Below are 46709 nucleotides of genomic sequence, written 5' to 3'. Positions count from 1 at the left end.
CCTTTAGGAAGGGCCACCCGTTTTTTGGGAGGAGCAGGGGGGGGGGGGGGGGGGGGGGGGCCCTCTTTCGGGGTGGGGGGGGGCTGGGGGGGGGGCGCGGCCCCCCCCCCCAGGCCGGTCGTGAGGGGGAGTGCCGGTGTCAGCGCACCCGGAGCACGCTGCTGCCCGGATAGAGCGCCTGCGAGCCCAGCTCCTCCTCGATCCGGATGAGCTGGTTGTACTTGGAGGTGCGGTCGGAACGGGACAGCGAACCCGTCTTGATCTGGCCGCAGTTGGTGGCGACCGCGAGGTCGGCGATCGTGGTGTCCTCGGTCTCTCCGGACCGGTGCGACATCACCGCGGTGTACCCGGCCTTGTGCGCGGTCTCCACGGTGGTCAGGGTCTCGCTGAGCGAACCGATCTGGTTGACCTTGACCAGGATGGAGTTGGCGTAGCCGTCGCGGATGCCGTCCTTCAGCCGCTCGACGTTGGTGCAGAAGACGTCGTCGCCGGTGAGCTGGATCTTGTCGCCCAGCTCGCGGGTGACCTGCTTCCACCCCTCGATGTCGTCCTCGGCCATCGCGTCCTCGATGGAGGCGATCGGGTAGCGGGAGACGAGCGTGGTGAGGTAGGCGATGTGCTCCTCGACCGAGCGCTTGACGCCCTCGCCCGCGTAGTCGTACACCCCGTCGTGGAAGAACTCCGAGGTGGCCGGGTCGAGTACGAGGACGATGTCCTCGCCGGGGGCGTAGCCCGTCTGCTCGATCGCGCGGACCACGAAGCTCAGGGCCTCGTCGGCGGAGCGCAGGTTGGGGGCGAAGCCGCCCTCGTCGCCGACGTTGGTGTTGTGGCCGGCCTCCGCCAGGGCCTTGCGCAGGGTGTGGAACACCTCGGAACCCATCCGCACGGCCTCGGCGAAGTTCGCCGCGCCCACCGGCGCGATCATGAACTCCTGGAAGTCGATCGGGTTGTCGGCGTGGGCACCGCCGTTGATGATGTTCATCATCGGCACCGGCAGGGTGCGCGCGCCGACACCGCCGACATAGCGGTACAGCGGGAGCCGGTGGGCCGCGGCGGCGGCCTTCACCGTGGCGAGCGAGACACCGAGGATCGCGTTGGCGCCGAGGGCGCCCTTGTTGGGCGTGGCGTCGAGCCTGATCATCGTCTCGTCGACGAGGTACTGGTCCACGGCGTTCAGGCCGCGCAGCGCCTCCGCGATGGGCCCGTTGACCGCGTCGACGGCCTTGCGCACGCCCTTGCCGTGGAACCGGGCCCGGTCCCCGTCGCGCAGTTCGACGGCCTCGTTGGCACCGGTCGAGGCTCCGGACGGGACCGCGGCGCGGCCGAACGAGCCGTCCTCCAGGGTGACGTCGACCTCGACGGTGGGATTGCCACGGCTGTCGACGATTTCACGGGCTACGACTCGGGATACCGCGGTCATGTGACTCCTCGGACGCATTGATTAACTCGCCACCATCCTGCCAGAGTTGTGCGGGCCGTGCGACGGACGTCTCACTATTCGCAACCCAGGCCCCCCGATTGAGCTGGCCTATCCTCAATTGATCGATGCCACCGCGGGTTGGGCATGTTCCGCGCACCCGATGTTTCGCGACCGCACGAAGGAGTTCACCCAATGACGGTTGTCGGCATGCGTGACACTCAGCTCACCTGCTCGTTCTGCGAGAAGAGACAAGACGAAGTCTTGAAGATCGTGTCCGGGCCCGGCGTGCACATCTGCGACGGCTGTGTCGACCTGTGCGCCGAAGTGGTCGCGGAAACGAGAAACGGGGGGCAAAAGGCAGGTCTCGCCGGCGGCCTTCCGAAGCCACGTGAGATACGGGCATTCCTGGACACTTATGTGGTGGGCCAGGAGCGGGCCAAGAAGTCGCTTTCCGTCGCCGTGTACAACCACTACAAGCGGGTGCGCGGCGCGGCCGTGGACGACGACGACGTCGAACTGGCCAAGTCGAACATTCTGCTCCTCGGGCCCACCGGCTCCGGCAAGACCCTGCTCACCCAGACCCTGGCCCGGATCCTGGACGTCCCCTTCGCCATCGCCGACGCCACCGGCCTCACCGAGGCGGGCTACGTGGGCGAGGACGTGGACGCGATCCTGATGAAGCTCCTGCAGGCCGCCGACCACGACCCGCGCCGGGCGGAGACCGGCATCGTCTACATCGACGAGATCGACAAGATCGGCCGCCGGGGCGACGGTCCGGCTGTCTCGCGTGATGTCTCCGGCGAGGGCGTCCAGCAGGCCCTGCTGAAGGTGCTGGAGGGATCGGTGGTGACGGTCGCCCCGCCGGGACGGGGGACGGGCGCGGTCGCCGGCAGCCGCAGCCGCACCGCCCAGGAGGGCATCCAGATCGACACCTCGCACATCCTCTTCATCGTCGGCGGCGCCTTCGCCGGCCTGGAGAAGATCATCGAGGCGCGTATCGGGGCCCAGGGCATCGGCTTCGGCGGCAGCGTCCGGTCCCGGCGCCAGACCGCGGCGGACGACCTCTTCGCACAGGTGACGCCCGAGGACCTCGTGAAGTTCGGGATGATCCCGGAGCTGATCGGCCGGCTGCCGATGGTCACCTCGGTGGCCCAGCTGGACCGGGACGCGCTGCTGCGGATCCTCACCGAGCCGAAGAACGCCCTGGTGCGCCAGTACCGCAGGCTGTTCCAACTGGACGGCGTGGAACTGGCCTTCGAGCCCGCGGCGCTGGAGGCGGTGGCCGACCAGGCGCTCAGCCGGGGCACCGGGGCCCGTGGTCTGCGGGCCATCCTCGACGAGGCGCTGCTGCCGGTGATGTACGACGTGCCGTCGCTGGAGGACGTGGTGCGGGTGACGGTGACCGAGCGGACCGTGCTGAAGGGCGAGATGCCGCTGCTGGTGCGCGAGGACGACTCGGTGGTCGAGCAGGACGCGAACGGGTGACGGCGGCCCGCCGCGGCTGATGTGTGGCGGGCGGAGCCGGGGAGCGGGACACCCGGCACCGCCCGCCGGTCCGTGGGCGGGGCGGAGGCGGCCGGCGTCCGGACCGGCCGTCCTCAGTCGAGCAGGCCGTAGGCCGCCAGCGCGTCCTCGGCGGCGGCGCTCTCGAAGGCGCCGAGTTCCCGGAAATAGCGCCGGGTCTGCTGGGAGGTGGCACGGGCGTGACCGCTCAGCACCTCGGGCGTGTACACCTCGGCGAGGATCTGCTCGGCCTCGTCGCCCGTCAGCTCGTAAGCGGTGAGTTCCTCGCGCAGCGCGTCGAGATCGGGGCGCAGGAAGGCGTCCATCAGCGCCGGCACCAGCCGGCCGGCCGTTCTGCGCTCCGCCGGTTCGAGGTGCGCCCACAGGCGGTGCAGGAAGTGTGCGAAGTAGGCGTGGTGGCGCCCCTCGTCGAGGGCGTGGTCCCGGATTGTGCCGGTGACGGCGGGGGCCACCGCCTCGCGTTGCGGGATCTCGGCGAGACTCGCCGAGATCAGCGTCTCCGAGACGATCACGAACAGCAGCTCGGCCAGGGGGCGCTCACCGGCCGGCAGCTCGGCCAGCAGATCGCTCAGACGCCGCAGGAAGAAGGGTTCCTCGGGCAGTCGGGGGGCCGTGCCGGTCACCGCCTGCACCTGGGCCGCGAGATCCGCGGAGAACAGCGCGTGGTACGCCTCGTCGCAGTACATCTTGTAGGCGTCGAGGCGCATTTCCTCGGGCACCGGGACGCCCACCGTGCCGCGTGCGATGCCCAGCACGGTGCGGTTGACGACCAGGTACTCGAGTTTGGCGGTGAAGTCCAGGTAGCGGTACAGGTGCTGGACCAGCACCTCCTGGAACTGCGGCGCGGGCAGCTCGCGGACGAGCGGGTGCCGGGTGACCGGTACCAGGTCGGGCGGGAACAGCCACGGTGCCGGGCCGCCGTCGCGGGGATCGGCGTCGAGCACCCGCCGGGGCGAGCTGCGCACACTGGAGCGCTCGTACCAGCTGCGGAAGGGACTGCGGTAGGGCGCGGGCTCGCCGTCTGCGACGGCCGGATCGGCGCCGTCGGCCTCAGTGGAGGTCTCGTCGCCCTCCGGGGCCGTCCCCGGATCGGGCGACGGCGCGCGCAGCAGGCGCCGGGGACAGTACGACAGGGCCGAGCAGCCGACGAACATCCCTACCGTCCCGCACATGCCGGGCCCTTTCCGGGGGAGCTCCCGCGCGCGGTCGCGGTCACGCCACGACCTCCACGACTCCGTGCCCGAGCAGCTGGACGGCGAAGTCCACGGTGTCCTCGGTGGCCTCGTCGACCCCGACGCCGTACTCCTCCGCGAGTCCGGCAGCGACCTGCCGCAGCGTCGAAGTGCCGTCGATGCGGCGGAAGATGGCCTGGGCGACGTCGTCCAGTTCCAGGGCCTGGTCCTGCACGGCGATGTACAACTTGCCGCGGTACTTGCGGGTGCGGGCTTCCATCCGGCGGCGCACCACGCTGTCCGGCTGCAACTCCGGGTCACTCATCAGTGAATCTCCACATCGATCGACAGATCTCTGCATAGCTGCACGACTCGGGTCACCCAGCCTCCGGGCCGGTCGTGGGGGAGGTCGCGCATGGTCTCCACCGCCCAGTAGTCCTCGTACGACAGCTGCTGGGGCCGCACTTCGTGGAATCGCCGGGCCCGCCATTTGGGTGTACGGGAGCCGAACGCCCCGTGGCTCTCCAGGAGTGCGTCGACCACGTGGCCGAACGCCTTGCGGGCCGACAGCACGGCGCTGTCGGTGTCGTCCGCGGCCAGCTGGCCGAGCGCGTCCTCGATCGAGGCGTCCGCCTCGGCGAGCGAACGTGCCGTCACGAAGGCGCGGAAGGCGGTCGCCCCGAGTTCCAGCCGCCGGCCGCGCACCCACGAGGTGCCGCTGAGCGTGAGGCAGGTGACCAGCTGCTCCAGGAACCGCTCCTCCGTCCCGGTCAGCACGTCGGAGGCGACGGTGCGCTCCTCGAACCGCTCCCAGGAGACCTTCGCCAGCATCTGGTCCACCTGGGTGTCGAGCCAGTACGTGACTTCCCAGCGGCGTCCGTCGACGTCCGCCACCGCCACGGGCACCGAGGCCGGCCGCAGCGGCACCGGGATGGAGTACACGGCGGGCCCGTGCCAGGGTCCGGTGGCGATGACGTTGAAGTCGTAGTCGCTGCCCTCGTTGGCCCAGCCGCGGGCGACGGACCCCGCACACGTCACGGCGAGGTGGACGACGGGCAGCAGCCCGAGGTCCTCCAGTCCCTCCAGGCAGCCGAGCAGGGCCGACTTCGCCGCCAGCGCTTCCCAGGGGCCCTGCACCAGGGCGGTGTCGGGATTGCGCACCGGGCCACGCCTGGTCATTCCGCGCGGACCACCGAGGTCAGCAGTCCCAGCTCCAGGGCCTCGGCGGCCAGCGGGGTCACGGCGGCGGGATCGGCGCCGAGGGCGGCGACCAGCTCGCCGTAGGGCCGCTTGCCGTCCAGGGCGTGCAGGAACCGCAGCCAGTCGGGGTTCTCCACCTCGTCCAGCACGTACTCGATGCTGCCGTCGACCACGAGGTACCACACGGCGGGCTCGTCGGCGGAGTGCAGCAGCAGGACGTGCTCGGGCAGCTCCAGCACCTGCTCCTGCGTGACCTCCGTGCGGCGCACCACGCGGGCCTCGACGGCCTCCCGCTCGGCCGCCCAGTCGGTCACCGGAACGCTCTGCGGCACCGGCGCCTTGCGGGACTCGACGTGCGGGGTGGGCAGATCCCGGGTCATCCGCTCCAGCAGCCCGAGGTTGACCACGCGCAGCAGCAGCTCCACATGGCCGGCCGACGGGTCCTGCTCCAGCCTGCGCAACTGGGCGCGGACCTGGTCGGCGTCCAGGCGGTCGCGGGCGGCGTCGCTGGCGAGCGCCTCGTCGAGCAGCTGATCGCCGTTCTGGGCGAGCATCCGCAGGAACGTGCGGTAGGTGAGGTGTTCGCCGCTGCCGTAGAAGAAGGGGCCCTTGGGGCGGTTGACCATCTCGGGCGGCAGGATGCCCACCATGGCCCGGCGCAGGATCTGCTTGTCCCACACCAGGTTCGCCCGCAGCGGTTCGGGCACGGCCGCCACCAGCTCGATCAGCCGGTGGTCGAGGAAGGGCACCCGCGCCTCGATGCCGTTTCCGGCCGCGGTGCGGTCCTCGTGCCAGCAGTTGTAGAGCTGGACGTCGCGGTACTTCCAGCGGAACAGCTCCGCGTACGGGTCGCTCGCCGGGCGGCCCGCCACGTCGCGCAGATAGCGGGAGCTGACCATCGAGCGGCCCGCCCCGTCCCACCACGCGCCGACGTCCGGGCGCAGGGCGCGGTCACGGGCGGTGCCGAGGGCGTCGACGTTGCGCACGAAGTCGGGCCACTCGCCGCCGCCCGCCATGGTCTTCGAGTAGCCGCCGTTGAATTCGTCGGCGCCGCCACCCAGCAGCATGGCCTTGATCTCGGGGGCGTGCGCGCCGACGTAGCGGTACATCTCGTACTTGTAGAACGTCTCGGGGCCCGCGAGCGGCGTCTCCAGCAGCCACAGGTGCCGCTTCCACTCCTCCGCGGAGGGGGTGTGCGAGGAATCCAGCAGCACCTGGTGGTTGGCCAGGCCGAGGACGCCGGCGATGTGGTGCGCGGACTCGGCGTCGCCGTTGGCGAGGGTGCTGCCGTTGAGCGCGGTGAACGTGCGCGGCTTGAGGGAGGCGAGCGCCGCCACGGCCGCCGAGTCGATGCCGCCGCTGAGGAAGAGGCCGATCTCGACGTCGGCCATCTGGCAGTCGTCGATGCTCTCGGCCAGGATCCTGCCGTAGTCCGCGACGAGCTGGGACTCGGAGGCGGCCGCGTCGCCCTCGTAGGAGGGGAAGTCCCAGTAGCGGTGGGTGGAGCGGGAGCCGTCGCCGAGGTCGAGCGTCACGATCGACGCGGCGGGCACCAGCTCGATGTCCTTGAACCAGGAGTGGGCCGGGCTGTCGTCGGTCACCGGCGCCATGCTGAGCAGCTGGTCGCCCAGCGCCCGGTCCCAGTCGAGTTCGCGCGGGCAGTCGGGGTCCTCGAAGAGTGCCTTGATCTCGGACGCGAAGACGACCCGCTCGCGGTTGAGGTGGTAGAAAAGCGGCTTGATGCCGAACCGGTCGCGGGCGAACACCAGACGGCCGCGGTCGCGGTCCCACAGCACCAGCGAGAACATGCCGCGCACCTGGTCGAGGAAGCGCAGACCGTCGCGGCGGTAGAGATGGAGCAGCACCTCGCAGTCCGAGCGGGTGCGCAGCCGGGTGCCGGCGGGCAGACCGGCCGCCAGCTCGCGGTGGTTGTAGATCTCGCCATTGGCGATGAGCACCAGGCCGCCGTCGTCCGTGGCGAGCGGCTGCGCGCCGCCCTCCGGGTCGACCAGGGACAGCCGGACGAAGCCCAGGCCCAGCGGACCGGAGCGGAAGTAGGTCTCGTCGTCGGGGCCCCGGTGGGCCACCGCGTGTGCCATCCGGCGGAGCAGGGCGTCCGCTTCCTCACCAACGGGACGGCCGTCGACTCGGGCAATGCCGGACAGGCCACACATACTTCTACCTCGCTCGCTGCGGAGACTGGATTGACGCCGGATCCGGTGCCGGCGCGGCACCGGGCTTGCCGCGCCCGGCCGGGACCGGGCGCGGCAAGGAGTCGTCCGAGCACACTCAGACGACCATCTTCAGGACGGTGCCGGAGGTGACCTCCTTGGCAGCCGGCTTGGCGTACTTGCGCATATCATTCACCTCCCTGTGAAATCTCTGGAATGCCTCAGGCGGGAAAGTCGCCCTCGGCATTCCCGAATTCCGACAACGGAATGCAACAAGCCGCGCGGTGGGCCCGTCAAGGTCCACATGAGACAGTCAACAGTTCAACCACAGCAGGCGAGTTGGCGTTCCCGCAGGTGAACGGGGTTGCCGGCGAGGCGTTGCGGCTCTGTCGCCCGCTCGAAGAACGAGCACGACGTGAGACAAGTCCGCGATTGCCGAGCCGCCGTCGGCCTCTGTAAAGATGGGGGCGCCGGTATCCGAACCGATTTGCTCCGGAGTACCTTCCATGGGCTATTCACAGATTTCGGACGATTCTCTGGTCCGACGGCTCCTGCGCTCGGTGCCCACCGACGCCGTCATGGACCACGTCGAGCAGGTGAGCGCCCATGACCGCTACCAGGCTTCGCTCGGCCTGGAACGCGCCGCACAGCTGGTGGCCGAGTCCGCCACGGCGGCCGGGCTGGCCGACGTGGGCGTGCGGCGCTTCCCCGCCGACGGCGAGCCGCAGTGGTGGACCTTCCGCGCCCCGGTCTCCTGGACACCGCTCGACGCCCGCCTGACCGTGTTCGCCGGGTCGGACCCGGACACCCCCGTGGTGTTCCGGACGGACCACGCCGAGCAGCCCTTCACCGTGGCGACCTACTCCGCCGCCACCCCCGAGGGCGGGGCCGTCGCCCGGCTGGTCCCGGTCCGCGGGGACGATCCGGTCGGTGCCGCCGTGGCCGGGGCGATCGCGGTGGTGGACCGGGCGGCCTTCGTACGGGGCTCCCTGCTGGCCGAGCTGACCGCCGCGGGAGCGCTCGGGCTCCTCACCGACGCACCGTGGAAGGGCAGCGCGGCGGCACCGCACGTCGGCCGTATCGAACTCCCCCCGGACAGCGCCCTGTTCGGCTTCAGCCTCACCCCCGAGAGGTTCCGGCAGGCCAGTGCGGCCGCGGACCGGGGCGCGGTCGCCCACGCCGAGGTCACGGTGGACAGGACCGCCGCCATGCCCCTGGTGAGCGGCGTACTGCCGGGCGACGACGATGCGGGGGAGATCTGGCTCACCGCCCACCTGTGCCATCCGCGCCCCGGCTCCAACGACAACGCGTCCGGGGTGGCCGCGCTGCTCGGCATCGCCGCCACCCTGGCCCGGCTGCGGCGCGCGGACGCCCGGTACGGCGTCCGGCGCCCGATCAGGTTCTTCTGGGGCGCCGAGTTCCTCGGCAACGCGGCCGTCCTGCACGGGCGTTCACAGCCGGGCGGCGGCGCTCTGCCGGAGGCGCTGATCAACCTCGACATGGTCGGTGAGGACCAGGCGCTGTGCCGCTCGCCCTTCGTCGTCGAACGGCCGCCGGAGACCACGCCGACCCTGCTCGCGCCCCTTGCCGAGCACGTGGTGGAGCAGGTGTTCACGGCCACGGCCGACAGCCCCGGCACCTGGCAGCCGTCCCCGTTCCTCGGCTTCTCCGACCACGCGCTGTACGCCGACCCCTCGGTGGACCGGCCCGCCGTCCAGTTCTGCCACCCGGCCGACCGGTTCAACCACTCGGCCGGCGACTCCCCGGACAAGGTCTCCGCGATGGAGATGACGCGTTCCTGCGTGGCCGGCGCCGCGCTGGCCCACCTGCTCGCCTCGGACGGGCCCGACCCGGCGGCGCGGAGCGCGGTGGTGGAACGCTGGTGCCGGACCGAGCGGGAGGCGGTGGCCCGCCTGGTGCGGGACACCGGGGGCGCGGACGAGGACTGGTCCCGCGGTCTGGTGGACCATGTGACGCGCCGCGGCACGGCTCTGCGGGCGCTGGCCGCCGGAGCGCCGGTGGCCGAGGCGCGCCTGCTCGCCGGGCCGGGCCCCGCCGCGGCCGGCCCGCCGGTGCGCCGGAACTGGCCGGGGCCGCTCAATCTGCGGGCCATGCTGGGCGAACTCCCCGTCACCACACGGACGGTGCTCGGCGGGATGATCGCCGAGGACAAGCACCACCTGTCCGTACTCTTCAACCTCGCGATCCGGGCCGACGGCGCGCGCGACCGCCGGCGGATCGTCACCGAGACGTCGTACGGTCTGCGCCGCCCCCTGGACCCCGCCACCACGGACCGCCTCTTCGACGCGCTCCTGGAGTCGGGCTGGCTGACGGAGGGCTGACCTCCCGTCGCCGGCCGGGGCGCGGGCAGCCGCGGATCAGACCCCCGCTCCGTCCGCCGCCGCCCGTACGGTGAACCCGGCCGGCCGCTCGTCCGGGTGCCGGGTGATCTCCTCCACCGCCGAGCCCACCCGCAGCACCGTCACCTCGTCGAAGGGCCGGCCCGCGATCTGCATGCCCAGCGGCAGTCCGCTCGCGGAGCGGCCGGCGGGCAGGGCCAGGGCCGGGTGGCCGGTGACGTTGAAGGGGATGGTCTGCATGGCGGTCAGTTCCCGCGGCGGCGGCCAGTCGACCGGGAAGGCGTCCAGCCGGGGCGCCGGCGCGAGCCCGGTCGCGGTCACCCACACGTCGTACCGGTCGAAGACCGTGCGGCGCACGGCGTCGGCCAACTCCTGCCGGAGCCGGTGCGCCTGCACCAGGTCGGCCGCGCTCAGCCCCGCCGCCGGCGCGACCCGCTGGTAGGTGTACCGGCCGTAGGAGCCGGGCCGTTCCCGCAGATCGGCCTCGTGGATGGCGTACGCTTCGGCGGCCATGATGACCCGCCCGCACGCGTTGAACAGCCGGTACGGCGGAGGCTCCACCTCGTGGACGGTGGCCCCGCGCCGGGCCAGTTCCGCCAGCACCCGCTCGATGGCCGCCGTGACCTCCGGCGAGGTCGCCGGGTCGTCCCGGAACCAGCACGGCGAATAGGCGATGCGCAGCCCCCGCACCCCCTGCCCGAGACCCACCGTCAGGTCCGGCACCGGCCGCCGGACGCTGCCCGGATCACGCGGGTCGTACCCGGCGATGACCTGGGTGGCGAGCGCGGTGTCCTGCACGGTCCAGCCGAGCGGACCGATGTGGTCCAGCGCGTACGACAGCGGGAACGCGCCCCGCCGGGACACCAGGCCGTAGGTGGGTTTCAGGCCCACGGTGCCGCAGTGGCAGGCCGGGCCGCGCACCGATCCGCTGGTGTCGGAGCCGATGGCGATCCGCACCAGCCCCGCCGCCACGGCCGCACCGGCGCCCGAGGAGGACGCGCCGGTGAAGTGATCGGTGTGCCAGGGATTGCGCGCGGGCGGGAAGGGCAGTTCCGGGCTGGGGCCGCCGAGCGCGAACTCGTGCGTGGCCAGCTTGCCGACCAGGACCGCCCCGCCGGCCCGCAACCGCGCCTCGGCCTCGGCGTCCTCGTCCGGTATGTGCTCCGCCATGAGCCACGAGTGGCTGGTGGTACGGATTCCCCGTGTGTCGAAGATGTCCTTCAGGGCGTAGGGGATGCCGTGCAGCGGGCCCCGGTCGAGCCCGGCCGCCAGCTCGTGGTCGGCCCGGTCGGCGTCCTTGAGCGCCCGCTCCTCGGTCACGGTCACGAAGGCGTGCAGCACCGGGTTGGCCGCGGCGATCCGCGCCAGCGTGTGCCGGGTCAGTTCGGCCGAGGTCAGCCTGCCCGAACGCAGCCGCGCACCGGCCTCGGCGACGGAGAGTTCGTGCGGCTCGCGCGGTTCAGGCATCGTCGTCCTCCACGGTGAGGCGGTACACGGCCGACGGCTCGTGCCCGGCCGGACGACCGGGATCACGCAACAGGGCGGCGAACACCATGAGTTCCGCGTACGACGCGGCGGCCCCGGCCAGCCACTCGTCCGGCACCGCCAGCCCGGCCCGCTGTGCCACCTGGAGGAATTCCGCCACGCTCGCCCGGTCCTCGGGTCCTTTCACCGTCCCGGCCTCTGCAGTCCGAGGTGGTCGCGGAGCGTGGTGCCCTCGTACGCGCTGCGGAACAGCCCGCGCCGCCGCAACTCGGGCACCACCAGGTCGACGAAGTCGTCCAGTCCGTCGGGCAGGGACGGGGGCATCACGATGAAGCCGTCGACGGCACCGCTCTCGAACCAGTCCGCCAGGTCGTCCGCGATCGACTCGGCCGTGCCCACGACCTGCCGGTGGCCCCGCGAACCGGCCACCCGCTGGTACAGCTGCCGGATGCTCAGGCCCTCGTCGGCCGCCATCCGTACCAGCAGATCCCGCCTGCTCTGCCCGGAGTTGGAGGGCGGCAGCTGCGGCAGCGGACCGTCCAGGTCGCAGCCGGAGAGGTCCACGTGCCCCAGTTCGCTGGACAGCAGGTCGAGCCCCACCTCGGGCTGGATCAGCTGCCGCAGCCGCTCCGCCTTCGCCTCGGCCTCGGCCCGCGTACGGCCCACGAAGGGAAAGACTCCGGCCAGGACCTGCAGGGAGTCCGGGTCGCGGCCGTGCTTCTCGGCGCGTGCCCGGACGTCCTCGGTGAAGGCCTTCACGTCGTTCTTGTCGTGCTGCGCGGTGAACACCACGTCGGCGGTGGCGGCGGCCAGGTCACGGCCGGGCCCGGAGGAGCCCGCCTGGATCGTCACCGGGTGCCCCTGCGGAGTGCGCGGCATATTGAGCGGCCCGCGCACCGAGAAGTGCTCCCCGCGGTGTTCCAGGGGCCGGACGCCCTCCGGCTCGAAGAACAGGCCGGACTCCTTGTCACGGACCCAGGCGTCGTCGTCCCAGGTGTCCCACAGCCCCTTGACCACCTCGGCGAACTCCTGCGCCCGCCGGTAGCGGGCGTCGTGCTCGGGGTGCTGGGGCAGGCCGAAGTTGTGGGCCTCGAACGGGTTCTGGGACGTCACCAGGTTCCAGCCGGCCCGGCCCCCGCTGATGTGGTCCAAGGAGGCGATCATCCGGGCCGTGTGATACGGCTCGTTGTAGGTGGAGGAGACCGTGGCGGTCAGCCCGATCCGCTCGGTGACCGCGGCCAGGGCCCCCAGCAAGGTGAGCGGCTCGAACTGGGCGACGTACCGGATGGCGGTACGGCTCAGCTCCGACAGGTCCGCCCCGCGCATCGCGGAACTGTCCGGCAGGAAGAGGAAGTCCAGCGCACCGCGTTCCGCGGTCCGGGCGAGCTCGGCGTAGTGCGCGAAGTTCACACCCGCGTCGGCGGGCACCTCGGGGTGGCGCCAGGCCGCCACGTGATAGCCGGTCGGGTACAGGAAGGCGCCGAGCCTCATGTGGGAGTGCCGAGTCAACGCGTCAACCATCTCTCTGCATACGGGAACGGGGATCCTTCGGGCGGGGCATGCGCTGCGCCGCCTCCTCCGCCCAGTCCGCGGCCACCGAGAGGACCGAGCTGTTGGAATGGGGCCGGGCGGCGCTCTGCTGGAAGACCCGGAGCCCCTCGGCGGGCGCGCCGAGGAACGTGAGCCGGTCCTCGCCGGAACCGTCCGGGAGCACCGGGTGGAAGCGCTCGGTGAGGTCCAGCGCGCCCGGCACGAAGTCGTCGGCTTCGGACGGCCCCCGGTTGTGCCACAGCCGCACCAGACCGGCGTCCAGCAGGGACCGGTACAGCGGCAGCACGTCACGGCGGGGGTCGAACGGATGGACCCGGCCCTCGACCACGGTGTCCACCGTCCGCACGACCCCCGTCCGGCCGCCCGTCACGGTGAATCCGCCGGTGGCGCCGTCCCCGGCCGGGCGCACCGCCGGCTCCGGCCCCACGGACAGGTCGAGCAGTCCGGCGTCGAGGAGGGCCAGCACCTTGCGCATGGGCTCGAGACCCGCGCCGTTGGAGAGGCGGTTGTAGTGGCGCAGGTGGACGCGGACGAAGCGGCGGTGCGAATCGGGGGTCAGCCCGCCGAAGTCCACCGCCTCGCCGAAGACGGCCCGCAGGTCGCGCCAGACTCCGTCGCAGGCCGCCTTCGCGGCGTTGCGCAGATTCCCCTCCAGCGCGTCGAGGTGATCGCGGCGCAGGTGGTCGGCGCTGCGCCGGGCCCAGTCCGCACCGTCGTCGTCACGCCGGGCCGAGGACGCGGGCAGCGGGTCGAGCAGCGCCCGCCAGTCGAACCGGCCGGGCTCCGCCGCGCCGAGCGGGGCCTCCAGAGCCGCGATCAGCGCGTCCGCGCCCGCCTCACCCCACGGCCCCCGCCCGGCCAGGAAGTCCCGGTGCGCCGGCTCCACCGCCGCGCGCAGCCGCCGTACGGCCGTCTCGTCCCGCAGGGTGCGGTGGTGCACCCAGGCCATCTCCAGCGCGACGAGCGGGAACAGGTGCCGGTCGAAGTCGAGCTGCCGGCGCCCCTCGGGCACGGGTGTGCCGACCCGTGAGCGCAGGGTGCGCACCGCCTCGACGGTGAAGAACTCCCCGGTGTGCTCCAGCAGGGCCGGATCGGCCACCTTGCCGTTGAGCGGCCGGCCCGAGACGGGCACCCCGCTCGGGCTGACGGCGACGATCACCGACGGCTCACGGCCGGCCGGCAGGTACCGCAGGCCGTGCGGGGCCGCGTCCGCGTCGGCGACGAAGGTGCCGCCGCGGCCCTCGGTCAGCTGGAGGAAGACGTCGATGGCGGTGAGCCCGAGTCCGCGCACCGCCACGGGCCGGCCGGGCGGCACCGCGGACTCGGCCAGCCGCTCGGCCAGAGGGTAGGGGGTGGGCACATAGCCCCGGCGGGCGGCGAGCAGTTCCTCCTCGCTGCCCGGCGCCGGCGTGTTCCAGGAGTGCCCGGTGACGAACAGGATCTCGTCGGCGACGACGTCACCGCCGTCGGCGGCCCGGACCAGGAACCTCCCGGCACCGGCCCGTTCGCCGGCACCGGTGCGGCGGACGCCGGTCACCTCGGTCTCCCGCACGTCCACGGTGACACCGGCCACCTCGCGCAGCCGGTCCGCGTAGGACTGGAACATCTCGCGCAGGGCCAGCCCGTGGACGTACCGCTTGGGCACCTCGTGCGGGCGCAGGTCGAAGTCGGGGTGGCCGGTGGCGGCGTACCGTTCGGCGCACCACTCCTGGAAGGTGGGCCGCAGCGTGCCCGGCAGCAGCTTGCGCGGCGGGTTGCTCGACTCGTCCGGGGCGAAGGCGATCTGTCCGGCCACCCGGTTGAGGTAGCCGGTCGGGGGCTGTGCGTCGCTGTGGACCTCGCCCGCGCCCGGCCTGCCGCCCCGCTCGAAGACCACGATCCGCACCGGTTCGGCCGGCGGCGCGTCCGGCAGCACGGCCGCCAGATGCGCCATGGCGTACGTGCACATCGGGCCGCCGCCGACCACGACCACACAGTGCGCGGTCATGCCCACCTCCCCCGCCCGTCAGCCCGCGGTGGGCTGTGCGCCGCTGAGCATCTTCTGGAACCTGCGCAGCAGCGGGAAGGGCACCGTGCGCTCGACGTGGAAGCCGAGCTGCTCGTTGTAGGTGTACTCGACCGGGTCCTTCATGCTCAGCTGGGACAGACCGCGCGCCACCTGCTCCAGGTAGCCGGGGAACTGGGACTGCAGCGCGTAGACGACGCTGTAGTACAGGTTCCGGCCGAGGGAGAAGCAGGGGTAGCGGGCGTCGTAGTTCTCCAGCGAGAACTTCGGGAAGCAGCCGTCGATGATGCGCTTGGGGCACAGCCACAGCGGCAGCACGAGCGTCGTCTCGCCGATCTGCCGGGCCGGGAACGCGGCCGGCTTGAGACCGGTGGTGACCCGGTAGAGGTTCTCGCAGACGATGTCCTCGAGGTTCACGCCGGTGGCGATGTACGGGGTACCGATGTCGCGGGCGGCCTTGGAGAGCGCGAGCCGGATCAACAGCGTGCCGAGGAACTCGAAGTCGTCGCCCTGGAATTCGCGCTCGAACCGGTCGATCAGGTCGACGGAGTCCGCCGGAATACCCAGGAGCTGCTTGACCTCGTCCGCCTCGACGACGGTGAGTTCCAGGCCGTACTTCTCGCACAGGGCCTGCGCCCGCGGCACGCCCGCGTCCCAGTCCGGAATGCCCTTGAGGATGACCGGATGAACGGTGATGCCGTGGTCGGAGAGCTGGCTCAGGCCGTACAGCAGGGCGTTGCTGTCACCGCCGCCGCTGACGCCGACGACCAGGTCCGCGCCCTGCGGAAGGTGTTCGCGGATGGTGTCGCCGACCCGGTCGGCGATGATCTGCCGGCACTCCTCGGGGCTCAGCTTCTTCAGGAAGGATTCCGCCGTCCCGGACTCGTTGTCGAGCCGCTGGTAAACGTATTCGGTGGCCTCCGCTCCCGGATTGTCACTCTCGATGGTCTTGAAGTCCTCGATCGAGAAATTGAACGGATTGACGTTCCGGTTGAAGTACAGCAGAATTTCGGAGGCGTCCTCGAATTCGGCCAGGGTGCGGTCGAGCGAGGGCGAAAGGCGCGGGTCGCCGCCGGATTCCGGCAGCACATAGGCCGCGACCGCGGACCACGGGACCCGGTTCCGGTTGAGGATGTCGATGAGGCGCTCGTCGGCCGAGCCGTTCAGCTGCTGCCGACCATGCGAGGTCACAACGGAAACCGTGGGGAGTGCGCGGGACGAGGTGTCGGTCATGACCTTTTCCTCCGACGTCGAATGTGATGGTTGAAAGGAGGAGGGCGAGTGGCCCCGGAAAAACGCCGGGCGGGCGCCGACCGAAAGGACGGGCCCACCCGGCTGGGTGTTACTGGGCGCCGGTCTCGCAGCTCGCGCCGGTGATGACCTCGAGGCCGTGCTTCGAGGCGGGCACGAAGGAACCGGCGGCACGGAAGGCCTCCAGCTCACGGATGCCCAGGACGGCGCGCCCGGCGGCAACACCGGAAGGAATGAGCTCGACAACCTCATTCTTCAGGTTGAAGTTGCTGCTCTGCACAGCGGTGGAAACAGCTTCGCGCATGTCGACCACCCTCCTTTATCGGTTGAGTGCGGGAAGGGCTTCCCACAGCCCGGAGATTAGCCGGACGGTGACCGCGACCGTCAAGGACGACCAGGGTGACCCCTATTCGGATCACCCCCGGCCCTCCTTTACCGAACCACTCCGAGCATGTTCTAAACCTGTCCGTGTTGACCCGTAAACGCCCCTTCTGTCGGGGAGTGTGCGGCGCGTACCGGACGGTATTTGTCTCAGGTGGGCTGCCGGGCCGGGGGAATTAAAAAAGCACGTCTCATGTGATCCGGTCTCGGAATGCGGAGCTGCTAGCATCCCCCCGTACCAGCAAACGGAACCGTCACGGGGGAAGGCCTCATGGCAACGCTCGACTGGTCGGCGCTGACCCGCAGCCAGACGAAGAGGAATCTGTACGCCCGAGAGACGTACTTCCGCGAGGGGCTGAGCGACGCCGAGGAGGTCCTCGCCGAACGGCTGCCCGCCGCCCTGCGCGACGGCGCCCTGCTGATGCTCAAGCCGGACGGCCTGGCCGCGGGCCGGCTGATCTCCGTCCTCGACTACCTGGGCGAGCACGGATTCACCGTGACCGCCGCCCGCGAGTTCCACTTCCAGCCCTTCCACTGGCGGGAGTTGTGGCGCTACCAGCTCACGTCGGCCACGCTGGACCGGCTGGCCGTCAACGAGTTGCTCCTCGGTGCGGGCCCGGCCCTCCTCCTGCTGCTGCGCAGCGAGCCCGGACATCCGCTCCCCGGCACCGTGCGGCTGTCCACGCTCAAGGGCTCCGCCACCCTGGAGGCGCAGCGGCCGGGCACCCTGCGCGCGCTGCTCGGCCAGCCCAACCGCGTCCTCAGCTACGTCCACGTCGCCGACGAGCCCGCGGACCTCCTGCGTGAGCTCGGCCTGCTCGTCGACGCCGCCGGCCGCCGCGCACTACTGGACAGCCTGGCCGCCGGTGCCCCCACCGCACAGGACCAGGCCGTCCTGGACCGCGCGAGGGAGAACTACGCCGCCCCCAGCCGGTCCCTGGCGCTCGCCGACGTACTGGACCGGGTGACCCGTGCGGTGGAGGCCGCCGGCCCCGGCCCCGCGGCGGACGCCGCGCGGCACCGGCTGGCGCGCATGGCGCGGGGCGAGCGCGTCGAGTGGCGGCCCTTCCTCGCGGACCTCGCGGCGGCCGGCGCGCACCCCGACCGCTGGGACCTGGCCGCGCTGGGCACCTATGTCATCGAGTACGACGAGCCCGGTCACCCGAAGATGCTGACCAACCCTGATCCCCAGTCGTGGGTATCCGCCCCGCAGCCGCACGTGAGCGCCGGCGGCCAGAGCCGGCAGAGGGAGAACGTATGACCAGCGCACCCGTCGCCCGCGACAGCCGGATGCCGGACGCGGAGGTGTGGCGTTCACTGACCGTGTCGTCCACCAAGACCGAACTGTTCGCGGAGGACCTCTACTTCCGCGAGTGCTGGTCGGACGCCCTCGACGTCCTCGGTGCTCCGGCGGGTGCCACCGGCGCCGCCCCGGCGGTCGGGACCGGCCGGGACCGGGCCGCGGCCGATGCGCTGGCCCCGCTCGGCCTGCTGAGCTTCAAGTGCGACGGCATGGCCGGGCGCCGGGCCGAGCGGACCCTGCGCTACCTCGCCGACCAGGGGTTCAGCATCCTCGCCAGCGCGCCCATCCGGCACAACCGGCACTCGATGCGCGAGCTGTGGCGCTACAACTGGCACGTCTACACCACCGACCGGCTCGCGCTCATGACGCTCATGCACAGCGTCACCGACTCGGTGCTGCTGATCGTGCGGGACGACCGCGGCGACGCCGCGGTGCCCGGCTCGGTCCGGCTGGCCGACCTCAAGGGCTCGGCCGACCCCGAGGCCCGCGGCCCCGAGCACCTGCGGACCGTCCTCGACCCGCCCAACAAGATCATCAATTTTGTGCACGTCGCCGACGAGCCGGCCGACATCGTCCGGGAGATCGGTATCTTCCTCGACCGGCCCGAACGCCGGGCCCTGCTCGCCGAGGTCCGGGCGGCCGACGCGGAGGCGGCCACCCGGCGGGCCTACGCGGAAGTGGCCCGGCTGGAGGACCGGCTCCCGGCGAGCGACTTCGACCTGGAGGCCGCGCTCAAGCGGGTCGAGCCGGCCGCCGGGCCGGACGCCCTCGCCCGTCTCCGCTTCGCCGTCTCCGGCGGCACGCGGCTGAGCTGGGACGAGCTGTGCACGCTGCTCGATCCGGCCGACCCGGCGGTCGAGGTCTGGGACTTCGTCCGTATCGCCACCGAGGTACTCGACGCCGACCGTCCGGCCTCGGCGGACTTGCTGCCGCCCAGCTCCGCCGCCGAGTGGCGGGCGTCCGCCGGCCGATGAGTCCCCGTTCCGGTGTTCGTGCGCCTGGACCTGCCGTGTCCGGGAGCACGCCGGTGTGACGATCCGGACCCGGCCGTCGAGCGGCAGGTGCTCGACGGCCGGGACCGGTAACGGGACGGCGTCCTCGCCCCGACCTCCCCACCTGGTCCCGACCTCCACATCCCCCGTCGTATGGGAATCTTTTATGTTCCCGGAGGCGCGTGCGTCCGGTGGCGAGGAGTGGGGGCGGGACGGGTGGCGTACGAGGGGCGGGAGGCGGTTGCCGGCGGGGCGCGGCTGTACGCGGCGGCGCAGGCCGTGGCCGGTGATCATGCCAGGGCCGTCGACGCGGTGCGCGCCGCGCTGAAGCCGATGCACGACGCGGCGGTCACCAAGGAGCTGGACGGCATACCCGTCGCCCGGCTGCAGGATGTCACCGAGGGCCGGCTGCGGCTGGGGAACGTCGACAAGAGCGGGCTGCGCACGGTCGGCCAGGTCCTCGCGGCCGGCCCCTACCGGCTGCGGCAGATCCCCGGCGTCGGACAGCGCACCGTCGACCAGATGCTCGCCGCCGCCCGGCGGCTGGCCGAGGCCGTGCACGAGACTGTGGCCGTCCATATCGACGTCGACCACCCGGATCCGGCGACCACCGCCCTGGTCCAGGCCCTGCACGTCCTGGTGGAAGCGGGTCCGGCGGCCCGGCGCACGGTGGACGAGGCCGCGGCCCTCGCGCAGCGCCTCGGCCCGCTGCTGACCGACGCGAAGCCCGCCACCGGACGGTTCAGGATGCTGCTCGCCGGGCGGGAGAAGCGGGCGCGTGCCCTGACCGCGCTCGCCGGGATCCGCTCCCTGGTGGCCGAGGCTCAGCAGGCGGGGCTGCCCGAGGCGCTGGCCCAGACCTCGGTGGACCTGCTGCGCGGAGCCTCGTCCGACATCGCCGCGTGGGTGGACTTCGAACTCCGCTCCGCCGAGTACTACGGCCTGCTCGCCGAGGTCTCCGGCCGGCAGCCCGACGCGGCCGCCGCCGAGGGCTTCCTGCCGGACGAGGTCGCCGAGCGGGTGCGCACCCAGCACCTCGCCGAGACGCACCGGCGGGTCTCCCTGCGCGGCTACCAGGCGTTCGGCGCGCGCTTCGTGCTCGCCCAGCGCAAGGTGATCCTCGGCGACGAGATGGGCCTCGGCAAGACCATCCAGGCGATCGCCGTACTGGCGCACCTCGCGGCGGAGGGCCGCAGCCACTTCATGGTCGTCTGCCCGGCGAGCGTCCTCGTCAACTGGACCCGCGAGATCGAGGCCCGCAGCGCGCTGCGCGTCTCGGTGCTGCACGGGCCCGACCGGCACGAGGCGTTCGCCGACTGGCAGGGCCGCGGCGGGGTCGCGGTGACCACGTTCGACGCCCTGCGCGGATTCCCGCCGCCGGGCGGCGGGGAGGTCGGACTCCTCGTCGTGGACGAGGCGCACTGCGTGAAGAACCCGAAGGCCAAGCGCTCCCAGGCCGTGGCCGGGTGGGCGGAGCACTGCGAGCGCGCGCTGTTCATGACGGGAACTCCCATGGAGAACAGGGTCGTCGAGTTCCGCAACCTCGTCGGCATGCTGCACCGCGGGATAGCGGACTCCCTGGGCGAGGGGGACGCGCCGGCCGGATCGGTGGCCTTCCGCAAGGCCGTCGCCCCGGTCTATCTGCGGCGCAACCAGACGGACGTGCTCACCGAACTGCCCAGCCTCCAGCAGACCGACGAGTGGGAGGAACTCAGCGCCTCGGACGAGGAGGCGTACCGGGAAGCCGTACGCGAGGGCAACTTCATGGCCATGCGCCGGGCCGCCTATGCGCGCCCCGAGAAATCGGCCAAGCTGGGCCGGCTCCGGGAGATCGTCCGGGAGGCCGGCGAGAACGGGCAGAAGACCGTCGTCTTCTCCTACTTCAAGGACGTGCTGGGCGTGGTCCGGGACGAACTCGCCGACCACAGCGCCCTGTTCGGGCCGCTCACCGGAAGCGTCCCGGCCGCGCGGCGCCAGCAGCTGGTGGACGACTTCGCCGCCGCCGCGGGCCCCGCGGTGCTCCTCGCGCAGATCCAGGCGGCCGGGGTCGGCCTCAACATGCAGGCCGCCTCCGTCGTCGTCATCTGCGAACCCCAGCTCAAGCCGACCATCGAGCAGCAGGCGGTGGGCCGGGCGCACCGCATGGGGCAGGTCAGGCCCGTACGGGTGTACCGGCTGCTCGCCACCGGGGGCGTGGACGAACGCCTGGTGAGGATGCTGGCGGCCAAGACCCGCCTCTTCGACGCCTACGCGCGCCGCAGCGCCGTGGCCGAGTCCACGCCGGACGCGGTCGACGTGTCCGACACCGAGCTGGCCCGCCGGATCGTCGAGGAGGAACAGGCACGGCTGGGCGTGGTGGTGGCGGAGGAGAGTCCGCTGCAACCCAGCGAATGACAGGGGCGGCCGGATCCGGACCACCCCCGCGCCGCCCCGAACCCATATCCACCCCGCCGCGCCGCCCGGCCGCCCCGCCGCCCCCGACAACCGGAAATAGGCTGACCGGCATGTCCGTCTCGGTCGTTCTGTTCACATCCGACCTGCGCCTGCACGACCATCCGCCGCTCCGCGCGGCGCTGGCGGGCGGCGGCGAGGTCGTCCCGCTGTTCGTCCGCGACCCCGCCGTGGCGGCGGCCGGGTTCGCCGCCCCGAACCGCACCGCCTTCCTCGCCGACTGCCTGGCCGACCTGGACGCGTCCCTGCGCGAGCGCGGCGGCCGGCTCGTGGTGCGCTCCGGGGACCTGGTGGCGCGTGTGTGCGCCGTCGCGGCGGAGGCGGACGCCGACGAGGTGCACCTGGCCGCCGCGCACAGCGCCTTCGCCACCCGGCGGGAGGACCGGCTGCGGCGGGCGCTGGAGGCCGCGGGGCGGCGGCTGCTCGTGCACGACGCGGTGACCGTGGCCGTGCCGCCCGGCGAGGTGACCCCGGCCGGTTCGGATCACTTCGCGGTCTTCACGCCGTACCACCGCCGCTGGGCGCAGGCCGGGCTGCGCGCGCCGCTGGCCGCCCCGCGCCGGGTGCCCGTGCCGGACGCGGTGCGGGGCGAGCCGCTGCCCGCCCGCGAGGACGTCACCGGCGTCTCGCCCGCCCTGCCGGCCGGTGGCGAACGCGAGGGCCGCAAGCGGATGAGCGCCTACTGGCGCACCGGCCTGGACGCCTACGACGACATCCGCGACGACCTGGCCGCCGACGCCACCTCCCGGCTCTCCGCGCATCTGCACTTCGGCACCCTGTCCCCGGTGGAGCTGGTCCAGCGGGCCCGCCGCCACGGCGGTCCGGGTGCCGAGTCGCTGGTACGGCAGCTCGCGTGGCGCGACTTCCACCGCCAGGTCCTCGCCGCCCGCCCGCAGGCCGCCCGCGCCGACTACCGCACCAAGGGCGACCGCTGGCGCACGGAGCGTACCGCGCGCGCCGACATCGAGGCGTGGCGTACGGGCCGTACCGGCTACCCGGTGATCGACGCGGCGATGCGGCAGCTGCGGCACGAGGGCTGGATGCACAACCGGGCCCGGCTGCTGACCGCGTCGTTCCTGACCAAGACGCTCTACGTGGACTGGCGGATCGGCGCCGCCCACTTCCTGCACTGGCTGGTCGACGGCGACATCGCCAACAACCAGCTCAACTGGCAGTGGGTGGCCGGCACCGGCACCGACACCCGCCCCAACCGGGTCCTCAACCCGGTCGCGCAGGGCAGGCGCCACGACCCCGACGGCGGCTATGTGCGCCGCTGGGTGCCCGAGCTGGCGGGCGTCGCCGCCCGGTTCGCGCACGAGCCGTGGAAGCTGCCCGGCGCGGAGCGGGCCGCGCTGGACTACCCGGACCCGGTGGTCGACCTCTCCGCGGGCCTGGAGCGGTTCCGTGCCGCCCGCGACCGGCGGAGGTGACCGCGTTTCCGGCCGGGCGCGCTACTCGGCGGGCTGTTCGGCGGCGGGCTCGGCCGCCCCCGGCCGGGCCCGCCGGGCGGTCATCACCGCGTAGACGAGGACGCCCGCGAAGAGGAACAGCGCGCCCTGGTACACCGCCGCGTAGCCCGCGCCCGCCATCAGCCAGATCGAGAAGGCGGCCGCCACCGAGGTGACCACCGCGTCCCGCACCAGCCGGCCCCGGTCCACCGAGTCGGCGCGGCCGGAGACGAGGTGGAAGATCTGCGCGGCGGTGGCCAGCAGATAGGGGACGGTCGCGGTGAAGGTCGTGACGAGGACCAGGACCTCGAAGACCCTGCCGGAGCCGGAGAGGTAGTTGTAGGCGGTCAGCAGGGACGCCAGGACCACGGTGACGGCGACGCCGGTCGTCGGCACGCCCCGGCGGCGCCGGGTGAAGGCGGCCGGGAAGAGTCCGTCGCGCGCGGCGGCGTACGGGGTCTGGGCGCTGAGCAGCGTCCAGCCGTTCAGGCAGCCGACCATCGACACCAGGGCGGCGAGTGCCACCGCCCAGCCGCCCCAGCTGCCGCCGAACATCGCGTTCACGGCGTCCGAGAAGGGCGCGGTGGAGTGGACCAGGCGCTGGTGCGCGACCGTACCGAACACGGAGAGCGTGCCCAGCAGGTACACCAGCGCGGCGCCCGCGGTGCCGATCACGGTGGCCCGGCCCACATTGCGCCGGGCGTTCCTGACCTCACCGGCGCTGACCGCGGCGGACTCCACCCCGAGGTAGGAGAAGAGGAGCAGCGCGGCGGAGGCGGACACCGCGCCGATCGCCCCCTGGCCGCTGGAGTTGAAGGGGCCGAGCCGGGAGGGGTCGAAGAAGAACAGCCCGCCGACCGCCACGAGCAGCAGCGGCACGAACTTCAGCACCGTGGAGACCAGCTGTACGGCGCCCACGTAGCGGGTGCCGGCGAAGTTGGCGAGCGCGGGCAGCCACTGGATGACCAGCGCGGCCAGGCACGCGGTCCAGCGGTGTCCGCTCACCGGGATCAGCACGTCCAGATAGCCGACGGCGGCCACGGCGAGCGCGGCGTTCGACACCCAGGTGGTGATCCAGTACGACCAGGCCGCGAGGAAGCCCGCGAAGTCGCCGAAGGCCCCGCGGGCGTAGACGTACGGGCCGCCGGTGCGCGGGTCGCGCGCGGCGAGCCTGCCGAAGGTCAGCGCGAGGGCGATCGCGCCGACGGTCAGCACACCGAAGGCGACCAGGCTGACCGTGCCGTAGGGGGCGATGGAGGCGGGCAGCAGGAAGATGCCACCGCCGATGATGTTGCCCATGACCAGCGCGGTGGCCACGGGCAGGCCGAACCGGCGCGCGTGCCGGCTGGACGGCCCCTGAGGGTCCCCGACGGGGGCCGCAGGGGTCTCCGGGGGGGCCGGAGCCGGCAGGGGAGCGGTTCCGGTGACGTGCATGGGTGGTGCGCCTCTCATCAAGCCGACGTTCCGGGATCGCCGGAACTCAGCCATGGTCGGCGATGCCCCTACCTGTCGCAAAATCGCCGTTTCTTGTCTCGTCCGGGCATTCCGCGCACGTAAATAGTGAGCCGGAGGGCCGCTCGGACCGCGATATCTCCGGCACCGCCGTGCCCGCCGTGATCTTTCGGGGTGTGTCGGTGTCCGTGGTCTCGTCACCCGGCCCGCGCCGGTGCACCATGTGATCCGAGTGACGGAACGGGCTCGGGAGGCGGCATGAGCGAGTCGGCGCAGGGCAGGGTGTCCGGGATCGAGGTCCGGTCCATCGACTACGTCCCGCTGAACGAGCGGCACGGCAAGTTGTGGCACCTGGGGCCGCTGTGGTTCATGTCCAACGCCCAGCTCGCCACCCTGGCCGTCGGACTGATCAGCATCACCGGCGGCGGCAACCTCGTCTGGTCGCTGCTGGCCATCATCGCCGGAACCGTCCTCGGCACCTTCTTCATGGCCTTCCACTCCGCCCAGGGCCCCCAGCTGGGCCTGCCGCAGATGATCCAGTCGCGGCCGCAGTTCGGCTATGTCGGCGCCCTCCTGGTGTGGCTGTTCGCCTATGTGCAGTACGCCGGGTTCAACGTCTTCAACAGCATCCTCGCCGCCGACGCCCTGCACAGCACGCTGCACGGCGGGGTGAAACCCTGGGTCCTCGCGGTCACCGTCGTCGCGCTCGTCATCGCCCTGGTGGGCTACGACATCATCCACAAGGCGGAGCGGGTGCTGACGTACGTCTTCCTGGTCGTCTTCGGGGTCTTCACCGTCGGCATCCTGCTCACCCTGCACTACCCGGCCGGCTCCTTCGACCTCGGCGCCTTCAAGTGGACGCCGTTCCTCGCCCAGTTCGGCGTGGTCGCCGGCTACCAGATCAGCTGGGCCATCTACGTCTCGGACTACTCCCGCTACCTGCCGCCGGACGTCACCGTCCGCAAGACCTTCTACTGGACCTACTTCGGCTCCGCGCTCGGCGGCATCTGGATGATGGTCCTCGGCACCCTGCTCGCGGCCTGGGCGGGCGCGCACTTCGAGACCATCACCGCGATCAACGCCGCCGGCGACAAGGTCTTCGACGGCTTCGGCGCGATCGTGCTGCTCTTTGCCGCCCTCGGCCTTGTCTCCGTCACCGCGCTGAACATGTACGGCGGCTCGCTGACCCTCATCAGCGCCATCGACTCCGTACGACGGGTGCGGCCGACGCTCTCCGTGCGGCTGCTGACCCTCGCCCTCACCGCCGCGCTCTCCGTGATCGGCGCCCTCGCCGCCACCGCGCACTTCCTCGCCGACTTCAACGACTTCCTGCTGCTGGTCCTCTACCTGTTCATCCCGTGGACCGCGGTCAACCTCATGGACTACTACGTGGTGCGCCGCGGCCACTACGCGGTCGCCGAGATCTTCAACCCCCACGGCATCTACGGCCGCTGGGGCTGGCAGGGCATCATCTCCTACCTGGCCGGCTTCGCGGTCATGGTCCCGTTCTTCTCCGTCGGCACCCTGTACGTGGGCCCCGCCGCGAAGGCGCTCGGCGGCGCGGACATCTCCCTGTTCATCGGGCTGCCCGTCTCCGCCCTCCTGTACTGGTGGCTGACCCGCTCCCTCGACGTCGAGGCGGAGGCGCGGCTGGCACGGGCGGAGGCGGAGGAGCTGGAACGGGCCGCCCACGAGCACCGGGAGCCCTGAGGGCGGGGGCCGGGGCGCGTTCTCACCGGTCCGCGTCCCCAGCGGTGGACACCCCCTTGACGCCGGGCCGAGGGGGGATCGAGACTTCCCGGCAAGGAATCCTAGTGAACAGGTAGGGAACCATGGCGCGCCTCGAAGCGGTCACCGGCCGAGCAGGCCGGACGCCGACGCGCACCCCGCTGCTCACCTCCCGCCGGCACATCGACCTGCTGCGCGTCGCCAGCGCCATCGCCGCGCCGCGCTGATCCGCCGCACGCCACGACCGTGCCGCGCCGACCCGCCGTCCCACGCTCCGCGCCCTCGCGGCCACCTCCGACGGCTCCCGCCGACGCGCCCTCGCACGCCCACCGACTCTGGGGGAGACGCATGTCCATCACTCCGCTCGCCGCCGTCCCGCCCGCCCACCGCGCCGCCGCGCCCGCCTTCCGCGGCCGGCTCGGCCGGGACGCGCGCAGCGGCCACTACGCCGTGCCCCACCGCTACCGCCTGCATCTGTCCACCGCCTGTCCCGACGGACTGCGGCTCGCCGTCGGCCACGGACTCCTCGGCCTGGACGACAGCTGTCCGGTCACCTTCCTGCCCGCCGTCCCGGACGGCCACGACGGCGGCCACACCGAGCTGCGCCCCCTGTACGAGGCCAGCGCGCACCACTACCGGGGACCGGCGCTCGCGCCGGTGCTCAGCGACGACTGGTCCGGACGCATCGTCAGCACCCACGCCCGCGACATCCTGCGCGACCTGGACCTCTTCCCGCGCACCGACCGGCATCCCCTGTTCCCGTCCGGCCTGGAGTCCGTGATCGAGGCCGTCGAGCGGATGTGCGCCGAGGGCATCGAGGAGGCCGCCCAGCGCGCCGGCCGCGCCGGTGCCGGACCGGCGGAGCGGGCCGCCGCGCTCGATGCGCTGCTGGACACCCTGGGCCGCCTGGAGCGGCGGCTGGCGGGAGAGGAGTACCTGACCGGCGACAGGATCACCGCCGCCGACGTCGAACTGTGGGTGTCCCTGGTGCAGTTGGACCTGGTGCACCGCTGCCACCTCGACGCCTCCGCCGTGCAGCGCATCGCCGGACACCGGGCCCTGTGGGCCTACGCCCGCCGGCTCGCCGCCCACCCCGCCTTCGGCCGCCCCCTCGACCCCGAGGGCATCGCGCGCCGCCACCAGGGCCGCTGCCGGGGCCTGGAGGCCGCCGGAGCCGCCGTCCAGATCCTGGACTGGGCGGCCCACAGCACCGGCTCGCCGGGCGCTTCCCGCAGGTGAGACCGGCTCCGCGGAGGTCCATCTGACGGACGGACGTTGACATTCGCGGCTCCGGATGGATTACTTGCGGCTCAGATGCGGTCAAGAGCGTCAGCGCCAAGCCCTGGCTCGCTGACCGGCAACCCTCGCGACGCGGTGGGGTGCCCCAGGTGACGACCGGACCGGACGACGACTTCGGTAAGCGCGAGGCCCCGCGGGGCCAGGACAGTGACAGGTGACGCCATGTACGCAGCCTTCCGGACGGCCCTGAGCCGCCCCCAGGGCTGCGTACCCGCGCGCGCCGCCCTGATCGCGGACCGCGCCGTCGACCTGCTGCGCGTCAGCAGCGCGCTGTGTACCGCGCCGGGCGCGGCCCGCGGCTGCCGGAGCTGACCTCCGCCTTCCCGCCCCGGCGGACGTAGCCCCGCACACTGGGCCCGCTACCCGCGCGGGTCCGTGTGCCCGCCGGGCTCCCGGACCGGACCGACTCCGCCGCCGTTACCGCGCGTTGTGACGCCCCCCGTGTGCCCCGAGCCGCGCGGCGGGCGCCGCGCCCGGTCCGCCGTACCCCGGACACCCGCTCTCCACCCCCCCGCTCCTCCCGTCACGCCCCGCCCTCCGCCGGAGCCCGCCATGAGCCAATCCCCAGGCGCCGCCGTCTCGTTCGCCGAGGCGCCGCCCGCCGCAGAGCCGCCGAAGCCCCTGACCGCGCAGCGAGTCCAGCCGCTGCGCCGACCCGGCCGGTGGATCGCCACCGCCGCCGTCCTGGTGGTCGTCGCGCAGATCGCGCACGGCCTGGCCACCAACCCCTTCTACCAGTGGGACCGCTTCCGCTACTGGTTCCTGCGGCCCACCGTCCTCGACGGCCTCCTCGTCACCCTCGAAGTCGCCGCCCTGAGCGCCCTGTCGGGGTTGCTCGGCGGCGTCCTGCTGGCTCTCGCACGGCAGTCCGGCAGCCCGGTGCTGCGCGCCGTCAGCTGGACCTACACCTGGCTGTTCCGCTCGGTACCGCTGATCGTCGTACTGATCTTTCTCTACAACTTCTCCGCCCTGTACAAGACGGTGAGCCTCGGCATCCCCTTCGGGCCCGCCTTCGTCACTTTCGACGAGTCGAAGCTCGCCACCGACATGACGGTCGCCGTCATCGGGCTCGGCCTCAACGAGGCGGCGTACGCGGCCGAAGTGGTCCGCGGCGGGCTGCTCTCCGTCGACCAGGGCCAACACGAGGCGGCGGCCGCGCTCGGGTTGCCCAAGGGCTACCAGTTCACCCGGATCGTGCTGCCGCAGGCGCTGCGCTCCATCACGCCCAACTACGTCAACCAGCTGATCGGCCTGGTCAAGAGCACGTCCCTGGTGTTCTACGTGTCGCTGCTCGACCTGTTCGGCTCCGTGCAGACCATGGGCAGCACCTACCCCGGCGACATCGTGCCGCTGCTGCTGGTCGCCACCGTCTGGTACCTGATCCTGACCAGCGCCGTCTCCGTCGTCCAGTTCTACGTCGAGCGGTACTTCGCGCGGGGAGCCACCCGCACCCTGCCGCCGACCCCGCTCCAGAAGGCACGCGCCGGCCTGACCGGCCTGCGGGCCCGGCTGCGCAGGGAGGCCGCCGTATGACCGCCACCGCCCCCACGGCCCCCACCGCCCCCGAGCCGGCCCCGGCCGCGCTGGAGGTGCACGACGTCCACAAGTGGTACGGCACCCACCGCGTCCTGGACGGCATCGACCTGACCGTGCGCCCCGGCGAGGTCACCGTCGTCATCGGGCCCTCCGGCTCCGGCAAGTCCACGCTGCTGCGGGTCATCAACCACCTGGAGAAGCCAGAGATCGGCCATGTCAGCGTCGGCGGCGAACTCATCGGCGTCCGGCGCGCGGGCGGCCGGCTCAAGGAACTCGGCGAGCGCGCGATCCTGGCCCAGCGCGGCCGGATCGGCTTCGTCTTCCAGAACTTCAACCTCTTCCCGCATCTGACCGTCCTCGACAACGTGGCCGCCGCGCCCGTCGCCACCGGCCGCCTCGGCAAGGCCGAAGCACGGGAATTCGCAAGGGAGTTGCTCGCGCGGGTCGGCCTGGGCGAGCGCACCGGCGCCTACCCGCGCCAGCTCTCCGGCGGCCAGCAGCAGCGGGTCGCCATCGCCCGCGCCCTCGCGCTGCGCCCCGGCATCATCCTCTTCGACGAGCCGACCTCCGCGCTCGACCCGGAACTCGTCGGCGAGGTCCTCTCCGTCATCAAGGACCTCGCCACCAGCGGCACCACCCTGGTCATCGTCACCCACGAGATCGGCTTCGCCCGCGAGGTCGCCGACCGCATCGTCTTCATCGACGGCGGCCGGATCGTCGAACAGGGCCCGCCCGCCGAGGTGCTCGACCGCCCCCGGCACCCCCGCACCCGTGACTTCCTCGCCAAGGTCCTGTGAACCAGCGCCCCTTCATTCCCCAGCAGACGCACCATCGAACGACAAGGACAGCCATGCCCAGCCACCCCACCCGACGCAGCCTGACACGCGCGCTGTCCGCGGCCACCGCGGTCGCCTCCCTCGCGGTCGCCCTCACCGCCTGCGGCGGGAACAGCGACGCGGCCACCACGACCGACGCCGCCGGCACGGTGACCGTGGGCCGGGTCTCCAACGGCGCCGCCAGACAGACCGAGTTGAAGGTCCCCGAGGTCAAGTCGCTCAACGCCGAACTGCCCGCCGCCGTCCGCAAGAGCGGCACCCTGGACATCGTCGTGGGCGCGCTGCCCGACGGCTTCCCGCCGCTCGCCTACATCGGCGGCGACCAGAAGACCCTCACCGGCGCCGAACCCGACTTCGGCCGCCTGGTCGCCGCGGTTCTCGGCCTCAAGCCCCGGCTGTCCAACGCCACCTGGGAGAACATGTTCGTCGCCATCGACAGCGGCAAGGCCGACGTCGGCTTCGCGAACATCACCGACACCGAGGAACGCAAGAAGAAGTACGACTTCGCCTCGTACCGCAAGGACAACGTGGGCTTCGAGGTGCTGAAGAAAAGCACCTGGAATTTCGGCGGGAACTACGAGAACCTCGCCGGGAAGACCGTCGCCGTCGACAACGGCACCAACCAGGAGAAGATCCTCCTGGAGTGGCAGACCAAGCTCAGGGCCGAGGGCAAGACCCTCACCGTCAAGCACTACGCCAGCAAGAACGCCACCTACCTGGCGCTGACCGGCGGCCGGATCGACGCCTACTTCGCGGCGAACCCCGGCGTCGCCTACCACGTCACCCAGACCGCGAAGTCCCCGGAGCCCACCCGCAGCGCGGGCACCTACTCCGGGGCGGGCGCGAGCCTCCAGGGGCTGATCGCGGCCACCACGAAGAAGAACAGCGGCCTGGCCAAGCCCATCGCGGACGCCGTCAACCACCTGATCGAGAACGGGCAGTACGCGAAATGGCTGGCCGCCTACAACCTCTCCGACGAGGCCGTGGCGACGTCTCGGGTCAACCCGCCCGGACTGCCGCTCAGCGATTCCTGAGCCCCCGAGGGCGACATCTCCGCCACCGGGAACACCCTCCGGAGCCGGGGCGTTGTGACTCGTGACGAAGCAGGCGCGGGCGCCGCTCAGGCGGCCCCCGAGCACGGCGGACGGAGGTGGCGGTCATGACCGGGGACCCGAGGCACCTCCCGTGTGCGCGCGTCCTGCGGACCGCCCGTTCCGCCGTGCTGCACTCCCGGCCCCACATCGACCTCCAGCGCGTGGCCGGCGCGCTCTGTCGCCCCTGACGCTTCCCCCTGCCCGGCCCCCGCGCGGCCGCGCGGACACCCCGCCGCGTCCGCCCGCCGCCGTGGCCCGCCACCGGTGCGGCCCGGCGCGCCCCCGTACGGACACCCAGGAAGGCGCCCACTCGTGTCCTCTGCCACCTCCTCCCGCCACCCCGACCACCACGCCCCCGACTCCCGCCTCCACCTCGCCGTCGCCCTGGACGGCACCGGCTGGCACCCCGCCTCCTGGCGCGAGCCCGTCGCCCGCCCCGGCGAGCTGTTCACCGCCGGATACTGGGCCGACCTGGTCGCCGAGGCCGAGCGGGGCCTGCTCGACTTCGTGACCTTCGAGGACGGCCTCGGCCCCCAGTCCTCGCGCCCGCTGGAGCCCGACGACCGCACCGACCAGGTCCGCGGCCGGCTCGACGCGGTCCTCGTCGCCGCCCGCGTCGCCCCGCTCACCCGGCACATCGGCCTGGTCCCGACCGTCGTGGCCACCCACACCGAGCCGTTCCACATCTCCAAGGCGATCGCCACCCTCGACTACGTCAGCACCGGCCGCGCCGGCCTGCGGGTGCGGATCACCGCCCGGCCCGACGAGGCCGACCACTTCGGCCGCCGCACCGTCGAGCGGATCGAGGCGTACGAAAGCCCGGAGGCGCGGGAGCTGCTCACCGACCTGTTCGACGAGGCCGCCGACCACGTGGAGGTGGTGCGCAGGCTCTGGGACAGCTGGGAGGACGACGCCGAGATCCGCGACCGGGCCAGCGGCCGCTTCATCGACCGGGACAAGCTGCACTACATCGACTTCGAGGGCCGCTTCTTCAGCGTCAAGGGGCCCTCCATCACGCCCCGCCCGCCGCAGGGGCAGCCGCTGGTGACCGCGCTCGGGCACGACACGCTGCCGTACCGGCTGCTGGGCCGGCAGGCCGACGTCGGGTACGTCACCCCGCGCGACGCCGGGCACGCCCGCGCGATCGTGGCCGAGATCCGCGCCGAGCAGGAGCGGGCCGGGCGGGCGGGGGAGACCCTGCATGTCTTCGGGGACCTGCTGGTCTTCCTGGACGACAGCCAGGGCCAGGCGCGGTCGCGCCGGGAGCGGCTGGACGCGCTCGCGGGCGAGCCGTACACGGCGGACGCCCCGGTCTTCACCGGAACGGCGGCCCAACTCGCCGAGTTGCTGGAGGAGTTGGCGGGGGCCGGGCTGACCGGGTTCCGGCTGCGGCCCGCCGTCGCCGGGCACGACCTCCCGCGGATCAGCCGCGACCTGGTGCCCGAACTCCAGCACCGGAACCGGTTCCGCACCGCCTACGAGGCGGACACCCTGCGCGGCCTGCTCGGTCTCGCCCGCCCCGCCAACCGCTACGCCGCCACCGCGGCCACCGCCGTCTGAGCCGGAGGACCTACGACCATGAGCAAGCCGCTGAAGCAGATCCATCTGGCCGCCCACTTCCCCGGCGTCAACAACACCACCGTGTGGAGCGACCCGGCCGCCGGCAGCCACATCGAGTTCAGCTCCTTCGCGCACTTCGCGCGCACCGCCGAACGCGCCAAGTTCGACTTCCTGTTCCTCGCCGAGGGCCTGCGCCTGCGCGAACAGGGCGGCCGGATATACGACCTGGACGTGGTCGGCCGTCCCGACACCTTCACCGTGCTGGCCGCGCTCGCCGCCGTCACCGACCGGCTCGGCCTGACCGGCACCATCAACTCCACGTTCAACGAGCCCTACGAGGTGGCCCGCCAGTTCGCCAGCCTGGACCACCTCTCCGGCGGCCGCTCCGCCTGGAACGTGGTCACCTCCTGGGACGCCTTCACCGGCGAGAACTTCCGCCGCGGCGGATTCCTTCCGCAGGACGAACGCTATTCGCGCGCCAAGGAGTTCCTGGCCACCGCGCACGAGCTGTTCGACTCCTGGAGCGCCGACGCGATCCTCGCCGACCAGGCCACCGGCGCCTTCCTGCGGGACGCGCGGGCCGGCGCCTTCGTGCACCAGGGGCAGCACTTCGACATCCACGGCCGGTTCAACGTGCCGCGCTCCCCGCAGGGCCGCCCGGTGATCTTCCAGGCGGGCGACTCCGACGAGGGCCGCGAGTTCGCCGCCGCCGGCGCCGACGCGATCTTCAGCAGGTACTCCCACCTGGCGGAGGGCCAGGCCTTCTACGCCGACGTCAAGGGCCGCCTCGCCAAGTACGGCCGGCGCCCCGACCAGTTGCTCATCCTGCCCGCCGCCACCTTCGTGCTCGGCGACACGGACGCCGAGGCCGCCGAACTCGCCCACGAGGTGCGCCGGCAGCAGGTCAGCGGCGCCACCGCCATCAAGCACCTGGAGTTCGTCTGGAACCGCGATCTGTCGGGGTACGACCCGGAGGGCCCGCTGCCCGACGTCGATCCGCTGGTGAGCGAGGAGCACATCTCACGGGGCCGCGCCCAGGTGCGGATGTACCGGGACCCCGTCGCCATCGCGCGGCAGTGGCGCGAGCAGGCCGAGGCCAACAAGTGGTCCATCCGCGATCTGGTGATCAACAACGGCAACCGGCAGACCTTCGTGGGCTCGCCCGCCACCGTGGCCCGGACCATCAACGAGTTCGTGCAGGCGGACGCCTCCGACGGGTTCATCCTCGTCCCGCACATCACGCCGGGCGGCCTCGACCCGTTCGCCGACAAGGTGGTCCCGCTCCTCCAGGAACAGGGCGTCTTCCGCGCCGACTACGAGGGCACCACCCTGCGGGAGCACCTCGGTCTCGCCCACCCCGACGCCGCCGCCCCGGCCGAGCGGGCCGCCTCGTAGGCGCAAGGGATACCGGTGCGGGCGCGCACGTCACCTCCCCCGTGAGTGACGTACGCGCCCGCTTCCCCCGGTGACGCGGCGATGGGCACGGGCGCCGGGTCATGCGGCCAGCGTGCCGTCCCGCGATCGCGGGCGCCTGAGTCGGGGGGTACTCAAATCGCCCTGTATCAAAGGTGAGTACGCGTGCTCTGGTAAGTGTGAGGACTTACGAACAGGATGCGAAGACGCTCGGACCGCGCTGGCCGTTCACTGGCCGGGAAGACGAACTGGAGCTGCTGCGGGGCGCGTTGACCGGGTCCCGGCGCGGCATCGTGGTGACCGGTCCGGCCGGACGCGGCAAGACGCGGCTGATCACGGAGGCGGTCCGGGGCATGGACCACGCACGGGTGACCGGCACGCCCGAGGCCCGCCATCTGCCCCTCGCCGCCTTCGCCCACCTGCTGCCCGGACCCGGCTCGCTGCACGGCGCGGTGCGGGCCCTGTCCGGTGCCCGGCTCCTCGTCGTGGACGACGCCCACCTGCTGGACGAGGACTCCGCCGCGCTGGTCCACCAGTTGGCCGCGCACGGGCGCACCCGGCTGATCGTCGCCGCGGCCGACGAGGCGCCGGCGCCCGGCGCGGTGTCCCGGCTGTGGACCGGGGAGCTGCTGCCCCGGCTGGCCCTCGCCCCGCTGCCCGAGGAGGACACCGCGGCCCTGCTCGGCGCGGCCGGGTTCGAGGCGCTCACTGTACGGCGGCTGCACCGGCTGTGCCGGGGCGATCTGCGGCTGCTGCGCTCCCTGGCGGCCGCGCTCGCGGCCGGGGACGCGCTGGTCGCCGTACCCGGCACCGGCGAACGCGCCTGGCGCGGCCCGCTGCCCCTCACCCCGGCCGTCCGCGACCGGCTCGCGCCCCTGCTGGCGCGCTCCGCGCCCGGCGAACGCGAGACCCTCGAACGCCTCGCCTTCGCCGAGCCGGCCAGGCTGCCGCTGCACGGCCTCGACCTCGACGTCCTCGAAGGGCTGGAGGCGGCCGGTCTGATCGCCGTGGACGACGCCGGCCGGGCCCAGCTCGCCGACCCGCTGCACGGACCGGCGCTGCGGGCGGCGACGGGACGGCTGCGGGCCCGCCGGCTGAGCCGGGACCCGGCGGCCCCGACTGCCGCGCTCGGCGCCGAACAGCGCTTGCTGGCAAGGCGGTTGGCACGGATGGATGTACGACCGGTGGCCACGCCGGTGGGGGACTGGCTGGTGGCCGAGGGGGAGCCGGTGCCGGCCGGCTACGCGGCCGTCCGGGCTCGGTTCGCCCGGCTGCAAGGCGCGGTGCGGGACGCCGCCGCGTGGGCGCGGGAGGGGCTGCGGTGGGCGCCGGGGGACAGCGGGTGCGCGGAGGAACTCGTGCTGGCGGCGGCGGAGTCGGACGCGTCGGGGCCGCGCGGCCGCACCGACGGGGATGTGTACGCGCGCTACCGTGCCGTACGCATGGGGGAGGCCGCCGGTGCGCTGCCCGCGGGCAGTGTGCTCGCCCGGCATGCGGAGGCACTGGCGCGGGGGGACGGGGACGCACTGGACCGTGCCGCCGCCGCCCTGGAGGAGCGCGGCTTCCTGCTGTTCGCGGCGGAGGCCCGCGCCCAGGCCGCACACGCCCACCGCGACCCCCGGTCCGGGCGCCGCTCCCGCACCCGCGCGCTCGCCCTCGCCCGCCGCTGCCAGGGCGCGCGCACCCCGGCGCTGGCCGGGCTGGTGCTCGGCGAACTCACCGCGCGGCAACGGCAGATCGTGGCCCTGGCGGCGGCGGGCCTGAGCAACCGGGAGATCGCCGAGCGGCTGACACTGTCGGTGCGGACGGTCGGCAACCATCTGTACGGCGCGTACACGCGGCTGGGCACGGGCGACCGGGAGTCACTGCCCCGCCTGCTGGACAGGTCCGCCTAGCACCGTGGCCGCATACGCTCACCGGGTTGGTGACCTGCGGCGGGCCTGATCGGCGGGCTGCTGCTCGCGCAGGGTCTCGATTTCGGCCGCCAGCACAGCCATGTCGCGCACGTGCGTGTAGTACCCGGCCGCGTACTCGTCGTCGATCGCCGGGAGGACCGTGTCGAACACCGTCGTCAGCTCCGCGAGGCCAGACCGCTGCTGCTCGGCGAGAGGCCCTTTGAGGGCGCTCGTGGCGTAGCCGTAGGCGTCCGCGTCGAGCATCACCATGTCCTGGCCCTCGATCTCCCGGCCGCGGAAGCCGGGTGGGAACGGCCGGGAGGCGTGCTCGGCCGTCATGCATGAGAGGGCATTCAACTTTTCCTCGAACATGCCTGCGATTGTGACAGGCGCATCCGGGCTCACGCCGCTCCGAATGCCGCGAAGGCCCACCCCGTGGCCTGGTGCAGCGGGTCGGGCGGCAGGGTGGCGCGGGCGTCGCGGAGGGATTCGGCCAGCGAGAGGCCCGCGGTGAGGCCCTTGTGCAGGGCGAGCATCAGCGGGATCACCGCCGCGTCGTTGACCGGGGCACTGCTGGCCACCACCCCGGCCGTACCCAGCGGGAGCAACGCCGTGACGAGGCCGAGGAGTTCGTCCGCGCCGACCGAGGCGAGCCGCGCGGTGTCGCAGCTGGAGAGAATGATCCGGTAGGGGCTGCGGGCCAGGCGCTCGAAGTCGTGCACGATCAACGGGCCGTCCGCCATCCGCAGTGCCGAGAAGAGGGGACTGTCGGCGCGGAACGTGCCGTGGGCGGCCAGATGGGCGAGCCCCGCGCCGTCCAACTCGGCCAGCACACGCGGGACATGGGCGTCGTCGCCTTCCAGGACCGTCGCCGTGCCGTAGCGGTCCGCCAGCTCCGGGACCTCCGCGCCGCCCGTGGCGAGACCGGGGCCGCGCACCAGGACGGTACGGCCCTCGCGCGGCGGTTCCGTCTCGCGGGCGCGCAGCCAACTGCCCGCCGACGGCGACACGCTGAGCACCCGCTCGCGCAGCGCGGGCAGCAGCGCCCACGGCACCCGGTGCAGCGCGCCCGGCGGCACGATCACCACCGGACCGGTGCCCAACAGCGGCACGGCCCCCGCGAGCAGCAGCTCCTGGAGCCGGGCGCCCGCCGCCTCCACCAGCGGCAGCCGCGCCTCCGCACCCGGATGCGCGAGCCGCCGCAACCCGGCCTGCACGTACTCCGCCTCGGCCACCGCGTCCGCGAGCGGACCGCCGGCGAACCGCCGCACCCTGCCCTGACCGCACAGCAGCACATGCACCCGCCCCTGGACGACGGCGAGTTCGACCAGCCGGGCCTCGCCGAGCCGGTCCAGCAGCCGGGGCACGTCGAAGCGGGCCCCCTCGTGCGGGGCGGAGCCGCGGATATGGCGCGTGCGGGAACGGATCTCCCGTTCCAGGCGCCGCCGTTCGCGCTCCAGCGCAGGCACCGGGCGGCCCTCCATGCGGGCCTCCTCCGCGCGGGCCGCGATCTCCCGGTACGCGGTGAGACCGCTGAGCAGCGTCGCGTCGGCGGGCGGCCGGGTCGGCGGCGTGGACAGCACCGTCGCCCGCCACCGCTCGCTCCACTCGAGGAGCCGCCGCGGGCCACCGTGAGTGAGACTCACCTCCTGCGCAAGCGCGGCCAGTTCGGCGCCCTGCGCGGTCACATGGGCGCGCAGCTCCGAGGCGCCCAGCGTCATCCGGTGATCGTCGAGGACGCCCAGCCCGCGCCGGCACGCCTCCAGCACCCCCCGCCCGGAGCCTGCCGCCCGCGCCCGCAGCGCCTGCGCCGCCCAGCCGGTCATCCGGGCCGGCGGCGGGCCGCTGCGGCGGCTGCGGGCCGCGACCGCGAGATGCCGTTCCGCGTCCGCCGTCCGGCCCAGGGCCAGCGCGATCCGGCCCGCGAGCAGCCACGCCTCGGGCGCGGCGGGCGAGCCGAACGCGGCCAGCCGCTCGGCCACCGCCGCCGCGTCCGCGACCAGCCGCCCGGAGCGGCGCCCGGCCGCCGTCCGCGCCTCGATCAGCACCAGCCGGGCGTGCGTCTCCCACCACAGCCGCCGCTGCGCCGCGAACAGCCGTACGGCGACGGCCGCACGGGCGATCGCGGTGTGCGCGTCCCCGGCCGAGCGGGCCGCCCGCGCGGCGGCCAGCAGCAGCTCGGCCTTGCGGGTCGACTGCCCGCCGATCCGGTCCAGCAGGTCGATCGCCGCGTCCGCCTCGGCCAGCGCCTCCGGGGCGAGCCCCGCGGCCATCAGCACCTCACAGCGCCGTACCGACAGCATGTACGTGGGCGTGCCGAGCTTCGCGTACCGCTCCTCCGCCTCGTCCAGGAGCCGCAGCGCGAGCGGGATGTCCCCGGAGCGGAAAGCGGCCAGACCCCGGCTCTCCACCGCGTCCGCCTTGTCGTGCTCCTGGCCGGTGGTGTCCCACAGCCGCTCCGCCGCCGTGAAGTCCGCGTCGGCCCGCTCCACCGCGCCGAGCGCCAGATGCACCGTGGCCCGCAGGGTCAGCGCCCGCGCGGTCCAGATGTCGTCGCGCCACTGCCTGAGCACCGGCAGCGCCCGCCGTACGTCCTCCAGCGCCTCCCGGTGATGCCCCAGCACCCACCAGACGTACGCCCGCCGGTACAGCACGCGGGCCCGCGTGTGCCCGGTGCCCCGCGCGACCCCGCGCTCGAAGGAGGCGAGCCCCTGCCGTGTGCGCCCCGCGTGCACCAGTGCGACCCCCAGCGTCGCCAGCACATCCGCCTCCCGGTCCGCTGACTCGGCACGCGCGGCCAGATCACGGGCCCGGCGCAGATGGGCGAGCGCGACGCGCAGGTCGCCGAAGTCCCGCTGCCAGATGCCGAGGACCTGGTGCGCGATGCTCGCGGGCAGCGGTGCCGGGGCGGCGGCGAGCAGCAGCTCGGCGCGTGCCCGCGCCTCGCCGGGATCGGCGAACACCAGGGGCAGCAGTTCCAGGGCAGGCTCGCTTCCCGCTGTCACGCCTCGCATGGTAGTGGCCTGTATCAGACGGCGGACCGGCGGCTCTCACTCACGTCACCGCCGCACAGGGGGAGGAATCGGCAATGGCACCCCAGCGATACCGCGAGCAGTTCGATCACATCCAGCGCTCCATGCCCGGCGTCCCGTTGACCATGGGCCCGGACGACGAAGCCCGTCCGCTGTACGAGAAGGGGGTCGTCCTCGCCCGGTCCGGGCAGGACGCCCGCGCCGTCGAGGACGCGGTGCGCGCCCACTTCACCGAGACCCGCGGGCTGCTGCCCGAACACGTGCGCCGCGAAGGGCCGGACGACGGCCGCGGTGGCGTCACCCGTATCCGGGTCGGCGCCCCGGACCTCGGCGACGACGCCGTGCCGCACGCCCTGGACGCCCTGCGGCCGGCCGAGGAGCGGCAGGGGCGCCCGCTGGCCGGCCGCAACCACGTGGTGCACATCGCGGTCAACGCCTGCCCCGGCGACGAACCGGTGCCCATCGCGCGCACCGCCGCCCCCAACCCGGCCGCCGCCGGAACCGGCCACGACCCCCGCACCGCCGTCCGCGTCCTCGTGGTCGACACCGGTCTGGTGCACGACCACCACGCCTACCCGCTGCTCGCCCACACCACCGGCGACACCCAGGCGGCCGAGACCGACCGCGGCGGGATGCTGCGCCAGTACGTGGGCCACGGCACGTTCATCGCGGGCATCCTCGCGGCCGTCGCGCCCAACACCGACATCACCGTCCGCGGCACCCTGAACGACGCGGGCGCGGTACTGGAGTCGGAGTTCGGCGCCAGGCTGTTCGAGGCCGTCGACCAGGGCGGCTGGCCCGATGTGCTCAGCCTCTCCGCGGGCAGCCCGGCCGCGGGCCTGCACGGACTGCTCGGCCTGGACGCGTTCATGCGCGAACTGCGCTCCCACCGCACCCTGTTGGTCGCCGCCGCCGGGAACAACGGCAGCGACGTCCCGTTCTGGCCCGCCGCGTACGCCGCCCTGCCCGAGTACGCGGACAGCGTCGTGTCGGTCGGCGCGCTGCGCTCGGACGGCGAGGGCCCCGCCTGCTTCAGCAACCACGGCCGCTGGGTGCGCGTCTTCGCCCCCGGCGAGCGCCTCACCAGCGCCCTCACCGGCTTCGGCACCCCGGTGCCGTACCTCTACCAGCACTCCACCTACGACGACTGCCGGTACGGCTTCGACTACTCCTGCACCTGCCAGTACCCGCGCCACACCGGCGAGTTGAGCGAGGCGCGGCAGAGCACCGGAGGCAAGCCGGACCAGGTGATGTTCGACGGGTTCGCGCAGTGGAGCGGCACCTCCTTCGCCACCCCGGTCGCCGCCGGGCTCGTCGCCGCCCTGATGACGGCGGAGCGCGAGCGCGACCCGCGCACGGCCGGCGCCCGGCTGCTGACGGAGGCGAGCTACCGCACCGATGTGCGCGGGGCGACCGTGCGCGCGCTGCGGCCGCCCACCTGGCGCCCGGTTCCGGTTCCGGCCCCGGCGCTGCCCGCGTGAGCGCCGGAACCCTCCGCCTGACCGCGTACCATGGCGAGCCCTATACGAGGGGTGGGGCCGTGGACCGAACAGAGGTCGGCGCGCTCGTCCGGTCCGCCGTCGACGGGGACGCCGCGGCCTGGAAGGCGCTGGTGGAAGGGATGAGTCCGCTGGTGTGGTCGGTGGTGCGCGCCCATCGGCTGTCCGATGCCGACGGGCACGAGGTCTTCCAGACCGTGTGGTTCCGCTTCGCCCAGCACCTGGGGCGGATCCGGGAGCCCGACAAGACCGGCGCCTGGCTGGCCAGCACCGCCCGCCACGAATGCCTGAAGGTCATCAGGGGCATGACGCGGCTCACTCTCACGGATGATCCGCAGGTGCTGGACCGGGCCAGCGACGACCGTACGCCGGAGCAGACGCTGATCGACTCGGAGGAGGCGGCGGACCGGGCCGAGCGGGTCCGCCGCCTGTGGCAGGAGCTGGACGAACTGGGCGAGCGGTGCCGCCAGTTGCTGCGTGTGCTGGTGGCCTCGCCGCCGCCCAGCTATGGGGAGATCTCGGCCGCGCTCGGTATCGCGGTCGGCAGCATCGGCCCGCTGCGCCAGCGCTGTCTGCGCCGGCTGCGGGCCCGGATGGACCAGCGGGGTGCGGTATGAACGAGGACGACGGGTTCCCGTACGACGGAGCGGCCGGGAACGGCGACGAGTCGGCGGACGCTCTCACCGGGGACGCCCGCATGGCGGACGCGCTGCTGGAGGAGGAGCTGCGCCAGGCGGCGGCCGTCCTCGACCCCGTGCCCGGCTTTCTGCGCCAACTCGCCGTGGACGCCTACGCCTTGCGCGATCTGGACGCGCGGATCGCCGAGCTGACCTTCGACTCGCTGGTGGACGCGCTGCCGGTGCGCGGGGTCATGGACGCCCCGCGCATGCTGACGTTCCGCGCGGGCGCGCTCACCGTCGACGTCGAGGTCACCGGGGACGGACTGATCGGGCAGGTGCTGCCGCCGGGGGCCGAGCGGATCGAGGTGCTCGGCTCTCCGGGCACCGCCCGCCCGGTGGCCGTCGACAGTTTCGGCCGCTTCACAAGCGACGACCCGCCCTCCGGACCCTTCGCCCTGCGGCTGCGCACCGGCATGGAGGTGATCGTCACGGAGTGGCTGCGGGCCTGACGGGGGCCCGGTCGGCCGTAACCGGGTCGGCCGGGGCCGGCTCACCAGGCCACCGGCAGCGTGCGCGGCCCCCGGATCATCGTCTGCCGCCGCCACTCGACCTCCTGCGGCGGCACGGCGAGCCGCAGCCCCGGCAGCCGGTCCAGGAGCGTGTCCACCAGCAGTTCGAGCTGGAGGCGGGCGAGGACCGCGCCGGTGCAGTAGTGGTGCCCGTTGCCGAAGGCGAGGTGCGGATTGGAGCCCCGGTCCGGGTCGATGCGGTCCGGGTCCGGGAACACCTCCGGATCGCGGTTGGCGGCCAGGTACGAGACGTACACCGCCTCGCCCGCGGCGATCCGGTGCCCGGCGATCTCCACGTCCTCCAAGGCGATCCGGGCGAGCCCGACCGTGCTGCGGTGCGGGATCCAGCGCAGCAACTCGTCCAGCACCGGGCCGCGTTCACCGGGTCGCGCACGCATGCGTGCCATCAACTCCGGCCGGGTCAGCAGCAGATAGAGCATCTGCCCGCAGTTGTGGGTGACCGCCTCGCCACCGATCTGCAGCGGACCGGCGAGCCCGACGGCCTCCCGCTCGGCGATCTCACCGCGCGCCACGGCACCGCCGAGCATCGAGTAGACGTCCTCGCCGGCGCTGCGCGCGCGGGCCCGGACGATGTCCGTGATCCAGCCGTACAGCCCGTCCTTGGCCTGCTCGGCGGCCTCCGCGCCCCCGGACAGGGAGATGATCTGCCGGGTCCAGGCGTGCACCTGCTCCCGTTCGCTGTCGGGAACGCCCATCACCTCGCTGACGACGAACAGCGGGAACGGCTCCAGCACCCGCTCGACCAGGTCGGCGGGCGGGCCCTCGCGGAGCATCGCGTCCACCAGCTCGTCGAGGATCTCCTGGGCGCGGGGCCGCAGCCGCTTCGTCGCGCTGACCGTGAAGGCACCGGCGATGGGCTTGCGCAGGCGGTTGTGGTCCGGCTGGTCGGCCCAGGCGAGCGAGCCGGGGCGGGGCGCGAAGTTCGGGGCCAGCCGGGTGACCTGTCCGCGCGCGACCTCCGCGCGGCTGAACCGCGGATCGTTGGTGATCAGCTTCACGTGTTCGTGGCGGGTCGCCAGCCAGGCCCAGCCCTCGCCGAAGGGCAGCCGTATTCGGGTCAGCGGCCCTTCGCGCACCAGCCCCGCGAGCACCGGATCGAACTCGGTGTCCTCCAGATCGAGCGCGGGCCAGTCCCGTACGGGGGGCGGCGGTTCCTGGCTCGCGGGCGCACTGGTCTCCATGGTCGTCATGCCCTCCACGATGGGACGGGGCGCGGCGGGTGTCGTGCGGGACTGCTCCAGGCGGAGGGTGTGCGGTGCGTCGGCCGGCGCGGGTGCGGGGACGGCGGCCGGGCCCGGCTACACCGCGTCGACCAGCACGGCCAGCGCGGTCGCGAGCCGGCCGAGCCCCGCTCCGGCCGGTCCGCCGGGCTCGTCCATGTAGGTGTCCCGCCGGATCTCGATCATCAGCGCCTCGACGCGGGGATCGGTGCCGTAGTACTCCAGCGGCACGTAGGTCCCGGAGAACGGGCTGTCCAGTCCGGTCTCACCGCACGGTGCGAACGCCTCGCGGGCGGCGGCGAGCAGCTTCGGCGGGGTGTGGAAGGGGTCGGTGCCCAGGCACACCGGCGGACGCGGGCCCTCCCCGTGCAGCTCGTACGGGAGCGCCCGCGCCGGGTAGGAGTGCACGTCCACGACCACGGCCCGTCCGGTCGCCGCCAGCCGGTCCGCCACCGCCCGCGCCATGGCCGCGGCGTACGGCCGGAAGTACCGCTCGACCAGTGGCCGCGGGTCGGTGTCCGCGGGCCGCAGCGCCTCGCGGTGCGTGGTCCGGGTGTACACCGCGCCCATGCCGGCGGCGAGCATCTCCTCCCGCTCGTCCGGGAACCGCTCCGGATCCACCACCAGCCGCGACAGCCGGTTCACGAACCGCCACGGCGCGCGGCCCGCGAGCTTCGCCGCCCGCCCGGCCAGCTCCGCGGTGTGCGCGTCCGTGATGTGGTCGAGCTCCCGCTCCAGCGCGGCGTCGTCCAGCAGGATCCCGTCCCGGACGTCACCGGGGATCGCGCGGGCGGAGTGCGGCACGTGCAGCAGGACGGGGGAGTCGGGGGCGCCGGAATAGAGGCGAAAGGAGGTCACGGCTGCTCCGGGGGCGGCGGTACGGGTAGGGGGCACCTCACCATGCCACGGACTCAGCCCAGCAACTCCCGCACGAGCTTCCCCACTTGCTCCGTCTCGATCAGGAACCCGTCGTGCCCGTACGGCGATTCCACCACCCTGGTCCGGTCCGCGCCCGGAATCAGGGCGGCCAGCTCCTCCTGCTGGCGCAGCGGGTAGAGGCGGTCGGAGTCGACGCCGGCGACCAGGGTGGGGGCCGTGACACGGGCGAGGGCGGAGCGCAGGCCGCCCCGCGAGCGGCCCGCGTCATGGGCGTTCATCGCCTCCGTGAGGACGACGTAGCTCGCCGCGTCGAAGCGCCGTACCAGTTTCTCCGCGTGGTGGTCCAGGTAGGACTCCACCTGGTAGCGCCCGCCCCGCCAGGGGTGCTCGGCGTCCTGCGGGGACCGGCCGAAGCGGGCGGTCAGCTCCGGTTCGCTGCGGTAGGTGACATGCGCGAGGCGCCGGGCGAGACCGAGGCCGGTGTGGGGGCCGCGGGCGGCGTCGTGGTAGTCGCCGCCTTGCCAGTCGGGGTCCGCACGGATGGCGCGCACCTGGATCCCCGCCCAGGCGATCTGCTCCGCGCTCGCCGCCGCCGTCGTGGCGAGCAGCAGCAGCGCCCCGGTGCGCTCCGGATACGACACCGCCCATTCCACCGCCCGCATCCCGCCCATCGAGCCGCCCGCCACCAGGGCCCAGCGGTCGATCCCGAGGGCGTTTGCGAGACGCGCCTCCGCCGCGACCTGGTCCCGCTGGGTGAGGAACGGGAAGGCGCCGCCCCAGGCCCGGCGGCCGTCCGGGCGCGGCGAGGACGGTCCGGTGCTGCCCTGGCAGCCGCCCAGCACATTGGGGGCCACCACGAACCACCGGTCGGTGTCCAGCGGCCGCCCCGGCCCGACCAGCGGCTCCCACCAGCCGGGCGTGGGATGGCCGGGCCCGGCCGGACCGGCGACATGGCTGTCGCCGGTCAGCGCGTGCAGCACCAGCACGGCGTTGGACGCGTCCGGTGCGAGCCGCCCCCAGGTCTCGAACGCCAGCCGTACGCCGGGCAGTTCACCGCCCGCCTCCAGCCGCAGCGGCCGCCCGGCCGGGCCCCACCGCCGACGGCCCGGCGGATCGCCCTCCCGCCAGGCGCCGGTGGCCGGCGGCTGCCCGGTCGCCGTGACCGCGCTCACCTACGCGCCCTTCGCCGCGCGGAACCCGGCCTCCAGATCCGCCTTGAGATCGGCCAGGTTCTCGATGCCGACCGACAGCCGCACCAGACCCGGCGTGGTGCCGGTGGCCGCCGCCTCCTCCTCGGTGAGCTGGCTGTGCGTGGTGGACGCCGGGTGGATGATCAGGCTGCGTACGTCGCCGATGTTGGCGAGATGGCTGAACAGCTCGACCGCGTCCACGAACCGCTTGCCCGCCTCGATCCCGCCGCGCAGCTCGAAGGAGACGATGGCACCGGCGCCGCGCGGCAGATACGTCCGCCCGGCCTCGTACCACGGGCTGGACTCCAGGCCCGCGTAGTGGACGGCCGCCACCTCGTCGCGCCGCTCCAGCCACTCGGCGAGCGCCTGCGCGTTGGCGGTGTGCCGTTCGAGCCGCAGGCTCAGCGTCTCCACGCCCTGGAGCAGCAGGAACGCCGAGTGCGGGGCGAGCGCCGGGCCGAGGTCGCGCAGCAGCTGCACCCGCAGCTTCACCGCGAAGGCGCCCGGACCGAGCGCCGGCCAGTAGCGCAGCCCGTGGTAGCTCGGGTCCGGCTCGCTGAAGTCGGGGAACCGGTCCTGGTGGGCGCCGAAGTCGAAGGTGCCGCCGTCCACCACCACACCCGCGACCGCGGTGCCGTGCCCGCCGAGGAACTTGGTCGCCGAGTGCACCACGATGTCCGCGCCGTGCTCGATGGGCCGCAGCAGATAGGGGGTCGGCACGGTGTTGTCCACGATCAGCGGCACCCCGGCGGCGTGCGCCACGTCCGAGACCGCCCGGATGTCCAGCACATTGCCGCGCGGGTTGCCCAGCGACTCCGCGAACAGCGCCTTGGTGTTGGGCCGGATCGCCGCCCGCCAGGCCTCGGGGTCGTCCGGGTCGTCCACGAACGACACCTCGATGCCGAGCCGTGCCAGCGTGTGCCGGAAGAGGTTGTACGTGCCGCCGTACAGCGCCGTGCTGGAGACGATGTGGTCGCCGGCGCCCGCCAGGGTCAGGATCGCCAGGGTCTCCGCGGCCTGCCCGGAGGACAGCGCGACCGCCCCGACACCGCCCTCCAGCGCGGCGATCCGCTGCTCGAACACGTCCGTCGTGGGGTTGTGGATCCGGGTGTAGATGTTGCCGGGCTCGGCGAGCGAGAACAGGTCGGCCGCGTGCCGGGTGTCCCGGAACACGAACGAGGTGGTCTGGTAGACGGGGGTGGCCCGTGCGCCGGTCGCGGGGTCGGGGGCGGCACCCGCGTGGACCTGCTTCGTCTCGAAGGACCAGGCGGCGGGGTCGGGCTGCGTGCTCATGGGGCGTGCTCCTCGTGCGCGGGAGGCGGTGACGTGGCACGAGGCAACCACGCGTCCCGCGCGGCCGACAGGCTTACGCGGCAGGCGACATGAGGACGTCACGGACGACATGCGGCCGCAATGTTCCCGACATGCGGGGCGGCCGGGGCCGCTCGTCCCGGCCGGGTGCCCATTGTCACCGTCCCGTCACAGCCGCGGGGGCCGGTGAAACCCCTGACCCGGCTCCGCTCTCTCCCTGGGTGTCAGCAGATCTTCACAGCAGAGGACGCCCGATGAACCACCGCCACGTCTCCGCCGCCCTCGTCGCCGCCTCGGCGGCGGCCCTCCTGGCCACCACCTGCGGGACCGCCGGGGCCAGCCCGATGCGGGGCGTCGCCCCCGCCGCCTCGGCCACCTCCTGGAAGCCGTGCCACCTGCCGGCGGGCCGCCACTTCCTGAAGCTGGACTCCGCCAAGAACGTCAAGGGCAAGACCGTCGTGCGCGTCACCCCGCAGACGTGCAAGGTGAACACGGAGAACGACGAGGACGTCGTCTACACCCCGAGCGGTGCCGCCCGCTCCCTCGGCTTCGCGCCCGGCGCCTTTGTCGAGATCCTGCGCGACACCACGACCGTGAAGGTCGCCCCGGCGTGGCTGACGAACCACAAGCTCGCCAACAGCCCCTACTTCACCTACCACGTCGACACCAAGGGCCGGATCACGGCCCTGTCGGAGATCTACCACCCGTGATCCGCCGCCGCTGACGGGGAACAGCACCGGGGACCCCCCCCCCGCGGGGGGGGGGGGGGGGGGGGGGGGGGGGGGTCAGGGTAACCGAGAGGGGGCAAAGACACTCTCTCCAGGGCCTGAAGGCGAATCCC

The 46709-nt window shown here is 73.2% G+C and carries 39 protein-coding genes and 1 riboswitch; of the genes, 21 read left to right on the top strand and 18 right to left on the bottom strand.

The window, feature by feature from the left end; genetic code table 11:
* Positions 1-139: 139 nt before the first annotated feature.
* Positions 140-1420 carry a phosphopyruvate hydratase gene (gene eno / locus ACZ7EC_RS03595; RefSeq protein ID WP_471057263.1) on the bottom strand — a complete coding sequence of 427 codons (1281 nt, stop codon included), beginning with the start codon at positions 1418-1420 and terminating at the stop codon, positions 140-142.
* Between the two features lie 192 nt (positions 1421-1612).
* On the opposite strand from eno, the gene clpX reads away from it, so the two are divergent.
* Entirely contained in the window at positions 1613-2905 is a 1293-nt protein-coding gene (gene clpX, locus ACZ7EC_RS03590) for an ATP-dependent Clp protease ATP-binding subunit ClpX (protein ID WP_471057260.1), read from the top strand.
* Positions 2906-3018: 113 nt separating this feature from the next.
* Here clpX and ACZ7EC_RS03585 read toward each other — a convergent pair whose 3' ends face one another.
* From ACZ7EC_RS03585 to asnB, 4 genes are read right to left on the bottom strand one after another with little or no spacing between them, the layout of a single operon-like run.
* Positions 3019-4116, bottom strand: a complete 1098-nt coding sequence (locus ACZ7EC_RS03585) for a diiron oxygenase (protein WP_471057257.1) — start codon at positions 4114-4116, stop codon at positions 3019-3021.
* A 40-nt stretch (positions 4117-4156) separates the two neighbouring features.
* The gene (locus tag ACZ7EC_RS03580) at positions 4157-4441 is read right to left on the bottom strand and encodes a PqqD family protein (protein WP_471057254.1); all 285 of its coding nucleotides are present in this window, start codon (positions 4439-4441) and stop codon (positions 4157-4159) included.
* Positions 4441-5295, bottom strand: a complete 855-nt coding sequence (locus tag ACZ7EC_RS03575; RefSeq protein ID WP_471057251.1) for a hypothetical protein — start codon at positions 5293-5295, stop codon at positions 4441-4443. Before ACZ7EC_RS03575 ends, ACZ7EC_RS03580 begins: the two co-directional genes overlap by 1 nt.
* The gene (gene asnB / locus ACZ7EC_RS03570; RefSeq protein WP_471057248.1) at positions 5292-7490 is read right to left on the bottom strand and encodes an asparagine synthase (glutamine-hydrolyzing); all 2199 of its coding nucleotides are present in this window, start codon (positions 7488-7490) and stop codon (positions 5292-5294) included. The genes ACZ7EC_RS03575 and asnB overlap by 4 nt, the downstream gene beginning before the upstream one ends.
* A gap of 557 nt (positions 7491-8047) precedes the next feature.
* Between asnB and ACZ7EC_RS03565 the strand changes: the two genes are divergently transcribed.
* Positions 8048-9829, top strand: coding sequence for a M28 family peptidase (locus tag ACZ7EC_RS03565; protein ID WP_471057245.1), 1782 nt, complete (start codon positions 8048-8050; stop codon positions 9827-9829).
* A 36-nt stretch (positions 9830-9865) separates the two neighbouring features.
* On the opposite strand, the gene ACZ7EC_RS03560 is transcribed toward ACZ7EC_RS03565, so the two are convergent.
* From ACZ7EC_RS03560 to ACZ7EC_RS03535, 6 genes are all read right to left on the bottom strand, one after another.
* On the bottom strand, positions 9866-11314 hold the full coding sequence (locus tag ACZ7EC_RS03560) for an amidase (protein WP_471057242.1): 1449 nt from the start codon (positions 11312-11314) through the stop codon (positions 9866-9868).
* Positions 11307-11519 (bottom strand): hypothetical protein, encoded by a 213-nt coding sequence (locus ACZ7EC_RS03555; RefSeq protein WP_471057239.1) that lies wholly within the window; start codon positions 11517-11519, stop codon positions 11307-11309. The genes ACZ7EC_RS03560 and ACZ7EC_RS03555 overlap by 8 nt, the downstream gene beginning before the upstream one ends.
* Entirely contained in the window at positions 11516-12841 is a 1326-nt protein-coding gene (locus tag ACZ7EC_RS03550; RefSeq protein WP_471057237.1) for an LLM class flavin-dependent oxidoreductase, read from the bottom strand. The genes ACZ7EC_RS03555 and ACZ7EC_RS03550 overlap by 4 nt, the downstream gene beginning before the upstream one ends.
* 4 nt (positions 12842-12845) lie before the next feature.
* The gene (locus ACZ7EC_RS03545; protein WP_471057235.1) at positions 12846-14870 is read right to left on the bottom strand and encodes an FAD/NAD(P)-binding protein; all 2025 of its coding nucleotides are present in this window, start codon (positions 14868-14870) and stop codon (positions 12846-12848) included.
* A gap of 18 nt (positions 14871-14888) precedes the next feature.
* Positions 14889-16079, bottom strand: a complete 1191-nt coding sequence (locus ACZ7EC_RS03540; protein WP_471057232.1) for a tRNA lysidine(34) synthetase — start codon at positions 16077-16079, stop codon at positions 14889-14891.
* A gap of 151 nt (positions 16080-16230) precedes the next feature.
* A complete protein-coding gene (locus ACZ7EC_RS03535; RefSeq protein WP_397982863.1) occupies positions 16231-16443 on the bottom strand; it encodes a hypothetical protein in 213 nt (70 codons plus the stop codon).
* 348 nt (positions 16444-16791) lie between these two features.
* On the opposite strand from ACZ7EC_RS03535, the gene ACZ7EC_RS03530 reads away from it, so the two are divergent.
* The 4 genes from ACZ7EC_RS03530 (at position 16792) to ACZ7EC_RS03515 (ending at position 22696) form a co-directional block, all read left to right on the top strand.
* Positions 16792-17781 (top strand): hypothetical protein, encoded by a 990-nt coding sequence (locus tag ACZ7EC_RS03530; protein WP_471057230.1) that lies wholly within the window; start codon positions 16792-16794, stop codon positions 17779-17781.
* The gene (locus tag ACZ7EC_RS03525; protein ID WP_471057227.1) at positions 17778-18797 is read left to right on the top strand and encodes a hypothetical protein; all 1020 of its coding nucleotides are present in this window, start codon (positions 17778-17780) and stop codon (positions 18795-18797) included. Before ACZ7EC_RS03530 ends, ACZ7EC_RS03525 begins: the two co-directional genes overlap by 4 nt.
* 351 nt (positions 18798-19148) lie before the next feature.
* Positions 19149-21209, top strand: coding sequence for a DEAD/DEAH box helicase (locus ACZ7EC_RS03520; protein WP_471057852.1), 2061 nt, complete (start codon positions 19149-19151; stop codon positions 21207-21209).
* Positions 21210-21319: 110 nt separating this feature from the next.
* Entirely contained in the window at positions 21320-22696 is a 1377-nt protein-coding gene (locus ACZ7EC_RS03515; protein ID WP_471057225.1) for a cryptochrome/photolyase family protein, read from the top strand.
* Between the two features lie 21 nt (positions 22697-22717).
* On the opposite strand, the gene ACZ7EC_RS03510 is transcribed toward ACZ7EC_RS03515, so the two are convergent.
* The gene (locus ACZ7EC_RS03510) at positions 22718-24148 is read right to left on the bottom strand and encodes an amino acid permease (protein ID WP_471057223.1); all 1431 of its coding nucleotides are present in this window, start codon (positions 24146-24148) and stop codon (positions 22718-22720) included.
* 276 nt (positions 24149-24424) lie between these two features.
* Here ACZ7EC_RS03510 and ACZ7EC_RS03505 point away from each other — a divergent pair, with 276 nt between their 5' ends.
* From ACZ7EC_RS03505 to ACZ7EC_RS03455, 11 genes are all read left to right on the top strand, one after another.
* Complete coding sequence (locus ACZ7EC_RS03505; protein ID WP_471057221.1) at positions 24425-25876, top strand: purine-cytosine permease family protein; 1452 nt, start codon at positions 24425-24427, stop codon at positions 25874-25876.
* 122 nt (positions 25877-25998) lie between these two features.
* Positions 25999-26121, top strand: a complete 123-nt coding sequence (locus ACZ7EC_RS03500; protein ID WP_471057219.1) for a putative leader peptide — start codon at positions 25999-26001, stop codon at positions 26119-26121.
* Positions 26122-26242: 121 nt separating this feature from the next.
* The gene (locus ACZ7EC_RS03495) at positions 26243-27133 is read left to right on the top strand and encodes a glutathione S-transferase C-terminal domain-containing protein (RefSeq protein ID WP_471057216.1); all 891 of its coding nucleotides are present in this window, start codon (positions 26243-26245) and stop codon (positions 27131-27133) included.
* 79 nt (positions 27134-27212) lie between these two features.
* Positions 27213-27323, top strand: a riboswitch (SAM riboswitch).
* A gap of 32 nt (positions 27324-27355) precedes the next feature.
* The gene (locus ACZ7EC_RS03490) at positions 27356-27505 is read left to right on the top strand and encodes a hypothetical protein (RefSeq protein WP_471057213.1); all 150 of its coding nucleotides are present in this window, start codon (positions 27356-27358) and stop codon (positions 27503-27505) included.
* Between the two features lie 240 nt (positions 27506-27745).
* Entirely contained in the window at positions 27746-28726 is a 981-nt protein-coding gene (locus tag ACZ7EC_RS03485) for an amino acid ABC transporter permease (RefSeq protein ID WP_471057211.1), read from the top strand.
* Positions 28723-29526, top strand: a complete 804-nt coding sequence (locus tag ACZ7EC_RS03480; protein WP_471057209.1) for an amino acid ABC transporter ATP-binding protein — start codon at positions 28723-28725, stop codon at positions 29524-29526. Before ACZ7EC_RS03485 ends, ACZ7EC_RS03480 begins: the two co-directional genes overlap by 4 nt.
* A gap of 53 nt (positions 29527-29579) precedes the next feature.
* Positions 29580-30599: a transporter substrate-binding domain-containing protein gene (locus ACZ7EC_RS03475; protein WP_471057206.1), complete on the top strand. Its 1020-nt coding sequence runs from the start codon at positions 29580-29582 to the stop codon at positions 30597-30599.
* Between the two features lie 125 nt (positions 30600-30724).
* Positions 30725-30847, top strand: a complete 123-nt coding sequence (locus ACZ7EC_RS03470; protein ID WP_471057203.1) for a putative leader peptide — start codon at positions 30725-30727, stop codon at positions 30845-30847.
* Positions 30848-30971: 124 nt separating this feature from the next.
* Positions 30972-32219, top strand: coding sequence for an LLM class flavin-dependent oxidoreductase (locus ACZ7EC_RS03465; RefSeq protein ID WP_471057200.1), 1248 nt, complete (start codon positions 30972-30974; stop codon positions 32217-32219).
* A gap of 18 nt (positions 32220-32237) precedes the next feature.
* Positions 32238-33614: an NtaA/DmoA family FMN-dependent monooxygenase gene (locus ACZ7EC_RS03460; protein ID WP_471057197.1), complete on the top strand. Its 1377-nt coding sequence runs from the start codon at positions 32238-32240 to the stop codon at positions 33612-33614.
* Between the two features lie 197 nt (positions 33615-33811).
* Positions 33812-35527, top strand: a complete 1716-nt coding sequence (locus tag ACZ7EC_RS03455) for a LuxR family transcriptional regulator AbsR2 (protein WP_471057194.1) — start codon at positions 33812-33814, stop codon at positions 35525-35527.
* An 18-nt stretch (positions 35528-35545) separates the two neighbouring features.
* Here the strand turns inward: ACZ7EC_RS03455 and ACZ7EC_RS03450 are convergent, their stop codons facing one another.
* Both ACZ7EC_RS03450 and ACZ7EC_RS03445 read right to left on the bottom strand, forming a co-directional pair.
* The gene (locus ACZ7EC_RS03450; RefSeq protein ID WP_471057192.1) at positions 35546-35866 is read right to left on the bottom strand and encodes a hypothetical protein; all 321 of its coding nucleotides are present in this window, start codon (positions 35864-35866) and stop codon (positions 35546-35548) included.
* Between the two features lie 62 nt (positions 35867-35928).
* Entirely contained in the window at positions 35929-38541 is a 2613-nt protein-coding gene (locus tag ACZ7EC_RS03445; RefSeq protein ID WP_471057189.1) for a CHAT domain-containing protein, read from the bottom strand.
* Between the two features lie 74 nt (positions 38542-38615).
* Between ACZ7EC_RS03445 and ACZ7EC_RS03440 the strand changes: the two genes are divergently transcribed.
* Genes ACZ7EC_RS03440 through ACZ7EC_RS03430 form a run of 3 tightly spaced genes read left to right on the top strand, consistent with a single transcriptional unit; the run spans position 38616 to position 41187 of the window.
* A complete protein-coding gene (locus tag ACZ7EC_RS03440; protein WP_471057187.1) occupies positions 38616-40040 on the top strand; it encodes a S8/S53 family peptidase in 1425 nt (474 codons plus the stop codon).
* Positions 40041-40099: 59 nt separating this feature from the next.
* Complete coding sequence (locus ACZ7EC_RS03435) at positions 40100-40675, top strand: RNA polymerase sigma factor (protein WP_471057184.1); 576 nt, start codon at positions 40100-40102, stop codon at positions 40673-40675.
* The gene (locus tag ACZ7EC_RS03430; RefSeq protein ID WP_471057182.1) at positions 40672-41187 is read left to right on the top strand and encodes a hypothetical protein; all 516 of its coding nucleotides are present in this window, start codon (positions 40672-40674) and stop codon (positions 41185-41187) included. Before ACZ7EC_RS03435 ends, ACZ7EC_RS03430 begins: the two co-directional genes overlap by 4 nt.
* Before the next feature lie 41 nt (positions 41188-41228).
* Here the strand turns inward: ACZ7EC_RS03430 and ACZ7EC_RS03425 are convergent, their stop codons facing one another.
* The 4 genes from ACZ7EC_RS03425 to ACZ7EC_RS03410 all read right to left on the bottom strand — a co-directional run bounded on the left by ACZ7EC_RS03425 (position 41229) and on the right by ACZ7EC_RS03410 (position 45850).
* Positions 41229-42449 carry a cytochrome P450 gene (locus ACZ7EC_RS03425; protein ID WP_471057849.1) on the bottom strand — a complete coding sequence of 407 codons (1221 nt, stop codon included), beginning with the start codon at positions 42447-42449 and terminating at the stop codon, positions 41229-41231.
* Between the two features lie 117 nt (positions 42450-42566).
* Positions 42567-43346: an N-formylglutamate amidohydrolase gene (locus ACZ7EC_RS03420; RefSeq protein ID WP_471057179.1), complete on the bottom strand. Its 780-nt coding sequence runs from the start codon at positions 43344-43346 to the stop codon at positions 42567-42569.
* A gap of 53 nt (positions 43347-43399) precedes the next feature.
* Positions 43400-44539 (bottom strand): homoserine O-acetyltransferase MetX, encoded by a 1140-nt coding sequence (metX, locus tag ACZ7EC_RS03415; RefSeq protein ID WP_471057177.1) that lies wholly within the window; start codon positions 44537-44539, stop codon positions 43400-43402.
* On the bottom strand, positions 44540-45850 hold the full coding sequence (locus tag ACZ7EC_RS03410) for a bifunctional o-acetylhomoserine/o-acetylserine sulfhydrylase (RefSeq protein ID WP_471057174.1): 1311 nt from the start codon (positions 45848-45850) through the stop codon (positions 44540-44542). It lies immediately after the preceding gene.
* Between the two features lie 272 nt (positions 45851-46122).
* On the opposite strand from ACZ7EC_RS03410, the gene ACZ7EC_RS03405 reads away from it, so the two are divergent.
* Positions 46123-46578, top strand: a complete 456-nt coding sequence (locus ACZ7EC_RS03405; RefSeq protein WP_471057172.1) for a hypothetical protein — start codon at positions 46123-46125, stop codon at positions 46576-46578.
* The last annotated feature ends 131 nt before the right edge of the window (positions 46579-46709 follow it).

The sequence above is a fragment of the Streptomyces sp. NPDC037203 genome (assembly GCF_055605065.1).
The sequence above is the reverse complement of the archived record's forward strand: the minus strand, read 5'-3'. Positions and strand labels throughout refer to the sequence as shown.

Excerpts from the sequence above, each read along its gene's own strand:
- eno (WP_471057263.1), bottom strand. The coding sequence starts at position 1,420 with ATGACCGCGGTATCCCGAGTCGTAGCCCGTGAAATCGTCGACAGCCGT.
- clpX (WP_471057260.1), top strand. The coding sequence starts at position 1,613 with ATGACGGTTGTCGGCATGCGTGACACTCAGCTCACCTGCTCGTTCTGC.
- ACZ7EC_RS03585 (WP_471057257.1), bottom strand. The coding sequence starts at position 4,116 with ATGTGCGGGACGGTAGGGATGTTCGTCGGCTGCTCGGCCCTGTCGTAC.
- ACZ7EC_RS03580 (WP_471057254.1), bottom strand. The coding sequence starts at position 4,441 with ATGAGTGACCCGGAGTTGCAGCCGGACAGCGTGGTGCGCCGCCGGATG.
- ACZ7EC_RS03575 (WP_471057251.1), bottom strand. The coding sequence starts at position 5,295 with ATGACCAGGCGTGGCCCGGTGCGCAATCCCGACACCGCCCTGGTGCAG.
- asnB (WP_471057248.1), bottom strand. The coding sequence starts at position 7,490 with ATGTGTGGCCTGTCCGGCATTGCCCGAGTCGACGGCCGTCCCGTTGGT.
- ACZ7EC_RS03560 (WP_471057242.1), bottom strand. The coding sequence starts at position 11,314 with ATGCCTGAACCGCGCGAGCCGCACGAACTCTCCGTCGCCGAGGCCGGT.
- ACZ7EC_RS03545 (WP_471057235.1), bottom strand. The coding sequence starts at position 14,870 with ATGACCGCGCACTGTGTGGTCGTGGTCGGCGGCGGCCCGATGTGCACG.
- ACZ7EC_RS03535 (WP_397982863.1), bottom strand. The coding sequence starts at position 16,443 with ATGCGCGAAGCTGTTTCCACCGCTGTGCAGAGCAGCAACTTCAACCTG.
- ACZ7EC_RS03530 (WP_471057230.1), top strand. The coding sequence starts at position 16,792 with ATGGCAACGCTCGACTGGTCGGCGCTGACCCGCAGCCAGACGAAGAGG.
- ACZ7EC_RS03525 (WP_471057227.1), top strand. The coding sequence starts at position 17,778 with ATGACCAGCGCACCCGTCGCCCGCGACAGCCGGATGCCGGACGCGGAG.
- ACZ7EC_RS03520 (WP_471057852.1), top strand. The coding sequence starts at position 19,149 with ATGCACGACGCGGCGGTCACCAAGGAGCTGGACGGCATACCCGTCGCC.
- ACZ7EC_RS03515 (WP_471057225.1), top strand. The coding sequence starts at position 21,320 with ATGTCCGTCTCGGTCGTTCTGTTCACATCCGACCTGCGCCTGCACGAC.
- ACZ7EC_RS03510 (WP_471057223.1), bottom strand. The coding sequence starts at position 24,148 with ATGCACGTCACCGGAACCGCTCCCCTGCCGGCTCCGGCCCCCCCGGAG.
- ACZ7EC_RS03505 (WP_471057221.1), top strand. The coding sequence starts at position 24,425 with ATGAGCGAGTCGGCGCAGGGCAGGGTGTCCGGGATCGAGGTCCGGTCC.
- ACZ7EC_RS03500 (WP_471057219.1), top strand. The coding sequence starts at position 25,999 with ATGGCGCGCCTCGAAGCGGTCACCGGCCGAGCAGGCCGGACGCCGACG.
- ACZ7EC_RS03495 (WP_471057216.1), top strand. The coding sequence starts at position 26,243 with ATGTCCATCACTCCGCTCGCCGCCGTCCCGCCCGCCCACCGCGCCGCC.
- ACZ7EC_RS03490 (WP_471057213.1), top strand. The coding sequence starts at position 27,356 with ATGTACGCAGCCTTCCGGACGGCCCTGAGCCGCCCCCAGGGCTGCGTA.
- ACZ7EC_RS03485 (WP_471057211.1), top strand. The coding sequence starts at position 27,746 with ATGAGCCAATCCCCAGGCGCCGCCGTCTCGTTCGCCGAGGCGCCGCCC.
- ACZ7EC_RS03480 (WP_471057209.1), top strand. The coding sequence starts at position 28,723 with ATGACCGCCACCGCCCCCACGGCCCCCACCGCCCCCGAGCCGGCCCCG.
- ACZ7EC_RS03475 (WP_471057206.1), top strand. The coding sequence starts at position 29,580 with ATGCCCAGCCACCCCACCCGACGCAGCCTGACACGCGCGCTGTCCGCG.
- ACZ7EC_RS03470 (WP_471057203.1), top strand. The coding sequence starts at position 30,725 with ATGACCGGGGACCCGAGGCACCTCCCGTGTGCGCGCGTCCTGCGGACC.
- ACZ7EC_RS03460 (WP_471057197.1), top strand. The coding sequence starts at position 32,238 with ATGAGCAAGCCGCTGAAGCAGATCCATCTGGCCGCCCACTTCCCCGGC.
- ACZ7EC_RS03450 (WP_471057192.1), bottom strand. The coding sequence starts at position 35,866 with ATGACGGCCGAGCACGCCTCCCGGCCGTTCCCACCCGGCTTCCGCGGC.
- ACZ7EC_RS03445 (WP_471057189.1), bottom strand. The coding sequence starts at position 38,541 with ATGCGAGGCGTGACAGCGGGAAGCGAGCCTGCCCTGGAACTGCTGCCC.
- ACZ7EC_RS03440 (WP_471057187.1), top strand. The coding sequence starts at position 38,616 with ATGGCACCCCAGCGATACCGCGAGCAGTTCGATCACATCCAGCGCTCC.
- ACZ7EC_RS03430 (WP_471057182.1), top strand. The coding sequence starts at position 40,672 with ATGAACGAGGACGACGGGTTCCCGTACGACGGAGCGGCCGGGAACGGC.
- ACZ7EC_RS03425 (WP_471057849.1), bottom strand. The coding sequence starts at position 42,449 with ATGGAGACCAGTGCGCCCGCGAGCCAGGAACCGCCGCCCCCCGTACGG.
- ACZ7EC_RS03410 (WP_471057174.1), bottom strand. The coding sequence starts at position 45,850 with ATGAGCACGCAGCCCGACCCCGCCGCCTGGTCCTTCGAGACGAAGCAG.
- ACZ7EC_RS03405 (WP_471057172.1), top strand. The coding sequence starts at position 46,123 with ATGAACCACCGCCACGTCTCCGCCGCCCTCGTCGCCGCCTCGGCGGCG.